Origin of the sequence: Streptomyces sp. NPDC002088 (assembly GCF_040296605.1) — a bacterium.
Taxonomy (GTDB): domain Bacteria; phylum Actinomycetota; class Actinomycetes; order Streptomycetales; family Streptomycetaceae; genus Streptomyces.
On the sequence record NZ_JBEOXO010000009.1, the window covers coordinates 1 to 57,198 of the forward strand.

General features: G+C 71.0%; 50 protein-coding genes (1 of these 50 only partly in view). 21 read left to right on the plus strand and 29 right to left on the minus strand.

Translation table 11 applies throughout. The annotated features are described in order from the left end of the window. Positions 1-366: 366 nt before the first annotated feature. Positions 367-1,374: a stage II sporulation protein M gene (locus tag ABT114_RS20510; protein ID WP_351144236.1), complete on the minus strand. Its 1,008-nt coding sequence runs from the start codon at positions 1,372-1,374 to the stop codon at positions 367-369. A gap of 129 nt (positions 1,375-1,503) precedes the next feature. Here ABT114_RS20510 and ABT114_RS20515 point away from each other — a divergent pair, with 129 nt between their 5' ends. Next, positions 1,504-2,490 (plus strand): RDD family protein, encoded by a 987-nt coding sequence (locus ABT114_RS20515; RefSeq protein WP_351144237.1) that lies wholly within the window; start codon positions 1,504-1,506, stop codon positions 2,488-2,490. Positions 2,491-2,571: 81 nt separating this feature from the next. Here ABT114_RS20515 and ABT114_RS20520 read toward each other — a convergent pair whose 3' ends face one another. Further along, complete coding sequence (locus ABT114_RS20520; protein ID WP_351144238.1) at positions 2,572-3,186, minus strand: hypothetical protein; 615 nt, start codon at positions 3,184-3,186, stop codon at positions 2,572-2,574. Between the two features lie 180 nt (positions 3,187-3,366). Next, on the minus strand, positions 3,367-4,824 hold the full coding sequence (ahcY, locus tag ABT114_RS20525) for an adenosylhomocysteinase (protein WP_351144239.1): 1,458 nt from the start codon (positions 4,822-4,824) through the stop codon (positions 3,367-3,369). Between the two features lie 489 nt (positions 4,825-5,313). Between ahcY and ABT114_RS20530 the strand changes: the two genes are divergently transcribed. From ABT114_RS20530 to ABT114_RS20540, 3 genes are all read left to right on the plus strand, one after another. Continuing rightward, positions 5,314-7,545, plus strand: coding sequence for a fructose-specific PTS transporter subunit EIIC (locus tag ABT114_RS20530; RefSeq protein WP_351144240.1), 2,232 nt, complete (start codon positions 5,314-5,316; stop codon positions 7,543-7,545). Between the two features lie 101 nt (positions 7,546-7,646). Further along, positions 7,647-7,973 (plus strand): signal peptidase I, encoded by a 327-nt coding sequence (gene lepB, locus ABT114_RS20535; protein WP_351144241.1) that lies wholly within the window; start codon positions 7,647-7,649, stop codon positions 7,971-7,973. Continuing rightward, on the plus strand, positions 7,970-8,320 hold the full coding sequence (locus tag ABT114_RS20540; RefSeq protein ID WP_351144242.1) for a S26 family signal peptidase: 351 nt from the start codon (positions 7,970-7,972) through the stop codon (positions 8,318-8,320). The genes lepB and ABT114_RS20540 overlap by 4 nt, the downstream gene beginning before the upstream one ends. 3 nt (positions 8,321-8,323) lie before the next feature. Here ABT114_RS20540 and ABT114_RS20545 read toward each other — a convergent pair whose 3' ends face one another. The 6 genes from ABT114_RS20545 to ABT114_RS20570 form a co-directional block, all read right to left on the minus strand. Continuing rightward, positions 8,324-9,304 (minus strand): cation diffusion facilitator family transporter, encoded by a 981-nt coding sequence (locus ABT114_RS20545; protein ID WP_351144243.1) that lies wholly within the window; start codon positions 9,302-9,304, stop codon positions 8,324-8,326. Positions 9,305-9,440: 136 nt separating this feature from the next. Further along, positions 9,441-10,592 (minus strand): mannose-6-phosphate isomerase, class I, encoded by a 1,152-nt coding sequence (gene manA, locus ABT114_RS20550; RefSeq protein WP_351144244.1) that lies wholly within the window; start codon positions 10,590-10,592, stop codon positions 9,441-9,443. Positions 10,593-10,657: 65 nt separating this feature from the next. After that, positions 10,658-11,791: an SIS domain-containing protein gene (locus ABT114_RS20555; RefSeq protein ID WP_351144245.1), complete on the minus strand. Its 1,134-nt coding sequence runs from the start codon at positions 11,789-11,791 to the stop codon at positions 10,658-10,660. A 29-nt stretch (positions 11,792-11,820) separates the two neighbouring features. After that, positions 11,821-11,991: a Trm112 family protein gene (locus ABT114_RS20560; protein WP_079054586.1), complete on the minus strand. Its 171-nt coding sequence runs from the start codon at positions 11,989-11,991 to the stop codon at positions 11,821-11,823. 253 nt (positions 11,992-12,244) lie between these two features. Next, positions 12,245-13,609, minus strand: a complete 1,365-nt coding sequence (locus ABT114_RS20565; RefSeq protein WP_351144246.1) for a phosphomannomutase/phosphoglucomutase — start codon at positions 13,607-13,609, stop codon at positions 12,245-12,247. A gap of 133 nt (positions 13,610-13,742) precedes the next feature. Then, entirely contained in the window at positions 13,743-14,120 is a 378-nt protein-coding gene (locus ABT114_RS20570) for a DUF3499 domain-containing protein (RefSeq protein WP_351144247.1), read from the minus strand. Positions 14,121-14,452: 332 nt separating this feature from the next. On the opposite strand from ABT114_RS20570, the gene ABT114_RS20575 reads away from it, so the two are divergent. Continuing rightward, positions 14,453-14,902, plus strand: coding sequence for a metallopeptidase family protein (locus ABT114_RS20575; RefSeq protein ID WP_351144519.1), 450 nt, complete (start codon positions 14,453-14,455; stop codon positions 14,900-14,902). A gap of 102 nt (positions 14,903-15,004) precedes the next feature. Here ABT114_RS20575 and ABT114_RS20580 read toward each other — a convergent pair whose 3' ends face one another. The 3 genes from ABT114_RS20580 to ABT114_RS20590 form a co-directional block, all read right to left on the minus strand. Further along, complete coding sequence (locus tag ABT114_RS20580) at positions 15,005-16,504, minus strand: DUF5719 family protein (RefSeq protein ID WP_351144248.1); 1,500 nt, start codon at positions 16,502-16,504, stop codon at positions 15,005-15,007. After that, positions 16,501-20,196 (minus strand): glycosyltransferase family 2 protein, encoded by a 3,696-nt coding sequence (locus ABT114_RS20585; protein WP_351144249.1) that lies wholly within the window; start codon positions 20,194-20,196, stop codon positions 16,501-16,503. The genes ABT114_RS20580 and ABT114_RS20585 overlap by 4 nt, the downstream gene beginning before the upstream one ends. Before the next feature lie 196 nt (positions 20,197-20,392). Next, entirely contained in the window at positions 20,393-20,656 is a 264-nt protein-coding gene (locus ABT114_RS20590; protein ID WP_003975777.1) for a WhiB family transcriptional regulator, read from the minus strand. A gap of 681 nt (positions 20,657-21,337) precedes the next feature. Here ABT114_RS20590 and ABT114_RS20595 point away from each other — a divergent pair. From ABT114_RS20595 to ABT114_RS20610, 4 genes are all read left to right on the plus strand, one after another. Further along, positions 21,338-21,850 (plus strand): cysteine dioxygenase, encoded by a 513-nt coding sequence (locus ABT114_RS20595; protein ID WP_351144250.1) that lies wholly within the window; start codon positions 21,338-21,340, stop codon positions 21,848-21,850. A 145-nt stretch (positions 21,851-21,995) separates the two neighbouring features. After that, a complete protein-coding gene (gene cofD / locus ABT114_RS20600) occupies positions 21,996-22,955 on the plus strand; it encodes a 2-phospho-L-lactate transferase (protein WP_351144251.1) in 960 nt (319 codons plus the stop codon). Positions 22,956-22,960: 5 nt separating this feature from the next. Then, positions 22,961-24,283 carry a coenzyme F420-0:L-glutamate ligase gene (locus ABT114_RS20605; RefSeq protein ID WP_502988358.1) on the plus strand — a complete coding sequence of 441 codons (1,323 nt, stop codon included), beginning with the start codon at positions 22,961-22,963 and terminating at the stop codon, positions 24,281-24,283. A 59-nt stretch (positions 24,284-24,342) separates the two neighbouring features. Beyond that, positions 24,343-25,344, plus strand: a complete 1,002-nt coding sequence (locus tag ABT114_RS20610) for a DNA-3-methyladenine glycosylase family protein (protein WP_351144253.1) — start codon at positions 24,343-24,345, stop codon at positions 25,342-25,344. A 288-nt stretch (positions 25,345-25,632) separates the two neighbouring features. Here ABT114_RS20610 and manB read toward each other — a convergent pair whose 3' ends face one another. Both manB and ABT114_RS20620 read right to left on the minus strand, forming a co-directional pair. Beyond that, positions 25,633-26,715 (minus strand): mannose-1-phosphate guanylyltransferase, encoded by a 1,083-nt coding sequence (gene manB, locus ABT114_RS20615; RefSeq protein ID WP_351144254.1) that lies wholly within the window; start codon positions 26,713-26,715, stop codon positions 25,633-25,635. Between the two features lie 161 nt (positions 26,716-26,876). Next, positions 26,877-28,412, minus strand: a complete 1,536-nt coding sequence (locus ABT114_RS20620; RefSeq protein ID WP_351144520.1) for a peptidoglycan recognition protein family protein — start codon at positions 28,410-28,412, stop codon at positions 26,877-26,879. A gap of 121 nt (positions 28,413-28,533) precedes the next feature. On the opposite strand from ABT114_RS20620, the gene ABT114_RS20625 reads away from it, so the two are divergent. From ABT114_RS20625 to ABT114_RS20640, 4 genes are all read left to right on the plus strand, one after another. Further along, positions 28,534-29,292 carry a TIGR03089 family protein gene (locus ABT114_RS20625; RefSeq protein WP_351144255.1) on the plus strand — a complete coding sequence of 253 codons (759 nt, stop codon included), beginning with the start codon at positions 28,534-28,536 and terminating at the stop codon, positions 29,290-29,292. Between the two features lie 565 nt (positions 29,293-29,857). Then, complete coding sequence (locus ABT114_RS20630) at positions 29,858-31,105, plus strand: LCP family protein (RefSeq protein ID WP_502988349.1); 1,248 nt, start codon at positions 29,858-29,860, stop codon at positions 31,103-31,105. 242 nt (positions 31,106-31,347) lie between these two features. Next, on the plus strand, positions 31,348-33,117 hold the full coding sequence (locus tag ABT114_RS20635) for an LCP family protein (protein ID WP_351144256.1): 1,770 nt from the start codon (positions 31,348-31,350) through the stop codon (positions 33,115-33,117). 123 nt (positions 33,118-33,240) lie between these two features. Beyond that, positions 33,241-34,818, plus strand: coding sequence for an LCP family protein (locus tag ABT114_RS20640; RefSeq protein WP_351144522.1), 1,578 nt, complete (start codon positions 33,241-33,243; stop codon positions 34,816-34,818). Positions 34,819-34,893: 75 nt separating this feature from the next. Here ABT114_RS20640 and ABT114_RS20645 read toward each other — a convergent pair whose 3' ends face one another. Then, a complete protein-coding gene (locus tag ABT114_RS20645) occupies positions 34,894-35,949 on the minus strand; it encodes a glycosyltransferase family 2 protein (protein WP_351144257.1) in 1,056 nt (351 codons plus the stop codon). Between the two features lie 129 nt (positions 35,950-36,078). On the opposite strand from ABT114_RS20645, the gene ABT114_RS20650 reads away from it, so the two are divergent. Then, complete coding sequence (locus ABT114_RS20650) at positions 36,079-37,545, plus strand: LCP family protein (RefSeq protein WP_502988350.1); 1,467 nt, start codon at positions 36,079-36,081, stop codon at positions 37,543-37,545. Positions 37,546-37,565: 20 nt separating this feature from the next. Here ABT114_RS20650 and ABT114_RS20655 read toward each other — a convergent pair whose 3' ends face one another. After that, positions 37,566-38,051 (minus strand): hypothetical protein, encoded by a 486-nt coding sequence (locus ABT114_RS20655; RefSeq protein ID WP_351144258.1) that lies wholly within the window; start codon positions 38,049-38,051, stop codon positions 37,566-37,568. A gap of 12 nt (positions 38,052-38,063) precedes the next feature. Further along, positions 38,064-38,621: an acyl-CoA thioesterase gene (locus ABT114_RS20660; RefSeq protein ID WP_351144259.1), complete on the minus strand. Its 558-nt coding sequence runs from the start codon at positions 38,619-38,621 to the stop codon at positions 38,064-38,066. Between the two features lie 120 nt (positions 38,622-38,741). On the opposite strand from ABT114_RS20660, the gene ABT114_RS20665 reads away from it, so the two are divergent. Continuing rightward, positions 38,742-40,046 carry an LCP family protein gene (locus ABT114_RS20665; RefSeq protein ID WP_351144260.1) on the plus strand — a complete coding sequence of 435 codons (1,305 nt, stop codon included), beginning with the start codon at positions 38,742-38,744 and terminating at the stop codon, positions 40,044-40,046. Further along, positions 40,039-40,686, plus strand: coding sequence for an HAD family hydrolase (locus ABT114_RS20670; protein WP_351144261.1), 648 nt, complete (start codon positions 40,039-40,041; stop codon positions 40,684-40,686). Before ABT114_RS20665 ends, ABT114_RS20670 begins: the two co-directional genes overlap by 8 nt. Before the next feature lie 8 nt (positions 40,687-40,694). Here ABT114_RS20670 and ABT114_RS20675 read toward each other — a convergent pair whose 3' ends face one another. The 4 genes from ABT114_RS20675 to ABT114_RS20690 form a co-directional block, all read right to left on the minus strand. Further along, complete coding sequence (locus ABT114_RS20675; RefSeq protein ID WP_351144262.1) at positions 40,695-41,507, minus strand: class I SAM-dependent methyltransferase; 813 nt, start codon at positions 41,505-41,507, stop codon at positions 40,695-40,697. Between the two features lie 79 nt (positions 41,508-41,586). Next, the gene (locus ABT114_RS20680; RefSeq protein ID WP_351144263.1) at positions 41,587-41,949 is read right to left on the minus strand and encodes a four-helix bundle copper-binding protein; all 363 of its coding nucleotides are present in this window, start codon (positions 41,947-41,949) and stop codon (positions 41,587-41,589) included. A 117-nt stretch (positions 41,950-42,066) separates the two neighbouring features. Then, positions 42,067-42,849: an SAM-dependent methyltransferase gene (locus tag ABT114_RS20685; protein WP_351144264.1), complete on the minus strand. Its 783-nt coding sequence runs from the start codon at positions 42,847-42,849 to the stop codon at positions 42,067-42,069. A 185-nt stretch (positions 42,850-43,034) separates the two neighbouring features. Further along, positions 43,035-44,192 carry an acyl-CoA dehydrogenase gene (locus ABT114_RS20690; protein ID WP_351144265.1) on the minus strand — a complete coding sequence of 386 codons (1,158 nt, stop codon included), beginning with the start codon at positions 44,190-44,192 and terminating at the stop codon, positions 43,035-43,037. A 193-nt stretch (positions 44,193-44,385) separates the two neighbouring features. On the opposite strand from ABT114_RS20690, the gene ABT114_RS20695 reads away from it, so the two are divergent. Beyond that, positions 44,386-45,732, plus strand: coding sequence for a UDP-glucose dehydrogenase family protein (locus ABT114_RS20695; RefSeq protein ID WP_351144266.1), 1,347 nt, complete (start codon positions 44,386-44,388; stop codon positions 45,730-45,732). A 133-nt stretch (positions 45,733-45,865) separates the two neighbouring features. On the opposite strand, the gene ABT114_RS20700 is transcribed toward ABT114_RS20695, so the two are convergent. Further along, on the minus strand, positions 45,866-46,384 hold the full coding sequence (locus ABT114_RS20700; RefSeq protein ID WP_351144267.1) for a CGNR zinc finger domain-containing protein: 519 nt from the start codon (positions 46,382-46,384) through the stop codon (positions 45,866-45,868). Between the two features lie 132 nt (positions 46,385-46,516). Here ABT114_RS20700 and ABT114_RS20705 point away from each other — a divergent pair, with 132 nt between their 5' ends. After that, positions 46,517-46,885 (plus strand): VOC family protein, encoded by a 369-nt coding sequence (locus ABT114_RS20705; RefSeq protein ID WP_351144268.1) that lies wholly within the window; start codon positions 46,517-46,519, stop codon positions 46,883-46,885. Between the two features lie 24 nt (positions 46,886-46,909). Here ABT114_RS20705 and ABT114_RS20710 read toward each other — a convergent pair whose 3' ends face one another. After that, complete coding sequence (locus tag ABT114_RS20710; protein ID WP_351144524.1) at positions 46,910-47,269, minus strand: MerR family transcriptional regulator; 360 nt, start codon at positions 47,267-47,269, stop codon at positions 46,910-46,912. A gap of 55 nt (positions 47,270-47,324) precedes the next feature. On the opposite strand from ABT114_RS20710, the gene ABT114_RS20715 reads away from it, so the two are divergent. Continuing rightward, positions 47,325-48,455 carry an oxidoreductase gene (locus ABT114_RS20715; protein WP_351144269.1) on the plus strand — a complete coding sequence of 377 codons (1,131 nt, stop codon included), beginning with the start codon at positions 47,325-47,327 and terminating at the stop codon, positions 48,453-48,455. On the opposite strand, the gene ABT114_RS20720 is transcribed toward ABT114_RS20715, so the two are convergent. The 3 genes from ABT114_RS20720 to ABT114_RS20730 are packed head-to-tail and all read right to left on the minus strand — an operon-like array spanning position 48,404 to position 51,251. Next, entirely contained in the window at positions 48,404-49,582 is a 1,179-nt protein-coding gene (locus ABT114_RS20720; RefSeq protein WP_351144270.1) for a dipeptidase, read from the minus strand. The two genes, ABT114_RS20715 and ABT114_RS20720, sit on opposite strands and share 52 nt — an antisense overlap. Positions 49,583-49,590: 8 nt before the next feature. After that, the gene (purE, locus tag ABT114_RS20725) at positions 49,591-50,115 is read right to left on the minus strand and encodes a 5-(carboxyamino)imidazole ribonucleotide mutase (RefSeq protein ID WP_351144271.1); all 525 of its coding nucleotides are present in this window, start codon (positions 50,113-50,115) and stop codon (positions 49,591-49,593) included. After that, positions 50,112-51,251, minus strand: coding sequence for a 5-(carboxyamino)imidazole ribonucleotide synthase (locus ABT114_RS20730; RefSeq protein ID WP_351144272.1), 1,140 nt, complete (start codon positions 51,249-51,251; stop codon positions 50,112-50,114). Before ABT114_RS20730 ends, purE begins: the two co-directional genes overlap by 4 nt. 198 nt (positions 51,252-51,449) lie before the next feature. On the opposite strand from ABT114_RS20730, the gene ABT114_RS20735 reads away from it, so the two are divergent. Continuing rightward, the gene (locus tag ABT114_RS20735; RefSeq protein WP_351144273.1) at positions 51,450-51,953 is read left to right on the plus strand and encodes a GtrA family protein; all 504 of its coding nucleotides are present in this window, start codon (positions 51,450-51,452) and stop codon (positions 51,951-51,953) included. Positions 51,954-51,983: 30 nt separating this feature from the next. On the opposite strand, the gene ABT114_RS20740 is transcribed toward ABT114_RS20735, so the two are convergent. Both ABT114_RS20740 and ABT114_RS20745 read right to left on the minus strand, forming a co-directional pair. Continuing rightward, positions 51,984-53,258 carry a sensor histidine kinase gene (locus ABT114_RS20740; RefSeq protein ID WP_351144274.1) on the minus strand — a complete coding sequence of 425 codons (1,275 nt, stop codon included), beginning with the start codon at positions 53,256-53,258 and terminating at the stop codon, positions 51,984-51,986. Between the two features lie 41 nt (positions 53,259-53,299). Further along, positions 53,300-53,977: a response regulator transcription factor gene (locus ABT114_RS20745; RefSeq protein WP_064533465.1), complete on the minus strand. Its 678-nt coding sequence runs from the start codon at positions 53,975-53,977 to the stop codon at positions 53,300-53,302. Positions 53,978-54,537: 560 nt separating this feature from the next. On the opposite strand from ABT114_RS20745, the gene ABT114_RS20750 reads away from it, so the two are divergent. Continuing rightward, complete coding sequence (locus ABT114_RS20750; protein ID WP_351144275.1) at positions 54,538-56,034, plus strand: oligopeptide:H+ symporter; 1,497 nt, start codon at positions 54,538-54,540, stop codon at positions 56,032-56,034. Positions 56,035-56,116: 82 nt separating this feature from the next. On the opposite strand, the gene ABT114_RS20755 is transcribed toward ABT114_RS20750, so the two are convergent. Next, positions 56,117-57,198 carry the 3' portion of a hypothetical protein gene (locus ABT114_RS20755; protein WP_351144525.1) on the minus strand. Its footprint extends 148 nt past the window's final position, so only the last 1,082 of its 1,230 coding nucleotides appear in the window; the start codon falls outside the window, past its right edge; the stop codon is at positions 56,117-56,119.

Genomic DNA, 57,198 nt, shown 5'->3' on the forward strand with positions numbered 1-57,198 from the left:
CACCCGAGAGACTCTCTCGCGGCTTTCCTCCGGGCGCTTCCCTTCGGTCTTGCGTTTCCGACTCTATCAGATCTTTTCTCGACCCGATTTCCTCGATGCTTTCCAGGTTCCCGCTCTCGCGTTTCCCTTTCCGGCGTTTCCGACTTTATCAGAAGTTTCGAGCCGTTTGATCGGCTACCCATTTCCGAATGATCGGGATGGCTTCTTCGAAATCAATGTTCCGAGAAGCAGGAAGACACTCACTGTCACCGACCGGACTAGATCCAGTTCCAGGCAACTGTTTGAATCTACCTCCCCACGCGGGCCGTGTCAACAGCTCTTGTGGGGCGAAGGAGAGATTAACAGCTCGGGAAGGGTGTTCGCACATCAGGCAGCCGTCGGCACCGAGGCGCTGCGCTCGGCCTCCTCGACGTCGCCCGTCTCCCCGTCTCGGGCGGCGCGGCCGCCCAGGACGTAGACGTACGTGAGGAAGGCCAGTTCCGCCGCGACTCCGATGCCTATGCGGGCCCAGGTCGGGAGGCCCGAAGGCGTGACGAAGCCTTCGATAGCGCCGGAGACGAAGAGGACCAGGGCAAGACCGATCGCCATGCCCACCGCGGCACGGCCCTCCTCGGCGAGGGCGGCGCGCCGGCTGCGCGGGCCGGGGTCGATGAGGGTCCAGCCGAGGCGGAGGCCTGTGCCTGCGGCTACGAAGACCGCGGTCAGTTCCAGGAGGCCGTGCGGGAGGAGGAGGCCCAGGAAGGTGTCGAGGCGGCCGGCGGAGGACATCAGGCCGAGGCCGACCCCGAGGTTGAGCATGTTCTCGAAGAGGATCCACAGGACCGGGAGGCCGAGGAAGACGCCGAGGACCAGGCACAGCGCTGCGGCCTCGGCGTTGTTCGTCCAGACCTGTGCCGCGAAGGCGGCCGCGGGATGGCTCGAGTAGTACGTCTCGTACTCGCCGCCTGGGCGGGTGAGCTCACGCAGTTCGCTGGGGGCCGCTATTGAGGACTGCACTTCGGGGTGGGCGCCGATCCACCAGCCGAGCAGGACCGCCACGACGGTGGACAGCAGCGCGGTGGGTACCCACCAGTGGCGGGACCGGTAGACGGCGGCGGGGAAACCATGGGCAAGGAAGCGTGTGACGTCACGCCACGAGGCGCGCCTGGTGCCGGTGACCGCACTACGCGCGCGCGCCACCAGTTGGCTGAGCCTGCCGGTCAGCTGGGGGTCCGGAGCGCTGGACTGGATCAGGGAAAGGTGTGTGGCGGTGCGCTGGTAAAGGACGACGAGTTCGTCGGCCTCGGCTCCGGTCAGGCGGCGCTGGCGTCGCAGCAGGGAGTCCAGGCGGTCCCACTCGGCTCGGTGGGCGGAGACGAAGACGTCGAGATCCATCGGTTTGCCTGCTCCTGGGCTGTTCGTCGGCGGCTCGTCGTTGTGTCGGCTTGTCGTACTGCGGCGCGGTGCGCCCTCAGCTTGGCAGACTGACCGTTCTCGGGGCAGGCCAGGGAAGGGACGGCGGACGTGAGTGAGCTGGTGACGGGCGAGGCGGTGGCGCTGGAGTTGCGCCCCGCAAGGCTGCCCAGCAGGGCGTTGGCCATTTTGCTCGATCTGGCCGTCGCGATGGTCGCCTACCTCGTCGTGACGGTGGCCTTGGTGTTGGCCACGGCTTCTTTGGACGAGGCCGCGCAGATCGCGGTGTCGATCGCGACGTTCCTGCTCGTGCTGGTGGGTGGGCCGATCGCGGTGGAGACGCTCAGTCACGGGCGTTCCCTCGGGAAGATGGCGGTCGGGCTGCGAGTGGTGCGGGACGACGGCGGGCCGATCCGGTTCCGGCACGCCCTGGTGCGGGGCGCGGTCGGAGTGGTCGAGATTCTGATGACGTTCGGGGTCGTGGCCGTCATCGCCTCGCTCGTTTCGGAGCGGGGGCGGCGGCTCGGTGACGTGTTCGCGGGGACTCTGGTCGTACGGGAGCGGGTCCCCGTGGCACGGACGCGCTTTGTGCCGCCGCCTCCGCCCTGGCTCGCCGGGCGGTTCTCCGGGCTTGACCTGTCCTCGGTTCCCGATGGTCTGTGGCTTGCGATCCGGCAGTACCTGACTCGGATGCAGCAGTTGGACCCGCAGGTCGGCTGGGCCATGGCGGCACGGCTTGCCGCCGATCTCGCGGATCGTACGGGGGCTCCGGTACCGCAGGGGGTGCCGCCGGCCGCCTATCTGGCAGCGGTGGTGCAGGAACGGCAGGTGCGGGAGGTCCGGCGGGCTTTCGGGAACGGGACGGCAGGGGGCTCGCCCGGCGTGGTCGGTGCCGCCGGCCCCGCTGTCAGCGGCCCCGCTGCCGGGCGTCCCGATATCGGTGGGGTGCCCCCGACCGCTATGCCGGTCACGTACGGTCCGCAGGCGTCGCCCGCGCGACCCGCTTCGGCGCCTTCGCCGCAGGCGACAGGGCCCTCTGTGCCGCAGGACGCGACGACGGCCGATCAGCCCTCCACCGGGTTCATACCCCCCGCGTGATCTTCCGGCGGTCCGGCAGGTTCGGTCCCTCTGCTCCGCCCTGCCCTTCCTGGCCCTCCAGCCAGTCCGCCCCGCGTCGCCTCACCCGAACACCGACGGCGGCGACTCCAGGTCCTCCAGCTCGATTCCAGGGGCCGCGAGCACCACGTCGCCGGCGATGTGCACGGCGTGCTGTTCGCCCGTGTCCAGGGCTGTGACCTGGTATTCGTCCACGGTCAGCGGGCCGTTGTCAGTGCCGTGTGTTTCTCTTTTCACCAAGGCCCAGGACTGGTCCACGGTGCGCGGGGCAAGGACCGGGTCCGTGAAGGCGACGAGACGTACACGGGTCGCGGAGGCAGAGGGGGTGAGGCGCAGGAGACGGGTGGTGGCGACGAGGAACGCGGGGGACGTGCCGGCGAAGGCGTGTGCGTGGACATTGCCTTCGGTGGCATGAGCGCCGGTGGGGTCCGTACGGACCCAGGTGACGCCGTCGAGGGCGGCGCCGCGGACCTGCCAGCCTCCTGCGTGGAGTTCGAGGCGGATGGGGCGGCCCAGCTCGTCGAGGGCGAGGTCGACCGAGCCGGTGTGGTCGCCCGAGGGGGAGGTCAACTGAGAGACGTAGCGCCAGCCGGAGGGGCCGGGGGCGCAGTGGAAGTGCTCTTCCGCGAGGGGGGTGTGATCGTGCGGATCGTGGAGCGAATAACGGCCGCGGGGCATGGGGGTCCTGGGTCTTGACGGGCTGGTCGGGACACCGCCACGAGCGGGGCCGGCCGTGAGGACGCCAACGGGGCAGGCCCCCGACACGGGGGTGCGGGGGCCTGCCTCGGAGGTGCTGCGGCCTGCTGCTGAGGAGCGCGTCAGCGCACGGACGCGCTCACAGCGGGCGGGACTGCGGACTCAGTAGCGGTAGTGGTCGGACTTGTACGGGCCCTCGACCTCGACGCCGATGTACGCCGCCTGCTCGGGGCGCAGCGTCGTCAGCTTCACGCCGAGTGCGTCCAGGTGGAGCCGGGCGACCTTCTCGTCGAGGTGCTTGGGCAGCGTGTACACACCGATCGGGTACTCCGACTGCTTGGTGAACAGCTCGATCTGGGCCAGCGTCTGGTCCGCGAAGGAGTTGGACATCACGAAGGAGGGGTGACCGGTGGCGTTGCCCAGGTTCAGCAGACGGCCCTCGGACAGCACGATGATCACCTTGCCGTCGGGGAACTTCCAGGTGTGGACCTGCGGCTTGACCTCGTCCTTGACGATGCCGGGGATCTTCGCCAGGCCGGCCATGTCGATCTCGTTGTCGAAGTGACCGATGTTGCCCACGATCGCCTGGTGCTTCATCTTGGCCATGTCCGAGGCCATGATGATGTCCTTGTTGCCGGTCGTGGTGACGAAGATGTCCGCCTTGTCGATGACCTCGTCGAGGGTCGTGACCTGGTAGCCGTCCATCGCCGCCTGCAGCGCGCAGATCGGGTCGATCTCCGTGACGATCACGCGGGCGCCCTGCCCGCGCAGGGACTCCGCGCAGCCCTTGCCCACGTCGCCGTAGCCGCAGACCACCGCGGTCTTGCCGCCGATGAGGACGTCGGTCGCACGGTTGATGCCGTCGATCAGGGAGTGGCGGCAGCCGTACTTGTTGTCGAACTTCGACTTCGTCACGGCGTCGTTCACGTTGATCGCCGGGAACAGGAGGACGCCGTCGCGCTGCATCTCGTACAGGCGGTGGACGCCGGTCGTGGTCTCCTCGGTCACGCCGCGGATCTCCGAGGCGAGCTGGGTCCACTTCTGCGAGCCGTCGGTGATCGTGCGGTTCAGCAGCTCGAGGATGACGCGGTGCTCGTCGGACTCGGCGGTGTCGGGCGAGGGGACCTTGCCGTCCTTCTCGTACTCGACGCCCTTGTGGACGAGGAGGGTGGCGTCACCGCCGTCGTCCAGGATCATGTTCGGGCCGCCGGTGGGGCTGTTCGGCCAGGTCAGCGCCTGCTCCGTGCACCACCAGTACTCCTCCAGGGTCTCGCCCTTCCAGGCGAAGACCGGGACGCCCTGCGGGTTCTCGGGCGTGCCGTTCGGGCCGACGGCGATGGCGGCGGCCGCGTGGTCCTGGGTGGAGAAGATGTTGCAGGACGCCCAGCGGACGTCCGCGCCCAGGGCGACCAGGGTCTCGATGAGGACGGCGGTCTGCACCGTCATGTGCAGGGAGCCGGTGACGCGGGCGCCCGCGAGGGGCTGCGTCTCGGCGTACTCCTTGCGGATCGACATCAGGCCGGGCATCTCGTGCTCGGCGAGGGTGATCTCCTTGCGGCCGAACTCGGCCAGGGAGAGGTCGGCGACCTTGAAGTCCTGTCGGTTGTCGACAGTCGTCATTGCGAGCTGCTCCTCGGGATTGGGGCGAGGTGGGTAGGGCTGGTCTGCGCGGCGGCGGACACAGGGGTGCCCGAAAGGGGACACAGGCATGCCCACGTGCGCGCAGCGCAGTCCGTCGGAGGCCCTCTCTCCCTCGGCCGGTCCGCTCTCGGACCGCCCGACCGCCATCAGCAGCGACGTCTGGCTCCACCCCAAGCTACACCGGCGGGCCCGGCCGCCCCCAGTCCGCCTCCGAACGCATCACGCCGATCACGACAGGCGACGGGCGGGCGGAGGCAAGCGTGGCGGGCCGTCGCAGGGACGACATCAGGTCTCACTCCGGAGCGGAGGGCAGAGGCTGACAAGCCCGCTGAACAGGGAGATTTCGCACCTTTGAGTCGGGCCGCAGATGTTGGCAGGATGCGAGGCGATCGGAACATCTGGCATCTGATCGATCTTGCGGGGCGTCTGGGACGGCGGCCCGCGTGACAAAGGCGTTAGGAGATCGACGTGACAAGTCCAGCCGGCCCTCCCCCCACGGGCAGCGGCGGTGGCGAGCAGAAGCGGCTGAAACTGCTCGCCGTGACCGCGTGCCCGACCGGCATCGCGCACACGTACATGGCGGCGGAGAAGCTCACGCAGGCCGCGGAGGACCGCGGCATCGACATGAAGGTGGAGACCCAGGGCTCCATCGGGGCTGAGAACGTCCTCGATGACAACGATGTCAGCACAGCCGAGGGCATCATCGTCGCCGCCGACAAGGATGTGGACCTGAGCCGTTTCGTCGGCAAGCGGGTCCTGACGGTCGGGGTCGCCGAGGGGATACGACACCCCGAGCAGCTGATCGACCAGGTGCGGTCGGCCCCCGTGCACATGGCGGACGGCACGGACGCCCCTGCCTCTACGGGCGGCAAGGAGCGCAGCGTCGCATACAAGGCCCTGATGAACGGGGTCAGCTACATGATCCCGTTCGTGGTGGTCGGCGGACTGCTGATCGCGGTCTCGCTGTCGCTCGGCGGGCACACGGACCCCTCCGGCGGTCTGGTCATCCCGAAGGACTCCTTCTGGATGGACGTGAACAACATCGGCGTCATCGGCTTCACGCTGATGGTGCCGATTCTGTCCGGGTACATCGCGTATGCCATCGGCGATCGGCCTGCGCTCGTGCCGGGCATGATCGGTGGCTGGATCGCCAACACCGGGTCGCTGTACGACTCCAAGGCGGGCGCGGGCTTCATCGGGGCGATCGTGACCGGGTTCCTCGCCGGGTACCTGGTGCTGTGGATCAAGAAGGTCAGGGTTCCGAAGTTCGTCCAGCCGATCATGCCGATCATCGTGATCCCGATCGTGGCGACAACGGCGCTGGGGCTGTTCTTCATCTACGTGATCGGTAAGCCGATCTCTTGGGTCTTCGAGCACCTGACCAGCTGGCTGAGCGGGATGACGGGAACGAGCGCGATCCTGCTCGGGGCGATACTCGGGCTCATGATCGCGTTCGACATGGGCGGGCCGGTCAACAAGACGGCGTTCCTGTTCGGCGCGGGGCTCATCGCGACCGGCAACCAGGCCGTCATGGGCATGTGTGCGGCCGCGATCCCGGTCATGCCGCTGGGCCAGGGACTGGCCACGCTGATCCGCAAGCGGCTCTATACCGAGCAGGAGCGGGAGACCGGTCTGGCCTCGCTGTTCATGGGCTGCTTCGGCATCTCCGAGGGCGCGATCCCGTTCGCGGCGGCACGGCCCGCGCAGGTCATCCCGGCCAATATGCTGGGCGGCGCGGTGGCCGGTGCGACAGCCGGGCTCGCCGGGGTCGAGGACGCGGTGCCGCACGGCGGGCCGATCGTGGCGGTGCTGGGCGCGGTGAGCGGGGTGCCGATGTTCTTCGCGGCCGTGGTGGTCGGCACGGCGGTCACGGCGCTGACGACGGTCGCGCTGATCGACTTCAGTGAACGCAAGCGGCGCGGGGAGCCCATCGCGGGAGGGATCGCGACCGCGTCCGAGCCCGCGCTGGTCGGGGCCGGTGCAGCTGTGCCGGGCGCTGGTGCCGTCGTGGCAGTGGCACCGGAACAGGCCACGCTCAGGGGCGCGCAGGCCGACCCGAGTGCGTCCGCCGCGAAGACGTCTGCCGGCGCGGGTGACGGCCAGGAAGCACCGGCAGCCCAAGCGGCGCCGGGCGCCGGTGCCGTCGCAGCCGTCGTACCGGAACAGGCCGCGCACGAGACCGCGCCGGCCGGCCCGAGCGCGCCCGCCGCAGCGGATGACGACCAGGAAGAGGCCGGCCGTGACGACGTCCTTTCCGGCTACCTCACCGATCGGACCGTGAAGATCCGGCTCGATGCCACCGGTAAGGAGGACGCGATCCGGGAGATGGCGGGGCTGCTGGCGCGGACCGGCCGGGTCGCGGATGTGGACGAGCTGGTGCGCACGGCGTTGCGGCGTGAGGAGCAGGGCACGACCGGGCTCGGGGAGGAGATCGCGATCCCCCACGCCAAGACGGACGCGGTCACCGAGCCCGTCGTCGGATTCGCGCGGTCCGCGGAGGGCGTCGAGTGGGGCTCCCTGGACGGCACGAGGGCCCGGCTGGTGTTCATGATCGCCGTACCGGAGGCGGCCGCGGGTGACGAGCATCTGCGGATCCTGGCGCTGCTGTCGCGGAAGCTGATGGACGCCGGGTTCCGGGAGCGGTTGCTGGCCGCGCCGGACGAGCGGGCCGTGCTCGGCGTGCTGCGCGAGGTCGGGTAGCCGAGGGGCCCGCGTCCGCCGGGGCGCGGGCCCGCATACAGCCCGCTCACAGCCAACCGCTAACGTCGCGCCCCCGGAGGTGCCGCATGGGGAGGGGTGCAATGTCGGGCAGAGGTCGGGGACTGGGAATCGCAGCCGTCGTGGTGGGGCTGTTGGGGCTGGTGCTGACGATCGGCTCGTTCGCGTACGGGCGGGAGGCGTACGGGGCCGCCATCGTGTCGAGTGCGAGCATGACGCCCACGTACGAGCCGGGAGACCGGATCGCGTACAAGCGGGTCGACGGGAGCGAGGTGCGGCGGGGCGATGTCGTCATGTACTCGGCGCCGGACCGCTACGGCTTCGACCAGCCCGTGATGCAGCGGGTCATCGGGGTGGGCGGTGACCATGTGGTGTGCTGCACGGGTGAGGGGGCCCGCGGATCACCGTGAACGGCAAGCCGCTCGCGGAGCCGTACGTGAAGGGCGGCGACGCCGACGGCGGCATGCACAAGCCGTACGACGTGAAGGTCCCGAAGGGGCGGCTGTTCCTGCTGGGCGACTACCGCGGGAACTCGAGGGACTCGCGGTTCTTCGAGTCCGATCACGACGGGACGGTGTCCACGGCCGCCGTCCGGGGCCGCGTCAGCGACGACTACACCGCTCTCGGTGTCATCGGGATCGGGATGATCATTGGGGTCGTTCTCGTCCTGACCGGCGGTGGACTGGGCATCGCCGCCTTCGTCGTACGGCGGCGGGCGGCGGTGTCGGTACCGCCGCCGTGGCCCATGCAGGTCTGACGGTCAGTGACCGGTGGCGTTCGGTGTGGGGCCGCCCGGCGTCGCCTCGCGGTCCGGACCCTTGGCGGCCTCGGCCTCGCTGTAGATGTCCGGCTCGAGATAGATGACGCGGGCGATCGGGACGGCCTCGCGAATACGGGCCTCGGCGGCGTTGATGGCGTTCGCGACCTCGGTCGCCGTGTCGTCGTGCTGGACGGCGATCTTGGCGGCGACCAGCAGTTCCTCGGGGCCGAGGTGGAGGGTGCGCATGTGGATGATGCCGGTGACCGTGTCGCCGTCGACGATCGCGCCCTCGATCTTCTCGACCTGATCTGCGCCGGCGGCCTCGCCGAGCAGCAGGGACTTGGTCTCGGCGGCGAGGACGAGGGCGATCAGGACGAGCAGGACACCGATGCAGACGGTGCCGATGCCGTCCCAGGTCCCGTCGCCGGTGAGCAGGGCGATGCCGACGCCGCCGAGGGCGAGGACCAGACCGATCAGCGCGCCGAAGTCCTCCAGGAGGACGACCGGCAGCTCGGGGGCCTTGGCGCGGCGGACGAACTGCGACCAGGACAGCGCCCCGCGCAGCTCGTTGGACTCCTTGATGGCCGTGCGGAAGGAGAAGCCCTCGGCGATGATCGCGAAGACCAGGACGCCGACCGGCCAGTACCAGTGCTCCACCTCGTGCGGGTGCTTGATCTTCTCGTAGCCCTCGTAGATGGCGAACATGCCGCCGACCGAGAAGAGGACGATCGAGACGAGGAAGGCGTAGATGTAGCGCTCGCGGCCGTAGCCGAAGGGGTGCTGCGGGGTCGCCTCGCGCTGCGCCTTCTTGCCGCCGACCAACAGCAGGAACTGGTTGCCGGAGTCGGCGAGCGAGTGCACGCCTTCGGCGAGCATCGACGACGAACCGCTGAACGCGAACGCCACGAACTTCGATGCCGCGATCGCGAGGTTGGCACCGAGTGCCGCCACGATCGCCTTGTTGCCGCCTGACGCGCTCATGTGTTCGCGTTGTCCCTTCGCCTTCGTGCGTACGCCGTGCGGGGTCCTGCCTCGTCGCGGCTTTGCCCGCCCTTTGCCGGTGGGCCATTCTTGCAGCCCTGTCCGGCAACGGCGCGTCAGGTGTCCACAACCCCGGTCATACGATCACAGTGGCCCGGAAGACCGTGCCCGCTCCGGACACTTCGGCCGTTTCGCCCGCCGGTACGAAGACCGACTGGCCGGGGCCCAGCTCGTGTTCGCCCGCCCGCACGGTACCGGCCGTACAGAGCAGGATCTGCGGGGTGGCGCGGGTGAGGTCGCGGGCGGGGCCGCCCTCCGGCAGGACGTACCGGGACAGCCGGAACTCGTCGATGGGGGTCTCGTAGACCTCCTCGCCGTCGGGGGATGCCTCCGGGCGCAGTACGCCGGGGTCGCCGGGCTCGAAGCGGACGATGCGCAGGAGTTCGGGGACGTCGACGTGCTTGGGGGTCAGGCCGCAGCGCAGGACGTTGTCGGAGTTGGCCATGATCTCGACGCCGAGGCCGCTGAAGTAGGCGTGCGGGATGCCGGCGCCGAGGAAAAGGGCCTCGCCGGGCTGGAGCCGGACGTGGTTGAGGAGTATCGCGGCGATGACGCCGGGGTCGCCCGGGTAGTGGTGGGCGAGACCGGCGTAGGGGGCGTACTCGCCGCCGAGGCGGTCGCAGGCGGCCGCGGCCTCGGCGACGGTGTGGGCCATCTCCTCGCGGTCGGCGGTGAGGATCGCGGTGAGGACCTCACGCAGGGCCGCGTCCTCGGGGTGGGCGTGCAGCACGTCGACGTACGGCTTGAGGGAGTCGACGCCGAGGCCGTCGAGCAGGTCGGCGGCCCGGAGCGGGTCGCGGAAGCCGCACAGGCCGTCGAACTCGGTGAGCGCGCAGATCAGTTCGGGCTTGTGGTTGGCGTCCTTGTAGTTGCGGTGCGGGGCGTCGACGGGGATGCCGCGGCGCTCCTCGTCCGCGTACCCCTCCTTCGCCTGTTCCAGGTCGGGGTGCACCTGGAGGGAGAGCGGGGCGCCGGCGGCGAGGATCTTGAGGAGGAAGGGGAGGCGGGGGCCGAATGTGGCCACGGCCGCCGGGCCGAGTTCCCTCTCGGGGTCCGCGTCGATGACCTCGACGAGCGTGCCGCGCGCCGTGCGCGAGGGTGCGCCGGGGTGGGCGCCCATCCACATCTCCGCCTGCGGCTCGCCGGTCGGTTCGATGCCGAGCAGCGTCGGGATGGCGGTGATGGAACCCCAGGCGTAGGGGCGGACGGTGTTGTCGAGGCGATCCATGCTGTGTCTTTGTCTCCGTACGTACGCCGCTCGGCGAGCGCTGGTCAGAAGGTGCGGACCCAGGATCAGGCGCTCGAGGCGAGCGCCAGGTAAACGGCGGCGAAATCCGTGATGGCGATCAGTTCCGCGAGGGTCTCCAGTTCGCCGCCGGGTTCCGGCTCCAGTTCGCTGATCGCCGTGTCGTGGCTGAGGGCCAGGTCACGGGCGGACGGGGCGGCGGTCAGGCCGCCGATCGGACGGTCGCGGAGCAGCACCACGCGCGCGTGGAAGGCGGGCGGCTCCTCCACGCGGTCGCGGAAGAAGTCGTCGGGGTCGGCGCTGGCGGCGAGCGGGCCGGCCAGCAGGGCGCTGTGCGCGGCGAGTGCCTCGGGCAGTTCGGCGACGACGGCGGGGCGGCCGGCGAGTTCGGCGAGGGCCGCGGAGAAGCGGCGGCCCGCCGGGCCGGCCGAGATGCCCTCGGTCCAGATCACCGGGAGTGAGTCGGCGAGTTCGGCGGCCAGGGTCTTGGCGGGGTTGCTGTACGTCGCGATGGCGGGACCGCAGCGTTCGGCGATCTGGTCGAGGCGGTCGGCGACCTTCTCGACGGCGTCCGGTGGGGCGGTGAGCAGGCCTACGCGGTCCAGGAGGGCGAGCAGCGGGGTCAGCAGCGCCCAGAAGACGCCGGGGGCGGACGCGGCGAGGGGTTGTTCGTCCTGCTCGTCGTACGGGGCTGTCGCCATCGGTACGAAGAGGCCGTGGGCGCCTTCCACCGCTTCGGCGAGCGGGGTTCCGGCGGGGGCCACGGCGACGACGGAGCAGCCTCGGCGGTAGGCCTGGTCGGTGAGGAGGGAGAGGGACGGTTCGCTGCCGTCGGGGGTGGCGATCAGCAGCAGGTCGACCGAGCCTGCCCAGCCGGGGAGTTCCCAGCGCAGGGCGCCGGCGGCCGGGGCGACGCCGGTGGGAGCCAGGCGGGTGACGGGGCTGCCGACGCCGGCGAGGGTGCCGAGCAGGTCCGCGGCGCAGGTGGCGGCGGCGCCGGGGCCCGCGATGAGGACGGCGCGGGGGCGGCCGTCGGGCTTCAGGTCGTGGACGCCGGCCTCGGTGGCGTGCCGGGCGGCCGTGCGCACGCGGGCGCCTGCCTCGGCAGCGCCGCGCAGGAGGGCGCGGCGGTCGGCCTCGGCGAGGGCCTCCGGCGTGTCGAGCAGCGATTCGTCGAGCATGGGCGGCAGTCTCCGATCGCCGGTCGTCGTTACGCGGGGCGGCGGGCCTCGTCGACGAGGAGGACGGGGATGCCGTCGCGCACGGGGTATGCCAGGCCGCAGTCCTGGCCGGTGCAGATCAACTCGGATTCCTGCTCCTTGAGGGGGGCGTGGCAGGCCGGGCAGGCGAGGATCTCCAGGAGGCCGGCTTCGAGCGGCATTGGGGGTTCCCTTCGGCGGGTACGTGTTTGCGCGTGCGTGCTGCGTGTACGCGCGCGTGTGCGGATGTGCCTGGTCAGGGTACCGCCGGTGGGGGCGGGTTGCGGGGGTTGGACGACGCGGGGTGATCCGGCGGGCGGCGCCGGTGTCTCCGGTGTGGGGTTTCGCCCTCGCGGTCCTCGTCCGTTCCCCCCGCTCCCCTCCGTTCCCCTCGCTCCCCTCGCTTTACGGAGGAGGCACGACGACGGTGCGGGGTCAGGCTCGGATGATCGACAGGACCTCGTCCCGTACCTTCGCCATCATCGTCTCGTCCCGTGCCTCCGCGTTGAGGCGGAGCAGCGGTTCCGTGTTGGAGGGGCGGACGTTGAACCACCAGTCGGGGGTGGTGATGGTCAGGCCGTCCAGTTCGTCCAGGGTGACGTCCTCGCGGTTCTCGTACGCCGCCTTGATCGCGGCGAGGCGGTCGGCCTGGTCGGCGACGGTGGAGTTGATCTCGCCGGAGCCGCTGTAGCGGTCGTACTGTGCCACCAGGCCCGACAGGGGGCCCTCCTGGCCACCGAGGGCCGCCAGGACGTGCAGGGCGGCCAGCATGCCCGTGTCGGCGTTCCAGAAGTCCTTGAAGTAGTAGTGGGCGGAGTGCTCGCCGCCGAAGATCGCACCCGAGTTCGCCATCTCGGCCTTGATGAAGGAGTGGCCGACACGGGTGCGGACCGGGGTGCCGCCGTTCTCCTTCACCACTTCGGGGACCGTCGAGGACGTGATGAGGTTGTGGATGACCGTGCCCCTGCCGCCGTTCCTGGCGAGTTCGCGCGCAGCGACCAGGGCGGTGATCGCGGACGGCGAGACGGGGTCGCCGTGCTCGTCGACCACGAAGCAGCGGTCGGCGTCGCCGTCGAAGGCGATGCCGAGATCGGCGCCCTCATCGGCGACCCGCTTCTGCAGGTCCACGATGTTCGCCGGGTCCAGCGGGTTCGCCTCGTGGTTGGGGAACGTGCCGTCCAGTTCGAAGTACATGGGGACGACGGTCAGGGGCAGGCCTCCGAAGACCGTGGGGACCGTGTGGCCGCCCATGCCGTTGCCCGCGTCGACGACGACCTTCAGGGGGCGGATGGAGGTCAGGTCGACGAGAGAGCGGAGGTAGGCCGCGTAGTCCTCCAACGTGTCGCGCCGGGTGATGGTTCCCCGTGTCGCCGCCGGCTCGGGGGCGCCCGACTCCGTCCACCGCTCGGCCAGTTCACGGATCTCGGCCAGGCCCGTGTCCTGGCCGACCGGCGCCGCACCGGCACGGCACAGCTTGATGCCGTTGTACTGGGCCGGGTTGTGCGAGGCCGTGAACATCGCGCCCGGGAGGCCGAACGCGCCCGACGCGTAGTACAGCTGGTCCGTCGAGCAGAGGCCGATCTCGGTGACGTCCACGCCGCGTGCCGCCGCGCCCCGCGCGAAGGCACGGGACAGGCCGGGCGACGACGGCCGCATGTCGTGGCCGATCACGATCGCGTCCGCGCCGGTCACCTGGACGAAGGCCGCCCCGAAGAACTCGGCCAGCGACTCGTCCCACTGGTCCGGGACCACCCCGCGTACGTCGTACGCCTTCACGATCTGTGACAGATCAGCAGCCACGGCCACCCCTCCTGAAAGTCCTGTCGGTCGCCCCAAACTACCCGTACCGGCTGACAGTGCACTGTGTGGACGCAGAGTGGACCCCCGGCCGTGACCTCAGGTCAGGGCGGCAGTCGGTCAAGGGCCGGTGGGATCAGTTGTCCGGCGAGCGCAGCACCCGCAGATGGCCGCGGCGCGCGACCTCCATCGGGTCCGCCGTGCGCGCCCCGCCGCCACCGGCCCCGGCCGCCCGCTCCTGAGGGCGGGCGGCCTCGCGTACGGCGTTGGCCAGCGCCTCCAGATCGTCACCACTGGGCCGCGCGGGAGCCGAAGCGTCCAGGAGCCGGACGACCTCCCAGCCGCGCGGGGCGGTGAGGCGCTCGGAGTGCTCGGCGCACAGGTCGTAGCAGTGGGGTTCGGCGTAGGTGGCGAGCGGGCCGAGGACCGCGGTCGAGTCGGCGTAGACGTACGTCAGCGTCGCAACGGCAGGACGGCCGCAGGCGGTGCGCGAACAGCGACGTACAGGGCTCACGACGTTGGACGGTACCGCACTCTTGAGCGGGCCGCGACGACTCTCCCCCAGGTCACTCCACCGTGTCGTGTTGTGAAGCGCCCCACACGCCCCTCCGGGCACACCCTGCTGACCTGCCCCGACACCCGCTTTCGAGGCCTCGAACGGTCCCGAATCCGGTCACGACTCGGCACAAACACCGTCAATTGCCTTGAGATCGACGGTCCCGGAGGGATACAGAAACGAGCCCAACCTTGGCTGGAATGGTCATCCTGCGACATGCCGCACAGGTGGGCCGGATGCCGCGTGGGGGCCGGGCGGGTGGTCCCGGCGGGGACTACGCTTCACCGGTGATGGACAACCCCGTACCGCCCCCGGCCGTCGGCCCCGGACCCCGCCGTCGTGATCGCCACGGGCGCGGCATGCGCGGCCCGATCGCACCTCCACAGGTGCCACTCGCCGCGAGCCGTGCCGACGCCTTCGCGGATCTGGTGCAGGACTCCGTGGACCGCCTGGAGCGGCGCTGGCCGCAGCTCGCGGACATCGACTTCCTCGTGCTGGAGGTGCCTCGGTTGGACGGGCCGGCCGAGCCCTGGAACGACGAGGCGGTGCCGCTCGGCGGGACGGTTCCCGCGCGCGAGGGGCGACGGGCGCGAGTCGTGGTGTACCGGCGGCCGGTCGAGATCCGCACGAAGGGGCGCGACGAGCGGGCGGCGCTGGTGCACGAGATCGTCGTCGAGCAGGTCGCCGAGCTGCTGGGGCTGACCCCGGAGACGGTGGATCCGCGGTACGGGGAGGACTGAGCCGCCCGCGGACCGACCGCAGCGCCGAGCGCCCTGCTCCGACAGCCGCCCTGAGTCGACAGCCGTGCTCCTTCTGCGGACGCCTGCTTCTTCTGCGGACGCCTACTTCTGCAGCACCGACAGGTCCTCGTCGGCCTTGGGCACCGCCACCGTCCCCCGGTCGTCCGGCAGGGTCTGGACGGTGAAGCCCGGGATGCCGTCCTCCGTCGCCGCGAGGGTGCGGGCGGCGTACACCGGGCCGCCCGACACCGGCTCGACGGTCAGGGCGTAGGTGCCCCTCAGGCCGCTCGGGACCGGGGCCTCGACATCCTGGGTCGTGCCGCTCTTGATGGTGAACGTCTGCGTCGCCGTGGTGCCGCCCTCGCTGCCCGCGGACGCCGTGACCTTGACCTTCGCGGTGCCGTTGGGGGCGGTCAGGGACAGCGTGGTGCCCTTGGCACTGTTGTCGGCGACCGTCGCGCGCGTGCCGACGGGACTCGTGGCGGGGATGAACGCCGTCTCCTGTCCGGTGCCCTTGCCGCGGATCACGCGTAGAGCTGCGACGACGGGCACGGACTGGTCCGTCGGCGTCAGGACCAAGGAGCCCGCCTCCCCGCGCGTGACGTCGCCGAGGTCGACGGCGGTCGACATGCCCGACTTCACGTGCAGCGTCTCGTGCCCGGCGGGGGTGATCAGACCGGAGGGGGAGGCCAGACGCACCTTCAGGTCGGCGTCGGCGTCCCCGGGGGTGAAGGCGATCAGGCTCACGTCCGTGGCGTCCTTCGGGATGCCCGGCAGGACAAGGCTGCCCGCCGGGTCGGTGGACGCGGCCAGCCAGTCGCCGCCGAGCTTGTCGTCCAGGGCCTGTACGGCGGCGCCGACCCGCCCGCTGCGGACGTTCACGTGCACGGTGAGGCCGTCCTGCTTCTCACCGGTGAGCGTGGACAGCAGGATCGGCTCGCTGGAGTGCGGCTGGACGGTGATGCCCTCCCCCACCGTCGACTCCAGGGCGCCGTCCTTGCCGTAGAGCTCGATGTCGACGACCGCGGCGGAGTCGTCGGGGTTGGTCATGTGGACGTAGTCCGTGCGGTCGGCGGTGGTGCTGACGCCGGGGAACCAGAACTCCGTGTCCGGTGCCGTGCAGTTGACGCCCTGCAGGCCGCGGCCCATGCCCGCGACGACCTCCGTGGTCTCCTGAACCGTCCAGCCGGGGGCGGACTTCCCCTCGGCGGTGCCGACGAGCGCGGGCGTGTCACCGCCGGAGGTGTCCCCGGTGGCCGGTGTGCCGGGCTCCTTGGGCGTCAGTACGGGCTTGGCGGCCTTCTTCTTGTCGCTCTTCGCGCTGCTCGTGCCGTCGGCCGACTCCTGTGTGGCGGACTGGAGTTCGGCTGAACCGCTGCTCCCCGTGCCCTTGGTGACGGGCGTGAAGGACGTGTACGACGTCTCGGCGAGGTCGGAGGTGCTGGGCGCCGGGCAGAGCAGGGTCGTGCGCTCCACGGGCTGCTGGGCGGCCGCTTTGGCGGTGTCCGCGCCGGCGGCGTCCGGCGTGGTGAGCGCGGCGAATCCGGTGACGGCGGCGAGCGCGGCCGTGCCGGCGATCAGGGACAGGGTGGTGCGGTTCACTGCTGACTCCCGTCGGGGCGCTCACTGCCGGTGCCGTCCGGCTGCGCCGGGTCGTACGTCGCGTCGTAGCCCTGCGGGTACGACGGGTCGTAGGCCTGGTCGTACGACGCCGGCTGGGCCTGGCCGCCGTAGGCGTACGGGTCGTACTGGCCACCCTGGTACGGGTCCGCCTGGTAGGGGTCGGCCTGGTACGCCTGGTCGTACGCGCCCGCCGGGTACTGCTGGGCGCCCTGGTACTGCTGCTCGTTGCCGTAGGTGCCGTACTCGGCGCCCTGGTAGCTCGCCGCGTCCCAGTCGCCGTACGACTGCTGCTGGGGTACCGCGACGGGTGTCTCCTCCTGCGGATCCTGTGGAGGAGACGGGACCTCCGCGTCCTGGGCGGTCTCCTCGGCCTCGGCCTGGGCGCGCAGGCGGCGGGCGCGGCGGCCCTCGCCGGCGACGGCCTGGGCGGGGACGGACGGCTCCTCGGGGAGGTCGTCGTCGATGTCCCGGCGCCGGCCGGGCAGGGCGAGCACGACGAGGACGACGGCGAGGGCGCCCTGGACCCACAGCCAGACGGTGTGGCCGATCGGGCCGTCGTAGGTGACGTCCAGCTTCCCGCCGGACGCGGGGAGCTCGAAGCCCTGGGCCCAGCCGTCGACGGTGGTGCGGGTGAGCGGCTTGCCGTCCAGGGTGGCGGTCCAGCCGTCGGCGGCGGACTCGGCCAGGCGCAGGACTCGGCCGTCGGAGCCGGCGGGGATCTTGGTGTGGATCTCGACCGGGCCTGCGGCGACCGGCTTCGGGGTGCCCGAGCCGGACGCGGAGACGATGGCGGCGCGTGAGACCTCCTGGTCGACCCGCCACAGGGCGCTGCCGTCCTGCTGGCTGAGCCGGGACAGGCCGGGGGTGGCGTCCAGGACGCGGGTGACGTCGCGGGGCGCGCCCTTGTGGACGAGGACGTAGCGCACGGCGAAGGCGCCGAGCTGGTCGGCCTGGTCGGCGCCGGAGCCGGCGACGAGGTTGGCGACGACCTTGTCGAGCTTGCCGTTCTCGCCGTCGGCCGCGGCGAGTTCGGCGTCGCCGAGGCGGGCGCCGGAGCCGCGGACCAGCGTGTAGCCGACGCGGGACGTGGAGTCGCTGTCGAGGACCAGGGTGCGGGCCTGGTCGCGGGTGCTGCCTTCCTCGGCGACGAACGCGGGCACCTGCACCGGATCGCGCCGCTCCAACGGACCGTCGGCGCCGCCGATCATCCAGCCGACGGCGACGAGCAGCGGGCCCGCGGCCGAGGCGAAGGCGATCAGCGCGGCCACCGGCTGGCGCCAGCCGAAGCTCTGCTCGGCGACACGCGCGCGTGCCCCGTCCGCGCCGAGTGCCGCGGCGGACAGAAGGGCGAGGCCGTAGACGAGGGTCGCGGGGCCGGCCCAGGTGGAGCTGTTGGACAGGACCGCGAAGACGAGGCCCACCAGGGCGGCCGCCCAGGCCTTCCAGATGCCGGACTGGCGCTCGGAGCGCAGCAGGGCGGCCAGCGCCGCGAGCACGATGCCGATGAGCATCAGCCCGTTGACCGTGCCGGGGCCGCCCGGACTGACGCCGAGCAGGTCGAGGGCGGAGGCGGCCGAGGAGCCGTACTCGAGACCGGCCTCCCTGAAGAAGCCGAACGGCAGCAGGGACAGCGACCAGGGGGCGAGGACCAGCAGGGGGGTGCCCAACTGGGCCAGGAAGCGCAGCCCGTGGGCGACGAGGTCACCGCGGCGCACCACCAGCACCCCGATGCCGAGGACCAGCGCGATCGGCCACACGATCGGCGTGAACGCGGTGGTGATGGTCAGCAGCAGCGCGTACGCCCAGGTCGCGCGCCAACTGCCGCGCGCGCCGGAGACGTTCGCCAGGCCGGCGGCCGCGATGCCCGCGCGCGCCATGAGCGGCAGCAGCACGGCCAGGACCGCGGTGCCGATCCGGCCGCCCGCGAGCGCGCCGGTCGCGGCGGGCAGGAAGGCGTAGACGACGGCCGCCCACGCGCGCAGGAGGCGCGACTCGACGAGCGGGCGGGAGGCGAAGTAGGCCGTGAGGCCGGCCAGCGGCACCGAGCAGACCAGCAGGACGGTGACGGCGAGTCCGGTCGAGCCGGCCAGGAGCGAGGCGAGCGTCGCCACGATCGCCAGGTACGGCGGTGCGGACGGGGTGCCGCCCGCGCCCACCGGATGCCAGGCGTCCAGATAGCGCGACCACAGCTCGCCGACGTCGGCCGGGGCGGGCAGCAGGGCGCCGCCCGCGAGCGCGCCGGAGCCGAGGAGTCCACGGCAGGCGACCAGGGAGACGAGCAGCAGCACCAGGAAGAGCACTGGGCCGGGCTTGCGGGCGATGCGCTTGAGGCGGGCGAACTGCTCGATCTCCAGGAAGTCGGCGTCGTCGCCGCCGGGCCCGGACTCGATGGCCCCGCCGTGCCGTCCCGCGCCCGCGGCGGCCTCGGAGTCGGAGCTGCCGACGAGGCTGCCCGCGACCTGTTCCACGGTGGCCCGCACGGTCGCGCCGGGTGGCGGGAACAGCGCCCGCAGCTCGCCCTTGTCGACCTGCGGGCTGCCCCGCCTGCGTCGCCCGGCGATGATCCGCTCGGGCCGCAGCAGGGTGCCCAGGAGACCGCGGATCTCGTCGACGGCCTGGCCGGGGACCTTGCCGACGAGGTAGGCGACGGTCCGCAGGAGCGTGCCGAGGACGAGGCGCAGCAGGACCCAGGGCAGGACGGCCGTACGCGTGTTGACGAGCAGGGTGTAGACGGCGCCCGCCTTGTCGACCTTGTGCGGGGAGGCCGTGGTGCGGCCCGCGCAGTCGACGGCGCGGCGCTCGCGGGAGGCCGCTTCGGCGTGTCGTACGACCGCCTCGGGGGCGACGAGGACGCGGTGGCCGGCGGCGTTGGCCCGCCAGCACAGGTCGACGTCGTCGCGCATCAGGGGCAGTCGGCGGTCGAAGCCGCCGAGCTGCTCGAAGACGTCGCGCCGGATCAGCATGCCGGCGGTGGAGACGGACAGCACGGGCCGGATGTGGTCGTGCTGGCCCTGGTCCTGTTCGCGGCGGTCCAGGCCGGTCCAGCGGCGGCCGGAGTGGGCGATGGAGACGCCGACCTCCAGCAGCTGCCGGCGGTCGTACCAGCCGCGCAGCTTGGGGCCGACGACGGCCACGTCGTCGCGCCCCAGTTCGAGTTCGTTCTCCACGACCCGCAGCAGCTCGGCCAGGGCGTCGGGTTCGGGGGCGCAGTCGTCGTGCAGCAGCCACAGCCACTGGACCGGCTCTCCGTGGGGGAGCTCCGGCAGGTCGTAGGCGTCGTCGCGCCACGTGCGCGAGACGGGGTCCCAGCCGCTCGGGCGCTTGAGGTACGGCAGCTCGTCCGGGGTGAGGACCGGGGCCGAGCGGTTGGCCTCCTCGACGGCCTGGCCGAAACCGGTGCGCCGGGCGAGGTGCAGTACGCGGTCGGCGCCGAGGGCGTCGGTGACCAGCTGGGCGGAGTCGTCCGCGCTGCCGGTGTCGGCCGCCATGACGTACTGAACGGGGCGCTCCTGGCCGAGCAGCCCGGCGAGCGCGTCGGGCAGCCAGCGGGCGCCGTCGTGGGCGACGAGGACTGCCGTCACCACGTGGCGCGGAAACTCGGGCGGGCGGGTCGGGTCGAACCCCGCGGTGGCAGCGTCTTGTTGGGCTGCCGTGTGGCTGTGCACGGACATCGAGGTACGGGCCCCGGTTCGGTGGACTGCGGTGGACACCTGTGCCCACAGGGGGCAGCGGGGCGTCTCGGACGAGCGACCACACTATCGGCTGGGCAGCACAGCGGCCCGCCGCCTGTGGATAACCCACCTGCGACGGGCCGTTCGCGACGTATGTACGTGATGGTCCGCTGTGCGTGATCTTCGTGTCGTTCGGTCAGACGGCGGCCTTTTTCAGTCGGCGGCGCTCACGTTCGGACAGGCCGCCCCAGATGCCGAAGCGCTCGTCGTTGGCGAGGGCGTACTCGAGGCACTCGGAGCGGACCTCACAGGCGAGGCAGACCTTCTTGGCCTCGCGGGTGGAACCGCCCTTCTCGGGGAAGAAGGACTCGGGGTCGGTCTGGGCGCACAGCGCGCGCTCCTGCCAGCCGAGTTCCTCGTCCGCGTCGTCGACCAGCAGTTGCTGCACCAGCTCGGTCATGTGCGCCCCTCGTCTGTCTTTCGCGTCCCCGTGCCGTGGCCGTTACCGATTTCGGCTGAACGACACGAGTGAAATTACAAGTGTGCTGCTCCGGGCGAGTCAAGCCGAGATCTGCTATTGAGCCCCTTATTCACTCTGCGGAACCAAGGTCATGCGGAAAGTGTTCAAATCGGCATAAACCTTGGCACACATGCGAGGGCCCCCCGAACGGGCCTCGCGGCCCGGCACAGACCCTGTACGGAGAAGGACGTCAAGATGTTCGATCTCGTTCCGATGCGCACAACGAGGCCTGCGCGCCCGGTTGTGCGCCATGTGTCCGGGCGGGCGCGTGAACAAACCTTTCACCTGGGAGATGAACCGGAAGAGGTGAAACATGTCCCACATACCGGGCGCCGGGTTGACAGCGAAGGTGTGAACCGATGTCCTTGTGGGCATGCTCGCGAACTTGGCACTCACCACGACCCGCACCGCCGGGTCCCACGGTGCTGCCCGCGCGTGCTGTAGCTGTTGCTGTTCCAGCTGTTGAGCCCAACGCGCTCCGGCTGCCACTGAGTCCACCGCGACTCGGCTGCTTGTTCCCCAGGCCCGCACCAGGGCACCCCTCTCGCCCGTGATCCGGGCGGACGGCACGCGACACCCAGCCAGCCCCCCACTCTTCCGCCGAGGAACCACCGCACCCCGATGAACAGCGACAGCGACCTCCAGATCGCCGGCGACATCCTCGAAGTCCCGCACCTCCTTCAGGCGCCGCGCGAACACCCGGCCACCGTGGCCGACTTCGTCGGCCTCGCCCGCTCCATCGCCGCCGACCGCGCCCAGTGGGCGCACCTCGTCCAGTACGACGCCACCACACGCTGGTACCACCGGCTGCGCACCGGCCCCGGCTACGAGGTGTGGCTGCTGTCCTGGGTGCCCGGGCAGGGCAGCGGACTGCACGACCACGGCCGCTCCTCCGGTGTGCTGACCGTCCTGGACGGCGCGCTCACCGAGCGCACGGACCGGGGCACGCGCGCGTTGGGCGCGGGCGCCCAGAGGGTGTTCGCACCGGGGTACGTGCACGAGGTGGTCAACGACGCGCTGGAGCCCGCGGTCAGCCTGCACGTCTACTTCCCGGGTCTGACCGAGATGCCGATGCACGCGCCGCAGTGCTCTGCGCCGGCGACGTACGACTCGGTGGACGCCGTGAGCGCGTGAGGGGTGTCCACAGCCGGGGGGATGTCCACAGTCGGCGGGTTGTGCACAGCCGGAGGGTTGAGCACGGCCGGAGGGTTGTCCACAGTCGGAGGGTTGTCCACAACCGCATGCCGCGTTGTCGTGGCCGCCTGCGAGACTTGCCCTCATGCGCATTGTGGTTCTGGCAGGCGGCATCGGTGGTGCCCGGTTCCTGCGTGGTCTGAAGCGGGCCGTGCCGGACGCGGACATCACGGTCATCGGCAACACCGGCGACGACATCCACCTCTTCGGGCTGAAGGTCTGCCCGGACCTCGACACGGTGATGTACACGCTCGGCGGCGGCATCAACGAGGAACAGGGCTGGGGGCGGGCCGATGAGACCTTCCACCTGAAGGAGGAGCTCGCGGCGTACGGCGTCGGGCCCGAGTGGTTCGGGCTGGGCGACCGGGACTTCGCCACGCACATCGTGCGGACGCAGATGATCGGCGCCGGGTATCCGCTCAGCGCGGTCACGCAGGCGCTCTGCGACCGCTGGAAACCGGGTGTGCGGCTGATCCCGATGACGGACGACCGCGTGGAGACGCACGTGGCGGTCGAGGTGGACGGCGAACGCAAGGCGGTCCACTTCCAGGAGTACTGGGTGCGGCTGCGGGCGTCGGTGCCGGCGGAGGCGGTCGTGCCGGTCGGCGCGGAGCAGTCGAAGCCGGCGCCGGGGGTCCTGGAGGCGATCGCGGAGGCGGACGTCGTTCTCTTCCCTCCCTCCAACCCGATCGTCTCCGTCGGCACGATCCTCGCGGTGCCCGGCATCCGGGAGGCGATCGCCGACGCCGGGGTGCCGGTGGTGGGCCTGTCGCCCATCGTCGGGGACGCGCCCGTGCGCGGCATGGCCGACAAGGTGCTCGCGGCGGTCGGTGTGGAGTCCACGGCCGCGGCGGTGGCCGAGTACTACGGCTCGGGACTCCTCGACGGCTGGCTCGTCGACACCGTGGACGCGGGCGTGGTGGAGCGGGTCGAGGCGGCCGGGATCCGCTGCCGGGCCGTACCGCTGATGATGACCGACCTCGACGCGACCGCGCGGATGGCCCGGGAGGCGCTGGCGCTGGCGGAGGAGGTGCGGGGGGCGTGAGCGAGGTGTCTGCCGAGGGCTACGACGTGTCCGCCGACGGCTTCAGGGTCTGGGCCGTGCCCGGGATCCCCGAGGTGACCGCGGGCGACGACCTCGCCAAGCTGATCGCCGCCGCGGAACCGGGGCTCGTCGACGGCGACGTACTTCTCGTCACCTCGAAGATCGTGTCCAAGGCGGAGGGGCGCATCGTCGAGGCGACCGACCGGGAGGCGGCGATCGACGCCGAGACCGTACGGGTCGTGGCGCGGCGCGGTCTGCTGCGGATCGTCGAGAACCGGCAGGGGCTGGTGATGGCGGCCGCGGGGGTCGACGCCTCCAACACCCCTTCGGGGACGGTGCTGTTGCTGCCCGAGGACCCGGACGCGTCCGCCCGGACGATTCGGGACGGGCTGCGGGACGCCCTTGGCGTCAACGTCGGGGTCGTCGTCACCGACACCTTCGGGCGGCCCTGGCGCGCGGGACTCACGGACGTCGCGATCGGCGCCGCCGGGGTGCACGTGCTCGACGATCTGCGCGGGGGCACGGACGGGCACGGCAATCCGCTCAGCGCGACCGTCGTGGCGACCGCGGACGAACTGGCCGCCGCCGGTGATCTGGTGAAGGGCAAGGCCGCGGGGCTGCCGGTCGCCGTGGTGCGCGGGCTGCCGCAGGTGGTGGCCGCGGGCGACACGGAGGGGGCGCGGGCGATGGTGCGCGACGCGCGCGACGACATGTTCCGGCTCGGGACGTCCGAGGCGGTACGGGAGGCGGTGACCCAGCGGCGTACGGTACGGGCCTTCACGGACGAGCCCGTCGACCCGGGGGCCGTACGGCGGGCGGTGGCCGCGGCGGTGACGGCGCCGGCACCGCACCACACGACGCCGTGGCGGTTCGTGCTGCTCGAGTCCGAGGAGTCGCGCACCGGGCTGCTGGATGCCATGCGGGACGCCTGGATCACCGACCTGCGGCGGGACGGGAAGAGCGAGGAGTCGATCGCCAAGCGGGTGCGGCGCGGTGAGGTGCTGCGGGGCGCGCCGTATCTCGTCGTGCCGTGTCTCGTCATGGACGGGTCGCACACGTACGGAGACGCCCGGCGGGACGGGGCCGAGCGGGAGATGTTCGTGGTCGCGGCCGGGGCCGGGGTGCAGAACTTCCTGGTCGCGCTGGCCGGGGAGCGGCTGGGATCGGCGTGGGTGTCCTCGACGATGTTCTGCCGGGACGTGGTGCGCGAGGTGCTGGGGCTGCCGGAGGGCTGGGATCCGATGGGGGCCGTCGCGGTCGGGCACCCGGCGGAGGAGCCGAGGCCTCGGCCCGAGCGGGATGCGGGAACGTTCATCGAGGTGCGGTGACACGGACGTAGGAGCCCCTACTCTCGAAGTACACCTCCGGCATCCCTGGGACCTCATCCGTGGCAGGACGTTTCACTCAGCGCCCCACGCGTACGACTGTGCGCGGCGGGCATGTCGCGGTGCCCGGGGGCGTGCCGCGGCCGGCTCCGGCGCCGGGGCGGGTGCGGACGTGGGTGCCGGACGGGCCGCTCGATCTGGGGCTGGTGCTGGGGCCGCTGCGGCGCGGGCCGGCTGATCCCACGTTCCGGGCGACGCCGGACGGGTCCGTGTGGCGGGCCAGTCTGACGCCCGCCGGGCCCGGGACGCTGCGGGTCGCCGCGCGCGGCGCCGAGGTACGGGGGGAGGCGTGGGGGCCGGGGGCGGAGTGGCTGCTGGAGCGGTTGCCGGAGATGCTCGGTGCCGCGGACGACCCCGCTGCCTTCGAGCCCCGGCACCGCCTGGTCGCCGCTGCCCGGCATCGGCGGCCGGGGTTGCGGCTGATGCGGACCGGGCTGGTGCTGGAGTCGTTGATCCCGTCGATTCTGGAGCAGAAGGTCACGACCGACGAGGCGTACCGGGCGTGGCGGCTGCTGGTGCGCAAGTACGGCGAACCGGCGCCGGGGCCCGTGGACGGGCGGATGTGGGTGATGCCCGCGCCGCGGACATGGGCGCTCATTCCGTCGTGGGAGTGGCATCGGGCCGGGGTCGACAACAAGCGGGCGTCGACGATCCTGCGGGCCGTGCGGGTCGCTGCGCGGCTGGAGGAAGCGATGCGGATGGAGCCCGGGGATGCGCAGGCGCGGTTGGAGGTCGTTCCGGGGATCGGGCCCTGGACGTCCGCGGAGACCGTGCAGCGCAGTCATGGGGCGCCGGATGCGGTGACCGTCGGGGATCTGCATCTGCCGGGGATCGTGGGGTGGGCGCTTGCCGGGGACCGGTATGCGGACGACGCGGCGATGCTGGAGTTGCTGGAGCCGTATGCGGGGCAGCGGCATCGGGCGGCGCGGTTGATTCTGCTGAGCGGGAGGGTGCCGGCTCGGCGGGCGCCGCGGATGCCTCGCGGGGACATCGGACGGTTGTGAGGTGCGGGGCGTCGGGGCTGCGCCTCGGGGCCGGGTGAGGTGACCGGGGGCGAGTGCTCGGCGGGGCTTGGTGCTGGGGTCGGGTAGGTCGCGCGGCCCGGCGCTCACGGGGTGCCGCCCGCGCCCGCCCTCCCCCACTCTCCGCTGCGCTCGAGCGGGGACCCCCGTCGCCCCAGGCGGCACGCATGCCCGCGGGTTGTGGGGACCGGCTGCCCCGGCGGCCCGCGCACCCTCGGACGGCAAGCTACGGGGCGCAGCCCCCGCCCTCCGCCCCCCCGCCCGCACCCGCTACTGGTCGGAAGAGAACCGCACCGACCCCGCAGGGATCCGGGCGTCGCACCACACGCGTACGCCGTCGCGGAGTTCGTTGTCGGCGCCGATGACCGCGCCGTCGCCGATGACCGTGCCGGTGAGGATGGTGCGTTGGCCGACGCGGGCGCGGGTGCCGATGAGGGAGTCGGTGATGACGGCGCCGGGTTCGATGACGGCGCCGGGCAGGATCGTGCTGCCGAAGACGCGGGCGCCCTCCGCGACGAACGCGCCCTCCCCCACCACCGTGCCGCCGGTCAGCTTGGCGTCGGGGGCGACCGTGGCCGTCGGGAGGATGAGGCGGTCGCCGCAGCGGCCGGGGACGGCGGGAGAGGGGGCACGGCCCAGGACCAGGTCCGCCGAGCCCCGTACGAAGGCCGCCGGGGTGCCGAGGTCGAGCCAGTACGTGGAGTCGACCAGGCCCTGGAGGTGGGCTCCGGCGGCGAGCAGGTCCGGGAAGGTCTCGCGTTCGACGGAGACGGGGCGGCCCCGCGGGATCGTGTCGATGACCGAGCGGCGGAAGACGTACGCCCCCGCGTTGATCTGGTCGGTGACGATCTCCTCGGGCGTCTGGGGCTTCTCCAGGAACGCCAGGACACGGCCCGTCTCGTCCGTGGGGACCAGGCCGTACGCCCGCGGGTCCGTCACCTTGGTCAGGTGGAGGGAGACGTCCGCGCCGGTCGACTCGTGCGTGCGCACCAGGGCCCTGATGTCCAGGCCCGTGAGGATGTCGCCGTTGAAGACCAGTACCGGGTCGTCGGGGCCCGAGTGCAGGCGGGAGGCGACGTTGCGGATCGCGCCGCCCGTGCCGAGGGGCTCCTCCTCAGTGACGTACTCGATGTGGAGGCCCAGCGCCGAACCGTCGCCGAAGTACGGCTCGAAGACCTCGGCCAGGTAGGACGTGGCGAGGACGATGTGGTCCACGCCCGCCGCTCTCGCTCTCGCCAGCTGGTGCGTGAGGAACGGCACGCCGGCCGCCCGGACCATGGGCTTGGGCGTGTGCACCGTGAGCGGGCGCAGCCTGGTTCCCTTGCCACCGACCAGGAGAATCGCTTCTGCCACCTGTCGCCTCTGCTTCCTGCCGGGACCGGCCCCGAACTGTCTTTCGGCCGGTCAGTGTATGCAGACCGTTCGTTGGCGTCTTCGCTCGCCGCACGGTGTCCGCCACTGTTCCCCGGCTGTCCCCCGACGGCGGTGTGCCCCGCCGAACGCGCTCCCGGCCGTCAGCGCCCCTGGTAGCGGGCCGCGGTCTTGCGGGCCGAGCCGAGCTTGCCGTAGAGCTGCCGCCCTGGGCAGTCCGTGGCGAACCCGTCTCGGTGGCCGGAGATCACATTCAGTCGTACCTTCTTACCTTTTCGGTAGAGATTGCCACCGCCGGACGTCAGATATGTCTTTCCGCGTGGATTGGCCCCGTAGAGGCCCAGCTTCCATGCCGTCAGTCGGGCGATGGCCTTCACCGCCGCGGAGGTCGGTTTGCTGGAGCCGAACGTCCCGATGACGGCGATCCCCATGCTGTTGCCGTTGAAACCGAGCGTGTGTGCACCCTTGACCGGCTTCGCCACGCCCCCGGCGCGCCCCTCGTAGATGTTTCCGCACTTGTCGACGAGGAAGTTGTAGCCGATGTCCCGCCAACCCATGCTCTTGACGTGGTAGCGGTAGATACTGCGGATGACGGACGACACTTGCGAACACTTGTACGTGTTGCCGGAGGCCGTGTGGTGCACGAAAGCCGCCTTGACCTTCGTCGTGTAGACGAACCCCTCCTCCCGCAGGCTCTCGCTCGCGCCCCAGCCGCGCCGCGTGACGATGCGCGGGCGCGGGCCGATGTACGGCTTCGCCCGCTGCCGTTCCTCCTGGTCGGCGGCGGGCAGGGTGCGCAGCTCCTGCTCGGTCTGCTGCCGGGTCAGCGCCGGGATCTCGGTGGCCCCGAGCGGTACGAGGTCGGCGTTGGTGGCGGAGACGGCGGCCGCCTCGGCGGTCAGTTCACCATCGGCACCCGGGGGTGGGAAACGGGCGCTCACGGCGCCCGTGCGCGGGGCGGCCACCGGCGCGTGGAGCCGGCCCGGCCGTGCGCCGGGGGCGGTCAGGCCGGAGTCCGCGCGTCCCGGGTCGACGAGTTCGAGACGCAGGCCGGAGGGGAGCGGGGCCCCGGGCGCAGTCACTGTCCGCGGGCCACGGCCGGTCTCCTCGACACGGCTCGGGCCGCCCGTGCCGGGCTCGGCGTCAACGCGTACCTCGACCCCGTCCGAGTCACCCACCCACAGGGGCGCCGTGGCGCCGCGCACATGACCCGAGGTGCGTTCGGGGGTGTCGGGGTCGGCGCCGTGGTCGCCGTTGTGCGTCTCGACGCCCTGCCAGCCGGACCAGGTACCGGTGCCGGCGGCGCGGGTGCGGACCTCGACGCGGCCGTGCAGTTCGGTGTCCGGGTCGTCCCAGACGACGCCGACCAGGGAGAAGTGACGGACGTCGCGGCGCGGCAGGCCCTGTTCGGCGGTGCCGGTGCCTGGGGTGAGCGTGGCGGAACCGTCGCGGTCGCGGGTGAGGGGGGCGAGGGGCAGCGACTGGGTACTGCCGGGCAGGTCCGGCTCTGCGGCCCGGGCGGTGGCGGGGGCGGCCGCCTCCACAGTCGGGGTGGGGCTCGCGGACGCCCCGCCCGCCGCCGCGACGGCGGGCGGGATCAGCGGCAGGGCGAGGGCCGCCGCACAGGTGACACCGATCGAGGAAGCAAGCAATCCGCGCATGCCGACGATCCTGGACATAGTCATACATATCTGTCCATCGGGAAGTTGACGGGCCGTCGGATGCCGTTCCGCCGAACCGGTGGCCCGCGGGCGACCCGCCGGTGGGTGTGCGCAGCGGCGCCCGCGTACGCTTGCGCGGGTGAACGCCACCGACCGCACCCCTGCCGACCTGCTGCGTTCCGCGCTCGCCGCGGATCCCGCGCGCCCCCTGGTGACCTTCTACGACGACGCCACGGGCGAACGTGTCGAATTGTCCGTGGCCACCTTCGCCAATTGGGTGGCCAAGACCGCCAACCTCCTCCAGGACGGACTGTCCGCCGAACCGGGCGACCGGGTCGCGCTGCTGCTGCCCGCACACTGGCAGACGGCGGTGTGGCTGCTGGCGTGTTCGTCGGTGGGCGTCGTCGCGGACGTGGCGGGGGATCCGGGGCGGGCGGACTTCGTCGTGGCCGGGCCGGGGCAGTTCGAGGCGGGGCTGGCGTGCCGGGGGGAGCGGTACGCGTTGTCGCTGGCGCCGCTCGGGAGGCGTTTCCTGCCGGGGCCGCCGGAGGGCTACGCCGACTATGCGGTGGACGTGCCGAGTTACGGCGACCGGTTCGCGCCGTACGCGCCCGTGGACCCGGAGGAGCCTGCGCTGATCGTGGCCGGGGCGGAACTCGCGGGGGCCGAGGTCGTGGAGCGGGCGCGGGGCGATGCGGCCGGGCTGGGGCTTACGGGGCCCGGGGCGCGACTGCTGTCGGGGCTGTCGTACGACACGTGGGAGGGGCTGAGCGCCGGGCTGTACGCACCGTTGGCGAGCGGCGGGTCCGTGGTGCTGTGCCGGCATCTGGAGGAGCTGGGGGACGAGGGGCTGGCGAAGCGGATCGAGAGTGAGCGGGTTACGGCGACGGCGCGCTAAGCGCTCCGCTGGAAGCGCGGTGACGAACCCGCGGGCCGGTGGGGCTGGTCGCGCCCACGCGGCGGAGCCGCATATCGACACAGCCCCGCGCCCCTTACGGGGCGCGATACCGCACCGGACTTCGTCAAGGCTGCTCAGCCGCGCGGCGGGCGGTACGTCTGCTGCCGGGCCGGGTTGACCGAGCGCCCGGGGTTACCGCTCGGGGGTGGGTCGCGCAGCCCGGCGCTCACGGGGCGCCGCCCGCGCCCACCCTCCCCCGCTCTCGGCTGCGCCCGAGCGGGGGAACCCCCATCGCCCCAGGCGGCACGCACGCCCGCGGATACGGGGGGGCCGCCCGCGCCCGCCCGGTACGAGAAGGAGCGGCCCACGTCGCTCGTCCGCGACGCGCATGCCCGCGGCTTGCGCGACATGCACGCCCGCGGATCACGAACAGCCAAGTCCGCCCTTCCCCCATTCGGCCCACCCCCACCCGCACCCCCGCCCCACCCGGGCCATGGTCGTAGGAGCAGCGCGAGACGCCCAGCCCGCACGACACGCTCGTACGCCATGAGGGGTGGACCCAGACGTGACCGACACGGCAGGCATGCCCTCCGGGCCGACCGGCGATGACGCGGCGGGGGCCGTCCCGGGCCGGGGCGCCGGCCGGGCGGAGTCCGCCGGAAGGCGTCTCGGGCCAGGAGTGGGGGCCACTGCCACCGGGCGTGGGCTGATGCGGCGGCGTCGGCACCAGTGGGTGCTGGGGGCGGCGATCGGGGTCGTCGTGTTCGTCGTCGGTGCGGCCGGGGCCGGGTGGGCCGTGTACGTGAAGCTGAACGGCAACATCACCTCCGACGAGGCGGCCGCCGCCGAGCTCGCCCGGTACGAGAAGGAGCGGCCCACGTCGCTCGTCCGCGACGCGCAGAACATCCTGCTGATCGGGTCGGACTCGCGCTCGGGGGACGGGAACGGCCAGTACGGGCGGAACTCCGGGACCGAACGGTCGGACACGACCATCCTGCTGCACCTGGCCGCGGGTCGGCGCAGCGCCACCGCCGTCTCCCTGCCCCGCGACCTGATGGTGGACGTGCCTGCGTGCCTGCGTCCGGACGGCAGCCGTACCGAGCCGATGTTCGCGATGTTCAACTACGCCTTCGCGATGGGCGGTTCGGCCTGCTCGGTCCGTACCGTCGAGAAGCTCACCGACGTCCGCGTCGACCATTACGTCGTTGTCGACTTCAGCGGGTTCAAGGAGATGGTGGACGCCGTCGACGGTGTCGAGGTGTGCCTGAAGGAGCCGGTCGACGACAAGGCCGCCAAGCTGCGGCTGCCGGCCGGCCGCGTGACACTCGACGGCGAGCAGGCGCTCGGCTACGTCCGCGCCCGCAAGTCCCTCGGCAACGGCAGCGACACCGACCGGATGGACCGGCAGCAGCGGTTCCTCGGAGCGCTCGTCAACAAGGTCCAGAGCAACGACGTACTGCTGAATCCCGTCAAGCTCTACCCCGTACTCGACGCGGCGACATCGTCGCTCACCACCGACCCGGATCTGGCGAGTCTGCGCGGACTCTACGAACTCGTGCGCGGGCTGCGCGACATTCCCACCGAACGCGTGCAGTTCCTGACCGTTCCGCGGGAGTCGTATGTCTACAACGCCAATCGCGATCAGCTCGTGGAGCCTGAGGCGCAGCGGCTGTTCGAACGGCTGCGCCGGGACGCGCCGGTGGAGGTCTCGCGGAACGCTCAAGAGAATTCCGGTGATTCTGTCACAAAAGGACCCGTCTCCCCCGCCCCCACCTTCCGCGGCAACACGGCCGCCGACGGCGGCTGCGAGTAAAGCACTTGCCAAGTCGACGGCTTGGGTGAAGTTCAGTTCAAGGAAATGGGCGTATTGCCCAGTTGTAGGGACGTGGAATTTGTCACCGTCCTCGCTTGACGCTGAACTGGGCGGATAGTGTGAGCGATCCGGTGCACCCGGCCCGCGAGGTCCTTCCTTGGGCCGCGCACTGTGTGACCGTGACCCGAGCGCCTTTTAGGGGGAAAGGCGCCGCGTGGCCCCGACGGAGGATTCGGACAACCGTGGACGCGCAAGGCCGTGGGCGGGCGGACAACATCGATCCCGCAGACCAGTGGGTGCTCAATCCGAACACCGGCGAATACGAACTGCGACTGACTCCTTCCGGACCGCAACCGGCGGTCCCCGGGCCTCGTAGATCCGCGTCACGCGGAGCACGGGCCGCGGGTGCGGATGCGGGTGCGGTGCGCAGTCGTACCGCCGCGCCCGGACGGGAGACGGAGGTGCCGGGCCGTGAGGTCCCGCCGCAGCGCCGTCGCCGGGCCGTGCCCGAGGAGCCGCCGCCCGGACGGAGGGGGCGGCGGCCGGCGAAGAAGAAGTCGCGGGCGAAGAAGGTCCTGCTGTGGACCGGCGGCACGATGGCCTTCGTGCTGATCGCCGGAGCCGGCGCGGGCTATCTCTACATCGAGCACCTCAACAACAACATCCAGTCGTCCCCGGACGACGGCGCGAGCACCGGTGGCTTCAGCAAGGACAAGGCGATCAACGTCCTGGTGATCGGCACCGACAAGCGCACCGGCTCGGGCAACGAGGGCTACGGCGACTCCGGCAGCGTCGGTCACGCCGACACCACGATCCTGCTGCACGTCTCCAAGGACCGTACGAACGCGACCGCCCTCAGCATCCCGCGCGACCTGATCGTGGACGTCCCGGACTGCCCGACCACGCAGGAGGACGGCAGCACCAAGGTCATCGCGGGCACGGACAACGTGCGGTTCAACACCAGCCTCGGCCAGGACGGCCGTACGCCGAGCTGCACCATGCGCACGGTCACCGAGCTCACCGGGATCACCCCGGACAACTTCATGGTCGCCGACTTCAACGCGGTCAAGACGCTGACGACCGCGGTCGGCGGGGTCGACGTGTGTCTCGGCAAGGACATCAACGACTCCGGCTCGCACCTGAACCTGAAGAAGGGCATGCGGCACATCGAGGGCGAGACGGCACTCGCCTTCGTGCGTACCCGGCACGCCGTCGGCTTCGGCGGCGACCTGAGCCGGATCGCGCTCCAACAGCAGTTCCTCAGCGCGCTGATGCGCAAGCTGAAGTCCAACTCCACGCTCACCAGCCCGACGAAGATGGTGAAGGTGGCCGAGGCGGCCACCAAGGCGCTGACCGTGGACTCCAAGCTGGACAGCATCGGCAAGCTGAAGGACCTCGGTCTGGAGCTGGGCAAGCTCAACGTCAAGAACCTGACCTTCACCACCGTGCCGGTGATCGACAACCCGGCCGAGAAGGTCAAGGCCACGGTCGTCGTCAACCCGACCACGGCACCCACCGTCTTCCAGATGATCAAGGAGGACGTCTCCTTCACCGAGGTGGCGGCGCAGAAGAAGGAAGCCAAGAGCAAGGAGGCCGCCGCGGCCGCCAAGCGTCTCGAGGGCACCAAGTCCGCGGCCTCCGAGGTGCGGGTGCAGATCCTGAACGGCGGGGCCGAGACCGGCAGCGCACAGGAAACACTTAACTGGCTGCAGAATGATGAGGGCGTGACGAAGTCGGAGAACGCGGGCAACGCGTCGACGACTCTGAGCAAGACAACACTCGAGTACGCGCCCGACCAGGCCGACCAGGCACGCAAGCTCGCCGCGCTCATGGGTCTCTCCGGATCCGCGATGAAGCCCGGCAAGAGCGTGACCAACTCACAAGGTCTGCCCGCGATGACGCTGACTCTCGGCAAGGACTTCAAGGGCGCGGGCGTTTCGATGACGGCGGCGACCAAGGTGCCGGACACGGTCGATACGTCCACAGCGGACAAGGTTGAGTGCGCCAAGTGACCTAACGGGTCCGCCACGCGTCTTAGGGGACGCGGGGCGGACCCGTGTCAGGCGCAGGGTGGGGAGGGCTGGGAGTTGGCGCAGAGCAGTGTGCGGGGGGAGGCGCCCGCGGTGGACGACACGATGTCGCTCACACCGCAGGGCGAGGACGCACCCACGGGCCATGGACGGCACGGCGGCGGGGGCCGCAAGGGCCGTGGCCGCGGCACCGGCAAACCGGGGCGCAGACGGCGCGTGTTGCGCTGGTCGGCGACGGTCATGGCGGTGGTCATACTAGGCACCGCGGGTGCCGGTTATCTGTACTACCGGCATCTGAACGGCAACATTCAGAAGGACGCCCTGAACATCGGTGACGCGAAGGACAGGGCGGCCAAGACGAAGGCGAACGCGGCGGGTCAGACCGCGCTGAACATCCTGCTGATCGGTTCGGACGCGCGGGACACCGAGGAGAACCAGCAGCTCGGCGGCGCCAAGGAGACCTTCGGCGGCACCCCGCTCGCCGACGTCCAGATGCTCCTGCACATCTCGGCCGACCGCTCCAACATGTCGGTCGTGAGCATGCCGCGCGACACCCTGGTCGACATCCCCAAGTGCACGGACCCCGACACCGGCAAGGTGTATGCGGCGAGCACCGTGACCACCATGACGAACCAGTCGCTGGGCCGCGGCGGTCCGGGCTGCACGGTGGCGACGTGGGAGAAGCTGACCGACATCCACATCGACCACTTCATGATGATCGACTTCTCCGGTGTGGTGTCCATGGCGGACGCCGTAGGCGGTGTCCCGGTCTGTGTGAGCGACAACATCTACTCGCACACCTCCACCGGCCACGGCTCGGGCCTCAAGCTGGAGAAGGGCACGACGTCGATCAAGGGCAAGCAGGCCCTCCAGTGGCTGCGCACCCGGTACGGCTTCGAGGACGGCAGTGACCTCGCGCGCGCCAAGGCGCAGCACATGTACATGAACTCGATGGTCCGCGAGCTGCGCGCCAACGCGAAGCTGACCAACCCGAACAAGCTGCGCAAGCTCGCCGAGGCGGCCACGAAGGCGATCACCGTCGATGACGGCCTGGGCACCATCACGAAGATGTACGACCTGGCCACCGAGCTCAAGAAGGTCCCGACCGACCGCATCACGATGACGACGATGCCGAACGAATACGTCGGCGCGCGCGTGAAGCCCACGGCGGACGCCACGAAGCTGTTCCGCCTGGTGCGCGAGGACATCGCCCTCGACGGCAAGGACAAGAAGAAGACCACCACGACGGAGACGACCACGGACCCGGCCGCCGCGGACGACAAGATCGCGGTCCAGGTCCAGAACGGCACCCGCACCAGCACGCTCAGCCCGGTCAGCGGACGCGCGACGGCGGTGGCCCAGCTGCTGGCCGGCAAGGGCTTCACCCAGGCCGTGGCGGACACCTCGGCGGCCACGGCCGAGGACACCACCCTGATCCGCTACCCGAGCGCCGACCTCCAGGGCGACGCCGAGCGGGTCGCGAAGGCGATGGGCATCCCGACGAGCGCGGTGGAGAAGTCCACCGACGTCTCCGGCGTGACGCTCGTGGTGGGCGCGGACTGGCGGTCGGGTACGACGTACAAGGCGCCGGCGGACGACGACAAGACGCCGAAGACGGCTGAGGCGATCAACGCGTCCGACACCTCGCAGTGCATGAAGGTCAACCCGGACTACACCTGGTAGGCCACCGGCACCCGGACACGTTTCGGCCCGGACCGCGGGATCGCGGTCCGGGCCGAACGGTGTTCCGTGGACGTCTCAGCGGGAGCTTCGGTGGGAGCTGAGCACCGCGGGCCGCCGGGACGCGATGACCCTCTTGGCCAGCGACTTGGGGCTGGTGAGGAAGCCCCACCCCCACGACATGTGCATGGTGGCCAGCGCGACGGGGATCCGCAGCCGCGCCTTCAACGGCAGTCCCTTGCCCGCGGGCAGCGACCCGGCGGCGATCGCCGCGAGGTAACCGCCGGGGATCACGAAGCCCCAGGGGGTCAGGGCCGCGCCCACCACGACACCCGCCGCGATCGCGCACACGGCGGCCGGCGGGGCGAGGTAGCGCAGGTTGATGGAGCCCTCGTGGTAGCGGGCGACGACGTGCCGCCAGCGGCCGTAGTCCTTGTACTGCTTGGCGAGCGCCTTCACGCTGGGGCGCGGCCGGTACGACACCTTCAGCTCGGGCGAGAACCAGATGAGGCCGCCCGCCTCCCTGATCCGGAAGTTCAGCTCCCAGTCCTGGGCGCGGATGAACTCCTCGTTGTAGCCGCCCTGCTGCTCCAGCGCCTCGCGCCGGAAGACGCCCAGGTACACCGTCTCGGCCGGGCCGGCCTGCCCGCCCGTGTGGAAGGCGGCGTTGCCGACGCCGATCTTCGAGGTCATGGCCGCGGCGACCGCGTGCTCCCAGTCGTTCTCGCCCTCGGCGTGCATGATGCCGCCGACGTTCTGCGCGCCGGTCTCCTCCAGGAGCCGTACGGCGGTGGCGATGTAGTTCGGCGAGAGCATGCCGTGGCCGTCGACGCGGACGACGATCGGATGGCGGGAGGCCTTGATCGCGGCGTTCAGGGCGGCGGGCGTACGACCGGTCGGGTTCGGCACGGTGTGCACGCGCTTGTTTGTGTTGGAGGCAGTCTCGCGGACGAGTTCGGCGGCGATCTCGTCCGTACGGTCCGCGGACGGACCGATGGCGATCACGACCTCCATCTCGCCGGGGTACTCCTGCGCGAGGATCGCTTGGACGGCTCCGCGCAGATGCCGTTCCTCGTTGAGGACGGGCATGATCACGGACACGGCGGGAAGCTGCACGTCGGACTTGGCGTTCATCGGTGCTCACGTTACCGCGAACGGGGGACACCGGTGCGCGCCGCCGGGTGCACTGCACCGGGCGACAGATCGTATCGGCCTACGGTGCTCACGGATCCCACGTACGGCCGTCGTCCGGAGGTGTCCTCCTTGTCCAGCCCGCCCCTCTCCCCTGCCCGCCCGCAGCACCGCCCGCAGCCGTCCCGCCGCGCGCCGCGGCCCCCCGTACGGCGCAGGAGGCCGCGCTGGGCCATGCGGGCGGTGACCACGCTCTCGGTGGTGGTGCTCGCCTCCGCCGGAATCGGGCACTCGGTGATCGCGAGCCTGGACGCGGACATCGCCCGGGTCGACCCCTTCAAGGACATGAAGAACCGCCCTCAGGCGGGCCACGGCATGAACATCCTGCTGGTCGGCACCGACGGCCGCGACAAGATCACCGAGGCCGAGCGGCAGATGTACCGGCTCGGCGGCGCCCCCTGCCACTGCACCGACACGATCATGATCGTGCACATCTCCGAGGACCGGGAGCGGGCGACCGTGGTGAGCCTGCCGCGCGACAGCTACGCCGAGGTGCCCCCGCACAGCGACCAGAGCACTGGCCGACAACACCAGGCTCATCCCATCAAACTCAACGCGGCCTACGCGGAGGGCGGCCCGCAGCTGACCGTGCGCACCATCGAGAGCATGACCCACGTGAAGATCGACCACTACCTGGAGGTCGACTTCACCAGCTTCATGAAGACGGTGGACGTACTCGGCGGCGTGAAGATCTGCACCGCGCAGCCGATGAAGGACTCCTACACCGGACTCGACCTCCCCGCCGGCAGCCACACGCTCATGGGCGGGCAGGCCCTCCAGTACGTCCGCTCCCGGCACGTCGACGGCGCCTCCGACCTGGGCCGGATGCAGCGCCAGCAGCGCTTCCTGGCGGCGCTGGTGGACCGGGCCACGTCCTCCGGGGTGCTGCTGAACCCGATCCGGTTCCGGGACGTCACCCGGGCCGTGCTGGGCTCGGTGCGCGCGGACAAGGGCTTCGGCGCGGACGAGCTGCTGAACCTCGGCCGGGCGATGCGCGGCTTCTCCCCCTCCTCGTCGGAGTTCACCACCGTGCCCATCGGCCGGATGGGATACGCCGTCAAGGGCATCGGCTCCACGCTGAAGTGGGACCCCGCGAAGTCCGAGCGCCTCTTCCAGTCCCTGCGCGACGACAAGCCCCTGGCCACGTACCGCCACCCCCTCAGCACGGCGGCGCGCGTAGAGGTGGCCCCGCAGCAGATCCAGGTCCAGGTGGAGAACGGCACGGTCACCGCGGGGCTCGGCAGGCGCGTCGACGCCGCCCTGGCCGCCACCGGCTTCCGCACCACCCGCCGTCCCGTCAACGCCATCGACCACACCGTCGAGCGCACCGTCATCGCCTACGACCCCCGCTGGGACCGCTCGGCGAAGTCCCTCGCGACCGCCCTGCCGGGCAGCGAACTGCGGGCCGTGCAGGGTCAGGGGCCGGTGCTGAAGGTGATCGCCGGGTCGGACTTCCGCGAGGTGCGCAAGGTCCGGGCGGAGGACCCGCGCCAAGGACAGTTCGGGGCGGTGCGGGGGGACGAGGTGGGGTGCGCGTAGGGGCGGTGGCAGCAGGCCCCTCAGTCCTCGCCGACCTGAAGCAGCACGACGACGAACCCGGACCCGCGCCCGGCGACCACACCGTCGAAGCTGAACCGGGTCACCGGGGACCAGGCACGTCCGTTCCGCCAGTCGCCCTCGGTGTTGGTGAACCACTGCGCACCCGGGCCGAGAATCGACGCCACCTGCCGCGCGGTCCGCTCGGCGTGGGCGCGGTCACGATGCGTGTGATCTGGGAACACCAGGTCGCCGGCGGAGAGGTCGGCCAGCAGGGCGATCGCCGTGTCCCGGTCCACCGGGCCGAGCGCCTCCCGGACCTCCTCGGCCGTGGTGGGGCCCACGGCACCCTGGACCGCCTCGTGCGCCCACTCGGCCTCGGCGGCCGCCGCGAGGTCGCGGACGTGGTGTGCGAGGTCGGATCCGGAGCTCCAGCACCAGCGGGCGTACACCTGCGGGCCTGCGGCCAGGGAGTCCATGAGTGCGGCGAGGAGATCGTCCTCGGACATGCCGCCCGCCCCTCAGTCCTCGATGCCCTCCGCCGCCCGCCTCTCCCGCAGCTCCATGATCGCCCGTCGGCGGGCCAGGCGGTGGGTGCGGCGGATCTGGGCCTCCTGGTAGCGGCGCTTGTCGCGTTCCGTCTCAGGGAGCACCGGCGGTACGCGGCGTGGCTTGCCGTCGGCGTCCACCGCGGCGAAGACGAGATACGCCGAGCCGACCTGGGTGGCCGGGGCGGACTCGTTCCAGCGCTCGGCCAGGACCCGCACGCCGACCTCCATCGAGGTCCGGCCGGTCCAGTTGACCTGGGCCTTCACATGCACGAGGTCGCCGACGCGGACCGGCTCGAGGAACGCCATCTCGTCCATGGACGCGGTGACGGCGGGACCACCGCTGTGCCGGCCGGCCACCGCGCCCGCCGCGTCGTCGACCAGCTTCATGATCACCCCGCCGTGCACCGAGCCCAGCAGGTTGGTGTCGTTGTGGGTCATGATGTGGCTGAGCGTGGTGCGGGACGCGGAGGTCGGCCTGCCGGGGATGTCCGGCGTTTCCGACTCCGCTGCGGGGGCCTGATCTGTCATGGCCTCTACCTTATGCCGAGGTCACATCCGGGGAATTTTGTGTCAGCTTCGCAACAGCGAGGCCCTGATTTCCCGACGAGCCTTGTAAGGCACACAGTCGGTCCCTGCACACTGGGGCCCATGAACGATTGGCCCGAGGGATGGTCCGACGAAAACGACGGCCGCCAGTACGGACGCGGCAGCGCGAGCGCACAGCCTGAGAGTGCGCGCGTGATGCGGCAGGTCCGCCGCGGCCGGCCGACTCCGCCCGGACAGGGCAGCGGCTACGGCCCCGGCCCGTCCGCGCCGCCGTACGGCAACGGCATCCCGCAGCAGCCGTCGTACACCGACGGCCAGGGCTACGACGACCCGTACGACAGTGGCTACAACACGGGCCACGTCTACGGCTCGCCCGGTGGCGGTCCGGGCGGCCCGGAGGGGCCCGGTGCGCGCGGGCCCCGGCCTCGGCCGAACTGGCGCCGCCGCATCAAGTGGACGGCGATCACCGTCGTGACCGTGCTGGTGGTGACGACCGTCGGCACGTACTTCTGGGCCGACGGCAAGCTGCGCCGCGAGGTCGACCTGTCGACGGTCATCGACCGGCCCGACGCGGGCGACGGCTCGAACTACCTGATCGTCGGTTCCGACAGCCGTGAGGGCATGTCCGCCGCGGAGAAGAAGGAACTGCACACGGGCTCCGCCGACGGCAAGCGCACCGACTCGATGATGATCCTGCACGTGGGCAGCAACGGGGACACGCTGATCTCGCTGCCCCGTGACTCGGACGTGGAGATACCGACGTACAAGGGCTCCGAGTCCGGCAAGACCTTCCAGGGCACGGGCCGGCACGTGAAGCTGAACGCGGCGTACGCGGAGGACGGGCCGACGCTGCTGGTGCGCACCATCGAGTACAACACCGGCCTGCACATCGACCACTACGTCGAGATCGGCTTCAACGGCTTCGCGAGCATCGTGGACGCGGTCGGCGGGGTGGACATCACCATCGACAAGGCGTTCAAGGACAAGTACTCGGGCGCCGACTTCAAGGCCGGAAAGCAGACCCTGAACGGCGAGGAGGCTTTGGCCTTCGTCCGCACCCGGCACGCCTTCGCCGCGTCCGACCTGGAGCGCACGAAGAACCAGCAGAAGTTCCTCGCGGCGCTGGCCCACCAGGTGGCCACCCCGTCGACGGTCCTGAACCCCTTCAAGCTGTACCCGACCATGGGCGCGGGCCTGGACTCCCTGATCGTCGACAAGGACATGGGCCTGTGGGACCTGGGCTCCATGTTCTTCGCGATGAAGGGCGTCAACGGCGGCGACGGCACGTCGATGAACATGCCGATCTCGGGCTCCTCCGGCGGCAACCTCGTCTGGGACAAGACGAAGGTGAAGACGCTGGTGAACGAACTGAACAACGACGAGAAGGTCACGGTGTCGAGTGACTGACCCGACCGGCCCGGCCACCTCGCCCGGGCACAGACCGCCGTTCGACGCGGTGCTGTGTGACGTCGACAACGTCATCCGGCACTTCGACCCGTCCGGCCTGGAGGCGCTGGAGCGCGCCGCCGGGCTGGCCGAGGGCACGACGATGAAGGTGGCCTTCGCCCCGGAGGTCGACCTGCCGGTGCTGCTGGGCCTGGCCACCGAGCAGGAGTGGGTGGAGTCCATCGCCCGCGGCCTGACCGGGCTGGTGCCCGAGTCGACGGCCTGGGACCTCGGCACCGCCCTGCTGGAGTCGCCCTTCCACGCCGACGAGACGGTGGTGTCCCTGCTGCGCCGGGCCCGCACCCGGGTGCCGCTGGTCCTCGTCACCAACGCCACCCTCGGCCTGGAGGCCGACCTCGACTCGCTCGGCCTGACCGACCTCGCCGACCACGTCGTCAGCAGCGCCCGCGTGGGCCTGGCCAAACCCGACCCCCGCATCTACGAACTCGCGGCGGCCCGGGCGGGCGTACGCCTCGACCGGTGCCTGTTCGTCGACGACACCGAGGAGAACGTCGAGGCGGCGGCCGCACTGGGCATGCGGACCGTGCACTTCCGGGAGGCACCGGACCTGGCACGGGCACTGGAGCCGTTGTTCGGCTGAGGGGGCCGCTATGCCGTCCCGCGCCCCAGCAGCGCCACGTGCGGCAGCCTCAACCCGCCGTCCCCGTCGGTGAATTCGGCGCTGAGGCGGTCGTACTCCTGCCTGATGCGTACGACCGTCTCCGGGGCCTGCGAGGTGACGATGAGCCCGATCGTGGCGATCCCGGCGGCCGCGCCGCCCCACCACTCCTCGGCGGTGGCGCGGTGCTCCCAGCCCAGTGTGGTGCCCTCGGCCGCCGTGAAGCCGCCGTCCGCCAGCAGGCCGGCGAGCCCCTCCGGGGTCCGGGCGAAGTCCTCGGCCGGGTCGAGACGCGGCAGATAGGCGGGCGGTACGGACCCGGCGGCCTCGCAGGCCCGCCCCAGCAGCTCCATCCCGGCCTTCCCTCCGCCGGCCCACAGCGTCACCGCGAGCCGCCCGCCCGGCCGTAGTACCCGTCGCAGCTCGGTGAGCGCGGCGCGCGGGCGGCCGACGTGGTTGAGCACGAAGTTCCCGACGACGGCGTCGAACTCGCCGTCCGGAAAGGGGAGTTCGGGAAGTATGGCGACCTGCGCGTCGATTCCGCGCTCGCGTGCCGCCGCCACCATCCCGGCGTCGGCGTCCACAGCGCGCACCCGCGCCCCCCGCGCCCGCGCCGCCACGGCCGCCGTACCCGTCCCGGTCCCCGTGTCCAGGACGTACGTCCCCTCGGCCACGCCCGCCGCGTCCAGCAGCGCCTCGACCGGATGCGCGCACAGCCGGGCGAAACTCGCCGCGTACGCCTCCGCCCGTCCGTCCCACATCTTCCGCTCGGCCGCGTCGAAGGCCTCCGTCGCACTGATCATGCGGACAGCCTGCCACGACGAAACGAGAGCACCCACCGTTGGTGCACGGCGGGTGCCCTCGGACACGGTCAGGCCGACGTCACATCTTGACGCCCGCCATCGAGCGGCACATCTCGGCGCAGCGGCGACACGCCTCGGCGCAGCGCATCATCTGCCGGTCGTCCGGCATGGACATACACGCCTCGGCGCACATGTCGCAGGCCTTGGCGCACATGGCGCACATCTCCGCCGACATCGGCGAGCGGCGCATCATCATGTCGGCGCACATACGGGTCGTCTCGGAGCAGTCCATCAGCGCACGCATGATCTGCATCTGGGCCTGGCCGCCCATCTGCATGCAGGAGCTCATGGTCTCCTCGCAGATGCTGTGGCAGGTCATGCAGGCCTCGACGCAGTCCTGCATCTCCTTGCTCATGGCCGTCATGGTTCCGGGCTGGGTCATGGCTCCTCCTGGGGGCGAGGGGGCTCGGGTGCGGGCCCTGTGTACTTCCGTCGTACGCCTCCCGGCCACCGCGCGCCATCGGACGACCACACGGGCTACGACGACTGACCCCCCGGATCACGGCTTCCTGCCCACCCCCGCGAAGTGCGTGACATCGACGATGTCCGCGTCCGCCTCGTCCGGGCGCCAGCGCGAGCAGGTGACGACGCCGGGTTCGAGGAGCTCCACCGGGTCGAGGAGGCGGATCAGGTCGGCGCGGGTGCGCAGGGTCATCGGGGCCGAGCCCTGGCCGTTCCAGTACTCCACGGCGGCCGCCATCGCCTCGCCGTCGACCTCCGTGGTCGGGTGGGAGACGACCAGGTGACTGCCGGAGGGTACGGCGTCCAGGAGCCGGCGCACGATCGAGGCGGCCTCGTCGGTGTCCAGGACGAAGTTCAGAACACCCAGCATGCTGATCGCGACGGGACGGTCGAGGTCGAGGGTGCGCGCGGCCTCCCGCAGGATCGCCTCGGGGTCGCGGACGTCGGCCTCGACGTAGGCGGTGGCCCCCTCGGGCGTACTGGTGAGCAGAGTGTGGGCGTGGGTCAGGACAAGGGGATCGTTGTCGACGTAGACGATCCGCGACTCGGGTGCCACGCGCTGGGCGACCTCGTGGGTGTTGTCGGCGGTCGGCAGGCCGGAGCCGACATCCAGGAACTGCCGTATCCCCGCCTCCCCGGCCAGATACCGCACCGCCCGCGCCAGGAACCGCCGGTCGGCGACGGCCGAGCGGGGCAGCGCCGGCACGAAGGAGAGGATCTGGTCGCCGACTTCCTTGTCGACGGGGTAGTGGTCCGTCCCGCCGAGCCAGTAGTTCCAGATACGGGCCGAGTGGGACACGTCGCTGCGGAGGTCGGACATGACGGTCGGTCTCCTTCGAGCGGGGCTGATCGGGTCGCGCACCAAAGTAGACACAAGTCATCAGTTTCGATGGGCAGTTGACCGACTCCGCGTCCCTACGGGAGCGCCTGAGGGAGGGGGCGACACGCACGTCGCCCTCCGGCCCGAGGGGGCGGAGGGCGACGGTGACTCGGAGCAAGGCGTCCTTACGGCAGGTTGCGCGCCATGACGATCCGCTGGACCTGGTTCGTGCCCTCGTAGATCTGCGTGATCTTCGCGTCCCGCATCATCCGCTCCACCGGGTAGTCCCGCGTGTAGCCGTAGCCGCCGAGCAGCTGGACCGCGTCGGTCGTGACCTCCATCGCCACATCCGAGGCGAAGCACTTGGCGGCCGCGCCCTGGAAGGTGAGGTCCTTGTCGCCGCGCTCGGACTTGGCGGCGGCCGCATACGTCAGCTGGCGGGCGGCCTCGATCTTCATGGCCATGTCGGCGAGCATGAACTGGATGCCCTGGAAGTCGGCGATGGGCTTGCCGAACTGCTTGCGCTCCTGGACGTAGCCCTTGGCGTAGTCCAGTGCCCCTTGCGCGATACCCAGCGCCTGGGCCGCGATCGTGATGCGGGTGTGGTCCAGGGTCTTCATCGCCGTCGCGAAGCCCGTGCCCTCCTCGCCGATCATGCGGTCCACGGGGATGCGGACGTTGTCGAGGTAGACCTCGCGGGTCGGGGAGCCCTTGATGCCGAGCTTCTTCTCCGGGGCGCCGAAGGAGACGCCCTCGTCCGACTTCTCGACCACGAACGCCGAGATGCCCTTCGAGCGCTTGGTGGGGTCGGTCACGGCCATCACCGTGTAGTACTCCGACTCGCCCGCGTTCGTGATCCAGCGCTTCACGCCGTTGAGGACGTAGTGGTCGCCGTCGCGGACCGCCTTCGTCTTCATGCCGGCCGCGTCGGAGCCCGCGTCGGGCTCGGAGAGGCAGTACGAGAACATCCCGTCGCCCTTGGCGAGCGGGGTCATGTACTTCTTCTTCAGGTCCTCCGAACCGGAAAGGATCACGGGGAGGGAGCCGAGCTTGTTCACCGCGGGGATGAGGGAGGACGAGGCGCACACGCGCGCCACCTCCTCGATCACGATCACCGTCGCCAGCGCGTCCGCGCCCGCGCCGCCGTACGACTCCGGTACGTGCACGGCGTGCAGGTCGTTCGCGACCAGGGCGTCGAGCGCCTCCTGCGGGAAGCGGGCCTCCTCGTCCACCGCGGCGGCGTACGGCGCTATCTTCGCCTCGGCCAGCGAGCGGACGGCGTCGCGGAGCATGTCGTGCTCCTCGGACGGGCGGTACAGGTCGAAGTCAGCCGATCCGGCCAAGGTCTCTCACGCTCCAAGGACGCTGCGCTAATTACCGTTAAGTAACTCAAATTTTAGGGGCCCGCCCACGGGACAGGTACGTGAGCTTGGCGACAGAGGGGAAGACCGGGAGAAATCTGCCCGGTGAGGGGCCGCCGCACGCCCCGACTATGCTCGGTCAGCGCATCCAACGCCATCCACCCCAGGAGCATGCATGGCCGCCCTCAAGATCACCGTGATCGGCACCGGTTATCTCGGCGCCACTCACGCCGCGGCCATGGCCGAGCTCGGCTTCGAGGTCCTCGCGCTCGACGTCGTACGCGAGAAGATCGACAAGCTCGAGCGGGGCGAGACCCCGATGTACGAGCCGGGACTCGAAGAGCTGCTGCGCCGGCACGTCGCCGGGTTCGAGGGCACCACCGGGCGGCTGCGCTTCACCCAGGACTGGGCGGAGGTCGGCGCGTTCGGCGACGTCCACTTCGTCTGTGTGAACACTCCGCAGAAGCACGGCGAGTACGCCTGCGACATGTCGTACGTCGAGTCCGCGCTCACGTCCCTGGCGCCGCACCTGACCCGCCCCGCCCTCGTCGTCGGCAAGTCCACCGTGCCCGTCGGCTCCGCGGACCGCCTGGCCCGCATGATCTCCGAGCTCGCGCCGGCCGGCGAGGACGCCGAGCTGGCCTGGAACCCGGAGTTCCTGCGCGAGGGCTTCGCCGTCCAGGACACCCTGCACCCCGACCGGATCGTGGTGGGTGTGCGCAGTGAGCGGGCGGAGAAGCTGCTGCGGAAGGTGTACGCCACCCCCGTCGGGGAAGGGTCGCCGTTCGTCGTCACCGACTTTCCGACCGCCGAGCTCGTGAAGACCGCCGCGAACTCCTTCCTCGCCACCAAGATCTCCTTCATCAACGCGATGGCGGAGGTGTGCGAGGCCGCGGACGGCGATGTCGCCAAGCTGGCGGAGGCGATCGGCTACGACGACCGGATCGGCAAGAAGTTCCTGCGGGCCGGGATCGGGTTCGGTGGCGGCTGTCTGCCGAAGGACATCCGCGCCTTCATGGCGCGCGCCGGTGAGCTGGGTGCCGACCAGGCGCTGACCTTCCTGCGCGAGATCGACTCCATCAACATGCGCCAGCGCGGACAGATGGTGGAACTGGCGCGGCAGACGCTGGGCGGCGGGTCCTTCCTGGGCAAGCGGGTCGCCGTGCTCGGCGCCACCTTCAAGCCCGACTCGGACGACGTACGGGACTCGCCCGCGCTGAACGTCGCCGGTCAGATACACCTCCAGGGCGGTCAGGTGACCGTCTACGACCCCAAGGGCATGGACAACGCCCGCCGGGTCTTCCCGACCCTCGGCTACGCCGGCTCGGCGCTGGATGCCGTACGGGGCGCCGATGTCGTACTGCACCTGACGGAGTGGCGGGAGTTCCGTGAGCTGGACCCGGCGGAGCTCGGCGAGGTCGCGGCGACCCGGCTGATCCTCGACGGGCGCAACGCCCTCGACCCCGAGCTGTGGCGGAAGGCCGGGTGGACGTACCGGGCGATGGGGCGTCCGACCGCCTGAAACGGCCTGGCGCAAGGTGACGCCGGTTCGGCCGAGGCTCAGTCGGCCGAACCGGCGTCTTGCTGCATTCTGCCGCACCCGGCCGTCCCGCGACGCATGAACTTCCTGTGCGTCACCGGTCCTCGCCGGGCCCTCACTGGTCCTTGGCCAGGTCCTTGGCCCGGTACCGGCGCATCTTCGCGCGTGCCCCGCACACCGACATCGAGCACCAGCGGCCCCGGCCGGCCGGGCTGCGGTCGTAGTACGCCCAGTGGCAGGTCACGGCCTCGCATGCCTTGAGCCGGGTCCAGGTACCCGCCACCAGGGACTCGGCCACGGCGGCCGCGATCCTGGAGAGCAGCGGGCCCTCGGCGCCGGGGGCGAGCCGGGCGGAGCCGTCCCGCGTGTCGACCGCCACGAACAGCGGTGCCGCCGCCAGCAGCTCGCCCAGCGGGGTCACCTCGCGGTGCGGCGGATGGCCGGCGTGGGCGAGCAGCGCCGCCCGCAGTGATTCGCGCAGGTCGCGGACGTCCGGCAACGCGTCCTGGGTGAGCCCGAAGCGTGCCCTGCCGTCGGCCGTGTCGAGCGCGTCGGCGCCCGTCTCGAGGTCCAGTGTGTTCACCAGGGACTCGATCAGAGCCAGGCCGCCCGGCGCGGGCGATCTTTCACTCATGGCGGCACGCTACCTCCCGCTACCGAATTCCCCTTGCGAGGTTACCTCCATTGCGGGAGCATGCGGTAACGGTAACTGGTTACCCGCTCCTACAGGTAACGCCGACAGGTAACACCGATCGAGGAGGAAGTCATGGCTCTCGCCAAGCTGGACGTCGTCGTCCTGGACTGTCCCGACCCCCGTGCGCTGGCCGGTTTCTACGCCGAGGTGCTGGGCGGCACCGTGGAGGAGAACGAGGACTGGGTGGACCTGAAGCTGGCCGACGGTCAGACGCTGGCGTTCCAGGCCGCCCCGGGGTACGTACCGCCGAAGTGGCCCGCTCCCGACGCCTCGCAGCAGTTCCATCTGGACCTGACCGTGGACGATCTGGACGCGGCCGAGAAGGGCGTCCTGGCGCTCGGCGCGCGGCCGCTGGACGCCGAGGACCGCTCGCGCAGCTTCCGGGTCTACGCGGATCCGGCGGGGCACCCGTTCTGCCTGTGCCGAATCGAGCACACGTGAACGAGCACCCGAGGGCTAGGACGGTCAGCCCTCCCGTGCCGCCTCGATCACCTCGTCGAGCGTGTCCCGGGAGCGCATCAGGTCGGCGATCATCCGGTCGATGCGCTCGCGCTCGGCGGCGAGGTCGGTGACCAGCTTCGGCGTGGCGATCGCGGAGGGGCCGCCGTCCGCGTCCCGCATGCACGGCAGCAGCTGGGCGATCTTGGAGCTGTGCAGCCCGGCGGCGAACAGCTCCTGGATCAGCACGACCCGGTCGACGGCCGCCTCCGGGTAGTCCCGCTGCCCGCCGGGCGTCCGCGCGGCCGCCAGCAGCCCCTGGGTCTCGTAGTAGCGCAGCGACCGCTCGCTGACGTTGGTGCGCCGGGCCAGTTCACCGATCCGCATACCGTCCCCCAAGCGACTTGAACCTGACACTGATGTCAGCTTCTACCGTACGGCCATGACGCACACAACGGACATCTTCGAACCCGCCCGGCTGGGGCCCGTGGCCCTCCCGAACCGTCTGGTGATGGCCCCGATGACCCGCAACAGGGCCGACGCCGACGGCACCCCGTCCCCGCTGATGGCCGCCTACTACGTCCAGCGCGCCTCCGCCGGCCTGATCATCGCCGAGGCGTCGACGCCGAACGCGGTCGGGCAGACGTATCCGAACATCACCGCGATCCACCGGCCCGAGCACCTGGCCGGGTGGCGGCGGGTGACGGACGCCGTGCGGGACGCGGGCGGGCGGATGTTCCTGCAGATCCAGCACGGCGGCCGGATCGGGCACCCGGCGACCAGCGGGCTGACTCCCCTCGCGCCCTCGCCGGTCCCGCTCCCGGACACGATCTTCACGCCCGAGGGCCACCGGCCCGCCGTCACTCCGCGGGAGATGACCACCTCCGAGATCCACGCCACCGTCGCCGACTTCGCGGCCGCCGCCCGCAACGCGCGCGACGCGGGCTTCGAAGGGGTCGAGGTGCACGCCGCCAACGGCTACCTGCTGCACCAGTTCCTGGCCGGCAACACCAATCGCCGTACGGACGAGTACGGCGGCCCGGTCGGCGGGCGGATCCGGTTCGTGGTGGAGGTGGTCGAGGCCGTGGCCGCCGCGATCGGCGCCGAGCGGGTGGGGGTACGGATTTCCCCCGGGCTCACCGTCAACGGCATCGAGGAGGGTGACACCGAGGAGCTGTACCCGGCGCTCGTCGAGCGGCTGAGCGGCCTGGGGCTCGCGTATCTGCATGTCGTGTACGCCGATCCGGACGCCCCGCTGTTCCGGCGGATCCGCGCCTCCTGGCCGGGGGCACTGATCGCCAACCCCGTGCTGACGGAGCTCTCCACCGAGGCCGTCGGCCACGCGGCCGGGCGGCTGCTCGGCGCCGGGGCCGACCTGGTCGCCCTCGGCCGGCCCTTCCTCGCCAACCCCGACCTGGTGGCGCGGCTGCGTCTCGGGGCGCCGCTCAACGAAGTGCGGGACCGGTATCTGATGTACGTGGGCGGGGCGGACGGCTACACCGACTACCCCGCCCTGGACGGTCAGCCGTCGAGTGACTCGATCGTCGCGTTGGACGGCGGGCGGGTGGCCTGAAGGTCGCGGGCGACGTCCTCGGCCGCGCCCAGTACCCGTACCGAGTTCTGCCAGGTCAGCTTGGCCAGGTCGGGCCGGGACCAGCCGCGGTCGAGGAGTTCGGCGATCAGGTTGGGGTAGCCGGAGACGTCGTTCAGACCGTCGGGGGTGAACGCCGTGCCGTCGTAGTCGCCGCCGATGCCGAGGTGGTCGATGCCGGCGACCTCGCGCATGTGGTCGAGGTGGTCGGCGACCGTCGCGACCGTGGCGACGGGGCGCGGGTTGCGCTCCTCGAAGGCGCGGTGGACCTTCATCGCCTCGGCGGTGGTGTCGAGGTGGTGGAAGCCGTGGGCGCGCATGTTCGCGTCGGCCGCGGCCGTCCAGTCGACCGCCGCCTGGAGCACGAACTTCGGGACGAACGTCACCATGGCGATGCCGCCGTTGGCGGGCAGCCGCTCCAGGACGTCGTCCGGGATGTTGCGCGGGTGGTCGCAGACGGCCCGGGACGAGGAGTGGGAGAAGATCACCGGCGCGGAGGTGGCATCCAGCGCGTCGCGCATGGTCGTCGCCGCCACGTGGGAGAGGTCGACGAGCATGCCGAGGCGGTTCATCTCCCGGACCACCTCGCGGCCGAAGGCCGACAGACCGCCGACCGCCGGCTTGTCGGTCGCCGAGTCCGCCCACGCCACGTTGTCGTTGTGGGTCAGGGTCAGGTAGCGGACACCGAGGTCGTACAGCCCCCGCAGCGTGCCGAGCGAGTTGGCGATCGAGTGGCCGCCCTCCGCGCCCATGAGGGAGGCGATACGGCCCTCCGCGCGCGCTGCCTCCATGTCGGCCGCCGTCAGTGCCTGCCGCAGGTCCGCCGGGTGGCGGGCGAGCAGCTGCCGTACGCAGTCGATCTGCTCCAGCGTCGAGGGCACCGCGTCGGGCAGGTCCGAGCGGACGTACACCGACCAGTACTGCGCGCCGACCCCGCCCTCGCGCAGGCGGGGGATGTCGGTGTGCAGGTGGGCGTTCTGGTGGGTGGCGATGTCGCGGGCGTCGAGGTCGTAGCGGACCTGTTCGCGCAGGGCCCAGGGGAGGTCGTTGTGACCGTCGACAACGGGGAATTCGGCGAGGAGCGCGCGGGCTTCGTCGAGGGACGTCATCCGCGCACTCACTTCCCGAAGCCGAAGCCGTTGTTCCCGCCGTCGACCTTGGCGCGCAGGCGCTTGCCCTTCTCGGTGGCCTGGTCGTTCAGCTCCTGCTGGAAGTCGCGCATCCGGGCGAGGAGGTCCCCGTCGTGGGCGGCCAGGATGCGCGCCGCGAGCAGTCCGGCGTTGCGGGCACCGGCGACGGAGACCGTCGCGACGGGGACGCCGGCCGGCATCTGCACGATCGACAGCAGGGAGTCCATGCCGTCCAGGTACTTCAGCGGCACCGGGACGCCGATGACCGGCAGCGGGGTGACCGAGGCCAGCATGCCGGGCAGGTGGGCAGCGCCGCCCGCGCCCGCGATGATCACCTTGATGCCCCGGTCCGCGGCCTGCTCGCCGTACGTGATCATCTCGCGCGGCATGCGGTGCGCGGAGACGACGTCGACCTCGTACGCGATCTCGAACTCGTCGAGGGCCTGGGCGGCGGCCTCCATGACGGGCCAGTCGGAGTCCGACCCCATGACGATGCCTACAACAGGGCTCATTCGGTGATCGTGCCTCTCAGGTAGCCGGCTGCGTGACGGGCACGCTCAAGGACGTCTTCCAGGTCGTCGCCGTAGGTGTTGACGTGGCCCACCTTGCGGCCGGGCTTCACGTCCTTGCCGTACATGTGGATCTTCAGCTGGGGGTCGCGGGCCATGCAGTGCAGGTACGCGGAGTACATGTCCGGGTAGTCGCCGCCGAGGACGTTCACCATGACCGTCCACGGCGCGCGCGGGCGCGGGTCGCCGAGGGGCAGGTCGAGGACGGCCCGGACGTGGTTGGCGAACTGGGACGTGACCGCGCCGTCCTGGGTCCAGTGGCCCGAGTTGTGCGGGCGCATGGCGAGTTCGTTCACGAGTATGCGGCCGTCCGCTGTCTGGAACAGCTCGACGGCGAGGTGGCCGACGACGCCGAGTTCCTTGGCGATGCGCAGCGCCATCTCCTCGGCCTGCAGGGCGAGGCCCGCGTCGAGGCCGGGGGCGGGGGCGATGACCGTGTCGCAGACGCCGTTCACCTGACGGGACTCGACCACGGGGTACGCGACCGCCTGGCCGTGCGGGGAACGTACGACGTTCGCCGCCAGCTCCCGTACGAAGTCGACCTTCTCCTCGGCGAGGACCGGGACACCGGCCAGGAAGGGCGCGGCGGCCTCCTCGACGGAGTCCACGACCCACACGCCCTTGCCGTCGTAGCCGCCGCGGACGGTCTTGAGGACAACGGGGAATCCGTCACCCTCGGCCGCGAAGGCGGCCACGTCCTGCGGATCGGAAACGATGCGGTGCCGCGGGCACGGCACACCGATCGCGTCGAGCTTCGCCCGCATCACGCCCTTGTCCTGGGCGTGCACGAGCGCGTCGGGGCCCGGACGGACGGGGATGCCGTCCGCCTCCAGGGCCCTGAGGTGCTCGGTGGGCACATGTTCGTGATCGAACGTGATCACGTCACATCCGCGCGCGAATGCGCGCAGCGTGTCCAGGTCGCGGTAGTCGCCGATGACGACTTCGCTCACGACCTGTGCCGCGGAATCCTGAGGGGTGTCACTGAGGAGCTTGAACCTGATGCCGAGCGGGATGCCTGCCTCGTGTGTCATACGAGCGAGCTGACCGCCGCCGACCATGCCGACTACCGGGAACGTCACGCCCCTAGGGTATCGGCCACGGCAGGACGGCTGGATTCCGCGCCTCTTACCGGCCGCTTTCCCGCCTCATACCCGGTGTTTCCCGGCTTCTTGCCGAGCCGTGGCCGACCTGTGAGCCCGTCCACAGGAAAGCCCGAGGGGGGACGGTTAGCATGACTGGGTTGACGTAAACCGACCCGGACGGGGGCACGCACAGCCATGGAACACGGTTCCTCGGGGCTGCGACGACTCGGACGCGAGGTCGCGAAGTTCGGCGCCGTCGGTGGCGCGGGGCTTCTGGTCAATCTCGGTGTGTTCAACCTGGTACGGCATGTGACGGACCTTCCCGTCGTGCGGGCCAGCGTCATCGCCACCATCGTCGCCATCGTCTTCAACTACATCGGCTTCCGGTACTTCACGTACCGGGACCGTGACAAGGGCGGCCGTACGAAGGAACTGACCCTGTTCCTGCTGTTCAGCGTGGTCGGGCTCGTGATCGAGAACGGCGTGCTGTACGCGGCGACGTACGGGTTCGGCTGGGACAGCCCGCTGCAGAGCAACGTCTTCAAGTTCCTCGGCATCGGCGTCGCCACGCTGTTCCGGTTCTGGTCGTACCGCTCGTGGGTGTTCAAGGCGCTGCCCGCGCGGGAGGCCGTCGCGGACGCGGAGTCCCTGTTGAAGGCGGAGTCGAAGAAGCCTCGGTCGACGCAGCGGGTGAGCTGACCGCCGGCCGGACCCGGCCGACGTAGGCCGTCAGCGGACCGTCGGCTCGTCCCCCTCCACCACCGGCCTCTTCAGCGGCGTACGCGACAGGAACAGCCCGAACACCGGCGGCTGCGCCTGGAGCATCTCCAGACGGCCCCCGTCCGCCTCCGCGAGGTCCCGGGCCACCGCGAGGCCGATACCCGTCGAGTTGCGGCCGCTGATGGTGCGCTCGAAGATGCGCGCCCCCAGGTCGGCCGGGACTCCGGGGCCCTCGTCCGTCACCTCGACGACCGCCTGGTTGCCGGTGACGCGCGTGCGCAGGGCGACCGTGCCCCCGCCGTGCATGAGCGAGTTCTCGATCAGGGCGGCCAGGACCTGGGCCACCGCGCCCGGCGTCCCGACGGCCCGCAGATGACGCTTGCCCGAGCTGACGATGGCGCGGCCCACGCCGCGGTACGCCGGGCGCCACTCCGCGAGCTGCTGTTGGATGACCTCGTCGAGGTCGAAGGAGACGGCGGAGCCGGTGCGGGGGTCGCGGGCGTTCGTCAGGAGCCGTTCCACCACGTCCGTCAGGCGTTCCACCTGCGTCAGCGCGATGGTCGCCTCCTCCTTCACCGTGTCCGGGTCGTCGGTGAGGGTGATCTCCTCCAGGCGCATGGAGAGCGCGGTGAGAGGCGTACGCAGCTGGTGGGAGGCGTCGGCGGCCAGGCGCCGCTCGGCGGTGAGCATCCGGGCGATGCGCTCTGCGGAGCCGTCGAGGACGTCCGCGACCCGGTCCAGCTCGGGGACGCCGTACCGCTTGTGCCGGGGGCGCGGGTCGCCCGAGCCGAGGCGTTCGGCGGTCTCCGCGAGGTCGGTGAGCGGCGAGGCGAGGCGGTTGGCCTGGCGGACCGCGAGGAGTACCGCGGCCACGACGGCCAGCAGCGCCACCGCCCCGATGATCAGCAGCGTGCGGCCGACCTCCCGGGTCACGGAGGAGCGCGGCTCCTCGACCGTGACCGTCTCGCCCTCCTCGCCCTTCGCGGTGGAGCGGATCACCTCACCGGTCGGCTTGGTGCCGACCTCGATGGTGCGCTCCCCCGGCATCAGGATCCGGGCGTAGCGTTCCTGCGCGACCTGGCCACGCAGTATCTCCGCGTTGACGGTCTCGTCGCCGAGCAGCCGGCTGTCCACGATGCTGGCCAGCCGCAGGGCCTCGGAGTCCACGCGTTCCTGGGCGCTGTTGCTGATCGTCCGGGTCTCGACGATCACCAGGGACACGCCGAAGACGGCGATGACGACGAGCACCACGGCGAGCGTGGACTGGATCAGTCGACGGCGCATGTCCTCTTACGCGTGTCCTCTTGCCTAGCGGGATACGGGGTTCAGCTCTTTTCGAAGCGGAAGCCCACTCCTCGTACGGTCGCGATGTAGCGGGGGTTCGCCGCGTCGTCGCCGAGCTTCTTGCGCAGCCAGGAGATGTGCATGTCGAGGGTCTTGGTCGACGACCACCAGGTGGTGTCCCAGACCTCGCGCATCAGCTGGTCGCGGGTGACGACCCGGCCCGCGTCGCGGACCAGCACCCGCAGCAGGTCGAACTCCTTGGCGGTGAGCTGGAGCTCCTCGTCGCCCATCCACGCGCGGTGCGACTCGACATCGATGCGCACACCATGGGTGGCGGGCGGCTGCTGCGGCTCGGCGGCGCCGCGCCGCAGCAGGGCGCGGACGCGGGCCAGCAGTTCGGCGAGCCGGAAGGGCTTGGTGACGTAGTCGTCGGCACCCGCGTCGAGCCCGACGACGGTGTCCACCTCGTCGGCGCGCGCGGTCAGGATGAGGATGGGCACGGCGTGGCCTTCGGCGCGCAGCCGGCGCGCGACCTCGAGGCCGTCCATGCCGGGCAGGCCCAGGTCCAGCACGACCAGGTCGACGCCGCCCTGCATTCCTGCGTCGAGCGCGGTGGGGCCGTCCTCACGCACCTCGACCTCGTACCCTTCCCGGCGCAGTGCGCGGGCCAGCGGCTCCGAGATGGACGCATCGTCCTCGGCGAGCAGTACACGGGTCATGAGCTGATGGTAGACCGCCGTGGGCGGGCCCCGAGGTGTGATAGCCCTTGCGGCTTCTTACCCAGGGACATGCCGGACACAGCCCTGCGAATCTTCCTGTGGATGTTTCTGTGGATCTCTCCTGAATCTCCCCGCGATCTTGGTACGGACCTATGGCCGAGGGATGTCATCCTGGTATCAACCTTCGAATAGGCGTGCGCGGTTCCATGATCGCCTGTGATCCGCGTCTCAAGTCCTTCCATATCCGGCAGTGTCCTGCCGTATGGTGAATCAACGCCTGTAGCACCTCGGGGACCTTTGGCGAGCATTTAGAAGCTAAAGGTCTCTTTTGTGTGCGGGCTGGTGCCGCCAGCCTTGAAAGGAATGACCTGTGGCCGGGCCTCGCACGCATTGACGCGTGTAGAGGCGTGGATCCCGGTGGTCGCCGTCCACCGCTCCGTGACCCGGAGCGGAATCCCCGTGGGCGTGGGGCGGACGTGACGAAACCGCCGGTGCCGGCCGCCCCCCACCGGGCGCGCAACGCTCCAGCAGCGAGCGCGTCCCGAGCAGCAAGGAACGACATGGCGTCCAGCCTGACGAAGGACTCGGTCCGTCCGGGCACCCCCGGCTCCGGGAAGACCTTCTTCGGCCACCCCCGCGGACTGGCCACACTTTTCATGACCGAGATGTGGGAGCGCTTCTCCTACTACGGCATGAGGGCACTGCTCCCGCTGTACCTGGTCGCTCCGGGCGGCCTGCACATGAGCGCGGCCACCGCGACCGCGATCTACTCGGTGTACCTGTCGCTCGTCTACCTGCTCGCCCTGCCGGGCGGCTGGTTCGCGGACCGCGTCCTCGGTCCCCGTAAGACCGTCGCCGCGGCCGGCATCATCATCATGCTGGGCCACCTCACCCTGGCCCTGCCGTCGTCCGGCACCTTCTTCGCGGGCCTCGGCCTGGTCGCGATCGGCTCCGGTCTGCTGAAGGCCAACATCTCGACGATGGTCGGCCACCTCTACGACGGCCCGGACGACCCGCGCCGCGACGGTGGCTTCACGCTCTTCTACATCGGGATCAACGTCGGCGCGTTCGCGGCGCCGCTGATCATCGGCACCGTCGGTGAGAACGTCAACTGGCACTTCGGCTTCGCGCTCGCCGCGCTCGGCATGGCCATCGGCCTCGCCCAGTACCTGCTCGGCCACCGCCACCTGAACGAGCGTTCCAGCGTCGTCCCGACGCCGCTGACCTCCGCCGAGAAGGCCGCGACGCTGCGCAAGTCCGGCTTCTGGGCGGCCGTCGCCGTCGTCTTCTACGCGATCGTCGGCTTCTCCGGCCACTACACCCTGAACTGGCTGCTGGTCCCGATCACCATCGCCGGCCTGATCATCCCGATCATGGTCATCGCCCGGATCAAGCGCGACAAGAGCCTCGACCGCGTCGAGCAGTCGAAGATGTCCGCGTACATCTGGTTCTTCGTCGCCGCGGCCGTCTTCTGGATGATCTACGACCAGGGCGGCTCGACCCTGTCGATCTTCGCCGACGAGTCGGCGAAGAACACCGTCTTCGGCTGGGAGTTCCCGGTCTCCTGGTACCAGTCCGTGAACCCGGTCCTGATCATGGCGCTGGCCCCGGTCTTCGCCTGGGCGTGGCTGGCGCTCGCCCGGCGCGGCAAGGAGCCGAGCACCGCGGTGAAGTTCGCGGTGGGCCTGGTCCTGATCGGCGCGTCCTTCTTCCTGTTCCTCGCCCCGCTGGCGATCGCCGACGGCGGTCACAAGGCGGCCGCGATGTGGCTGGTGGCGATCTACTTCGTCCAGACCGTCGGTGAGCTGACGGTCTCCCCGGTCGGCCTCTCCGTCACCACGAAGATGGCGCCCGCGAAGTACGCCTCCCAGATGATGGGCGTCTGGTTCCTGGCCGTCACCGCCGGTGACGCCACGACCGGTCTGCTCTCCATCGCCGGCGTCGACCTGAACAAGACGGGCATCGTGGCCCTCCAGGCCGTGCTCGCCGTGATCGCCGGTGTCGCGGTGTGGATGTACCGCAAGCGGGTCAAGGAGCTCATGGGCGACGTCCACTGACGTTCCCACCAGGGCTGCTGTACGCAAGGGCCGCCGCACCCCGCTGGGTGTGGCGGCCCTTCCGTGTGCCGGGGCGGGCCCCCTACCGCAGCCGTCGGCCGGGCATGAACGTGAACACCGCGGCGCCCAGCAGGATCGCCGTCCCCGCCACCAGCCCGAGGGCCTTCAGCGCGCCGTGGTCGTCCGCGCCGGTCGCCGCGAGGCCGCCGTCGGCGGACGTGGAACCGCCGGAGGACGTGGTGGATCCGGAGGCGCCGCTCGCCTGCTCGGTGGTGTCCAGGGTCAGGGAGACCTCGGACTTGGTCGGGGTGCACGTCGTGGTCGTACCGAGGGCGTTGATCGTCAGGACACCCGGGGACAGCGTCGACTCGCCGCTCGCGCCCGGCTTGTAGGTGCCGGTCAGGTCGGGGATCTCGATCGGGTCGCCCGACTTGATGTCGTTCGCGTTGGTCGGCCCCTCCACGTGCACCGTGCCCTTGTCGGCGCCGCCCAGGGCCACCTCCATCGACGGCTTGACCGAGCCCTTCGGGATGTCGGCGGGGCTGTCCATCACGGACTTCTTGAACTGCACCGTCAGATCGAAGTTCCCGCCGTCCTTCTTGGCGTTGATCTGCACGGGCGACGTCGCGCTCTTGTCGCCGATGGGCGTCTTGCACGCGTACGGGACCTGGACCTCCTTGCCGGTGAAGTCGGTCTGGCCGCTCCCGGTGCCGTCGCTCGCGGACGCGCTCGGCGTGCTCGACGGGGACGCCGACTGCGAGGCGGAGCCCGTCGGGTCCGGTGAGGTGCTGGTCGACGAACTCGACGAGCTACCGCCCCCCGCCGTGACCGCGATGGCCGCCGCCGGCTGCACCGTCTGCGTCGGTGTGCACTTGGTGTCGGTCGACATCGCGTTGACGGTGTACGCGTCCGGCGTCAGCGTCACCTGCCCGGCCGCCGTCAGTTTCAGGGTGCCCTTCATGTCGGACAGCACCATGGCGGCGCCCTTGGGGATCGCCGGGTTCTCGCGCGGCCCCTGCATCGCGATGTCGGCGGTCTGCGCGCCGGCCGCCTTGAGGGTGCCGGACGGCTGGACCGAGTCGGCGGGCAGGTCGATGATGTCGGGGTTCTTCGAGGCGGGCTGCGTGAACTTCCAGACGATGTCGACCGTGTCGCCCACCTTCG

Bases quoted from the DNA above. Each gene is read 5' to 3' on its own strand.
- lepB (WP_351144241.1), top strand. From the start codon at position 7,647: ATGTCGGGCAGAGGTCGGGGACTGGGAATCGCAGCCGTCGTGGTGGGG.
- ABT114_RS20585 (WP_351144249.1), bottom strand. From the start codon at position 20,196: ATGTCCGTGCACAGCCACACGGCAGCCCAACAAGACGCTGCCACCGCG.
- ABT114_RS20695 (WP_351144266.1), top strand. From the start codon at position 44,386: ATGGCCGCCCTCAAGATCACCGTGATCGGCACCGGTTATCTCGGCGCC.
- ABT114_RS20645 (WP_351144257.1), bottom strand. From the start codon at position 35,949: ATGAACGCCAAGTCCGACGTGCAGCTTCCCGCCGTGTCCGTGATCATG.
- manA (WP_351144244.1), bottom strand. From the start codon at position 10,592: ATGGATCGCCTCGACAACACCGTCCGCCCCTACGCCTGGGGTTCCATC.
- ABT114_RS20710 (WP_351144524.1), bottom strand. From the start codon at position 47,269: ATGCGGATCGGTGAACTGGCCCGGCGCACCAACGTCAGCGAGCGGTCG.
- ABT114_RS20700 (WP_351144267.1), bottom strand. From the start codon at position 46,384: ATGAGTGAAAGATCGCCCGCGCCGGGCGGCCTGGCTCTGATCGAGTCC.
- ahcY (WP_351144239.1), bottom strand. From the start codon at position 4,824: ATGACGACTGTCGACAACCGACAGGACTTCAAGGTCGCCGACCTCTCC.
- ABT114_RS20655 (WP_351144258.1), bottom strand. From the start codon at position 38,051: ATGTCCGAGGACGATCTCCTCGCCGCACTCATGGACTCCCTGGCCGCA.
- ABT114_RS20715 (WP_351144269.1), top strand. From the start codon at position 47,325: ATGACGCACACAACGGACATCTTCGAACCCGCCCGGCTGGGGCCCGTG.
- ABT114_RS20660 (WP_351144259.1), bottom strand. From the start codon at position 38,621: ATGACAGATCAGGCCCCCGCAGCGGAGTCGGAAACGCCGGACATCCCC.
- ABT114_RS20720 (WP_351144270.1), bottom strand. From the start codon at position 49,582: ATGACGTCCCTCGACGAAGCCCGCGCGCTCCTCGCCGAATTCCCCGTT.
- ABT114_RS20745 (WP_064533465.1), bottom strand. From the start codon at position 53,977: ATGACCCGTGTACTGCTCGCCGAGGACGATGCGTCCATCTCGGAGCCG.
- ABT114_RS20675 (WP_351144262.1), bottom strand. From the start codon at position 41,507: ATGATCAGTGCGACGGAGGCCTTCGACGCGGCCGAGCGGAAGATGTGG.
- ABT114_RS20740 (WP_351144274.1), bottom strand. From the start codon at position 53,258: ATGCGCCGTCGACTGATCCAGTCCACGCTCGCCGTGGTGCTCGTCGTC.
- ABT114_RS20555 (WP_351144245.1), bottom strand. From the start codon at position 11,791: ATGCTCGACGAATCGCTGCTCGACACGCCGGAGGCCCTCGCCGAGGCC.
- ABT114_RS20510 (WP_351144236.1), bottom strand. From the start codon at position 1,374: ATGGATCTCGACGTCTTCGTCTCCGCCCACCGAGCCGAGTGGGACCGC.
- ABT114_RS20590 (WP_003975777.1), bottom strand. From the start codon at position 20,656: ATGACCGAGCTGGTGCAGCAACTGCTGGTCGACGACGCGGACGAGGAA.
- ABT114_RS20685 (WP_351144264.1), bottom strand. From the start codon at position 42,849: ATGTCCGACCTCCGCAGCGACGTGTCCCACTCGGCCCGTATCTGGAAC.
- ABT114_RS20560 (WP_079054586.1), bottom strand. From the start codon at position 11,991: ATGCCGCTCGAAGCCGGCCTCCTGGAGATCCTCGCCTGCCCGGCCTGC.
- ABT114_RS20620 (WP_351144520.1), bottom strand. From the start codon at position 28,412: ATGTCCAGGATCGTCGGCATGCGCGGATTGCTTGCTTCCTCGATCGGT.
- ABT114_RS20705 (WP_351144268.1), top strand. From the start codon at position 46,517: ATGGCTCTCGCCAAGCTGGACGTCGTCGTCCTGGACTGTCCCGACCCC.
- ABT114_RS20680 (WP_351144263.1), bottom strand. From the start codon at position 41,949: ATGACCCAGCCCGGAACCATGACGGCCATGAGCAAGGAGATGCAGGAC.
- ABT114_RS20545 (WP_351144243.1), bottom strand. From the start codon at position 9,304: ATGAGCGCGTCAGGCGGCAACAAGGCGATCGTGGCGGCACTCGGTGCC.
- ABT114_RS20520 (WP_351144238.1), bottom strand. From the start codon at position 3,186: ATGCCCCGCGGCCGTTATTCGCTCCACGATCCGCACGATCACACCCCC.
- ABT114_RS20575 (WP_351144519.1), top strand. From the start codon at position 14,453: ATGGACAACCCCGTACCGCCCCCGGCCGTCGGCCCCGGACCCCGCCGT.
- purE (WP_351144271.1), bottom strand. From the start codon at position 50,115: ATGAGCCCTGTTGTAGGCATCGTCATGGGGTCGGACTCCGACTGGCCC.
- ABT114_RS20640 (WP_351144522.1), top strand. From the start codon at position 33,241: ATGTCGCTCACACCGCAGGGCGAGGACGCACCCACGGGCCATGGACGG.
- cofD (WP_351144251.1), top strand. From the start codon at position 21,996: ATGCGCATTGTGGTTCTGGCAGGCGGCATCGGTGGTGCCCGGTTCCTG.
- ABT114_RS20735 (WP_351144273.1), top strand. From the start codon at position 51,450: ATGGAACACGGTTCCTCGGGGCTGCGACGACTCGGACGCGAGGTCGCG.
- ABT114_RS20665 (WP_351144260.1), top strand. From the start codon at position 38,742: ATGAACGATTGGCCCGAGGGATGGTCCGACGAAAACGACGGCCGCCAG.
- ABT114_RS20595 (WP_351144250.1), top strand. From the start codon at position 21,338: ATGAACAGCGACAGCGACCTCCAGATCGCCGGCGACATCCTCGAAGTC.
- ABT114_RS20750 (WP_351144275.1), top strand. From the start codon at position 54,538: ATGGCGTCCAGCCTGACGAAGGACTCGGTCCGTCCGGGCACCCCCGGC.